44 protein-coding genes and 5 pseudogenes (1 of these 49 only partly in view) are annotated in these 57,402 nt (G+C 72.9%); 26 read left to right on the forward strand and 23 right to left on the reverse strand.

Features of this window, described 5'->3' with window-relative positions; translation table 11 throughout:
* Positions 1-222: isocitrate lyase/phosphoenolpyruvate mutase family protein (locus tag ABTZ54_RS31965; RefSeq protein ID WP_351670020.1), on the forward strand; the 222-nt coding region annotated here is incomplete at its 5' end.
* Positions 223-229: 7 nt separating this feature from the next.
* Here the strand turns inward: ABTZ54_RS31965 and ABTZ54_RS31970 are convergent.
* The 5 genes and pseudogenes from ABTZ54_RS31970 to eno form a co-directional block, all read right to left on the reverse strand.
* Positions 230-987: pseudogene (locus tag ABTZ54_RS31970) on the reverse strand (IS5 family transposase).
* Between the two features lie 102 nt (positions 988-1,089).
* Positions 1,090-1,542: pseudogene (locus tag ABTZ54_RS31975) on the reverse strand (class I SAM-dependent methyltransferase); the annotation flags it as partial.
* Between the two features lie 68 nt (positions 1,543-1,610).
* A complete protein-coding gene (locus tag ABTZ54_RS31980) occupies positions 1,611-2,459 on the reverse strand; it encodes a class I SAM-dependent methyltransferase (RefSeq protein ID WP_351670023.1) in 849 nt (282 codons plus the stop codon).
* A gap of 419 nt (positions 2,460-2,878) precedes the next feature.
* Positions 2,879-4,294, reverse strand: a complete 1,416-nt coding sequence (locus ABTZ54_RS31985; RefSeq protein ID WP_351670026.1) for an NUDIX hydrolase — start codon at positions 4,292-4,294, stop codon at positions 2,879-2,881.
* Between the two features lie 474 nt (positions 4,295-4,768).
* The gene (eno, locus tag ABTZ54_RS31990) at positions 4,769-6,085 is read right to left on the reverse strand and encodes a phosphopyruvate hydratase (protein ID WP_351670029.1); all 1,317 of its coding nucleotides are present in this window, start codon (positions 6,083-6,085) and stop codon (positions 4,769-4,771) included.
* A gap of 198 nt (positions 6,086-6,283) precedes the next feature.
* Between eno and ABTZ54_RS31995 the strand changes: the two genes are divergently transcribed.
* Complete coding sequence (locus tag ABTZ54_RS31995; RefSeq protein ID WP_351670032.1) at positions 6,284-6,706, forward strand: MarR family winged helix-turn-helix transcriptional regulator; 423 nt, start codon at positions 6,284-6,286, stop codon at positions 6,704-6,706.
* 212 nt (positions 6,707-6,918) lie between these two features.
* Here the strand turns inward: ABTZ54_RS31995 and ABTZ54_RS32000 are convergent, their stop codons facing one another.
* The gene (locus ABTZ54_RS32000) at positions 6,919-7,656 is read right to left on the reverse strand and encodes a VOC family protein (RefSeq protein ID WP_351670035.1); all 738 of its coding nucleotides are present in this window, start codon (positions 7,654-7,656) and stop codon (positions 6,919-6,921) included.
* Between the two features lie 126 nt (positions 7,657-7,782).
* Here ABTZ54_RS32000 and ABTZ54_RS32005 point away from each other — a divergent pair.
* The 3 genes and pseudogenes from ABTZ54_RS32005 (at position 7,783) to ABTZ54_RS32015 (ending at position 9,988) form a co-directional block, all read left to right on the forward strand.
* Positions 7,783-8,392, forward strand: a pseudogene (locus ABTZ54_RS32005) (hypothetical protein).
* A gap of 4 nt (positions 8,393-8,396) precedes the next feature.
* Positions 8,397-8,762, forward strand: coding sequence for a hypothetical protein (locus ABTZ54_RS32010; RefSeq protein ID WP_351670038.1), 366 nt, complete (start codon positions 8,397-8,399; stop codon positions 8,760-8,762).
* Positions 8,763-9,430: 668 nt separating this feature from the next.
* Positions 9,431-9,988 (forward strand): DUF3291 domain-containing protein, encoded by a 558-nt coding sequence (locus tag ABTZ54_RS32015; RefSeq protein WP_351670041.1) that lies wholly within the window; start codon positions 9,431-9,433, stop codon positions 9,986-9,988.
* A 296-nt stretch (positions 9,989-10,284) separates the two neighbouring features.
* On the opposite strand, the gene ABTZ54_RS32020 is transcribed toward ABTZ54_RS32015, so the two are convergent.
* Positions 10,285-13,128 (reverse strand): class III lanthionine synthetase LanKC N-terminal domain-containing protein, encoded by a 2,844-nt coding sequence (locus tag ABTZ54_RS32020; RefSeq protein ID WP_351670044.1) that lies wholly within the window; start codon positions 13,126-13,128, stop codon positions 10,285-10,287.
* A gap of 512 nt (positions 13,129-13,640) precedes the next feature.
* On the opposite strand from ABTZ54_RS32020, the gene ABTZ54_RS32025 reads away from it, so the two are divergent.
* The 6 genes from ABTZ54_RS32025 (at position 13,641) to ABTZ54_RS32050 (ending at position 23,401) form a co-directional block, all read left to right on the forward strand.
* Positions 13,641-14,285, forward strand: a complete 645-nt coding sequence (locus tag ABTZ54_RS32025) for a hypothetical protein (protein ID WP_351670047.1) — start codon at positions 13,641-13,643, stop codon at positions 14,283-14,285.
* Between the two features lie 133 nt (positions 14,286-14,418).
* Entirely contained in the window at positions 14,419-15,102 is a 684-nt protein-coding gene (locus tag ABTZ54_RS32030; protein ID WP_351670050.1) for a hypothetical protein, read from the forward strand.
* 142 nt (positions 15,103-15,244) lie between these two features.
* Positions 15,245-17,023, forward strand: a complete 1,779-nt coding sequence (locus tag ABTZ54_RS32035) for an aminotransferase class I/II-fold pyridoxal phosphate-dependent enzyme (protein ID WP_351670052.1) — start codon at positions 15,245-15,247, stop codon at positions 17,021-17,023.
* Entirely contained in the window at positions 17,020-17,823 is an 804-nt protein-coding gene (locus ABTZ54_RS32040; protein WP_351670053.1) for a phosphatidate cytidylyltransferase, read from the forward strand. The genes ABTZ54_RS32035 and ABTZ54_RS32040 overlap by 4 nt, the downstream gene beginning before the upstream one ends.
* Before the next feature lie 306 nt (positions 17,824-18,129).
* Entirely contained in the window at positions 18,130-20,361 is a 2,232-nt protein-coding gene (locus ABTZ54_RS32045) for a choice-of-anchor A family protein (protein WP_351670056.1), read from the forward strand.
* A 223-nt stretch (positions 20,362-20,584) separates the two neighbouring features.
* Positions 20,585-23,401, forward strand: coding sequence for a TIM-barrel domain-containing protein (locus ABTZ54_RS32050; protein WP_351670059.1), 2,817 nt, complete (start codon positions 20,585-20,587; stop codon positions 23,399-23,401).
* Positions 23,402-23,478: 77 nt separating this feature from the next.
* On the opposite strand, the gene ABTZ54_RS32055 is transcribed toward ABTZ54_RS32050, so the two are convergent.
* Both ABTZ54_RS32055 and ABTZ54_RS32060 read right to left on the reverse strand, forming a co-directional pair.
* Entirely contained in the window at positions 23,479-24,738 is a 1,260-nt protein-coding gene (locus ABTZ54_RS32055) for an ATP-binding protein (protein WP_351670062.1), read from the reverse strand.
* Positions 24,735-25,394, reverse strand: coding sequence for a response regulator transcription factor (locus ABTZ54_RS32060; RefSeq protein ID WP_351670065.1), 660 nt, complete (start codon positions 25,392-25,394; stop codon positions 24,735-24,737). Before ABTZ54_RS32060 ends, ABTZ54_RS32055 begins: the two co-directional genes overlap by 4 nt.
* A gap of 89 nt (positions 25,395-25,483) precedes the next feature.
* Between ABTZ54_RS32060 and ABTZ54_RS32065 the strand changes: the two genes are divergently transcribed.
* The 4 genes from ABTZ54_RS32065 to ABTZ54_RS32080 are packed head-to-tail and all read left to right on the forward strand — an operon-like array spanning position 25,484 to position 29,203.
* A complete protein-coding gene (locus tag ABTZ54_RS32065) occupies positions 25,484-25,978 on the forward strand; it encodes a hypothetical protein (protein ID WP_351670068.1) in 495 nt (164 codons plus the stop codon).
* The gene (locus tag ABTZ54_RS32070) at positions 25,975-27,147 is read left to right on the forward strand and encodes a peptidoglycan-binding protein (protein ID WP_351670071.1); all 1,173 of its coding nucleotides are present in this window, start codon (positions 25,975-25,977) and stop codon (positions 27,145-27,147) included. The genes ABTZ54_RS32065 and ABTZ54_RS32070 overlap by 4 nt, the downstream gene beginning before the upstream one ends.
* Entirely contained in the window at positions 27,144-27,971 is an 828-nt protein-coding gene (locus ABTZ54_RS32075) for an ABC transporter ATP-binding protein (RefSeq protein WP_351670074.1), read from the forward strand. The genes ABTZ54_RS32070 and ABTZ54_RS32075 overlap by 4 nt, the downstream gene beginning before the upstream one ends.
* A complete protein-coding gene (locus tag ABTZ54_RS32080) occupies positions 27,968-29,203 on the forward strand; it encodes an ABC transporter permease (protein ID WP_351670077.1) in 1,236 nt (411 codons plus the stop codon). Before ABTZ54_RS32075 ends, ABTZ54_RS32080 begins: the two co-directional genes overlap by 4 nt.
* 27 nt (positions 29,204-29,230) lie before the next feature.
* On the opposite strand, the gene ABTZ54_RS32085 is transcribed toward ABTZ54_RS32080, so the two are convergent.
* Positions 29,231-29,797: an EF-Tu/IF-2/RF-3 family GTPase gene (locus ABTZ54_RS32085; protein WP_351670080.1), complete on the reverse strand. Its 567-nt coding sequence runs from the start codon at positions 29,795-29,797 to the stop codon at positions 29,231-29,233.
* 236 nt (positions 29,798-30,033) lie between these two features.
* Here ABTZ54_RS32085 and ABTZ54_RS32090 point away from each other — a divergent pair, with 236 nt between their 5' ends.
* Positions 30,034-30,867, forward strand: a complete 834-nt coding sequence (locus ABTZ54_RS32090; RefSeq protein ID WP_351670083.1) for an SAM-dependent methyltransferase — start codon at positions 30,034-30,036, stop codon at positions 30,865-30,867.
* 45 nt (positions 30,868-30,912) lie between these two features.
* Here the strand turns inward: ABTZ54_RS32090 and xdhC are convergent, their stop codons facing one another.
* From xdhC to ABTZ54_RS32105, 3 genes are read right to left on the reverse strand one after another with little or no spacing between them, the layout of a single operon-like run.
* Positions 30,913-31,716: a xanthine dehydrogenase accessory protein XdhC gene (xdhC, locus tag ABTZ54_RS32095; protein WP_351670086.1), complete on the reverse strand. Its 804-nt coding sequence runs from the start codon at positions 31,714-31,716 to the stop codon at positions 30,913-30,915.
* A gap of 1 nt (position 31,717) precedes the next feature.
* On the reverse strand, positions 31,718-34,090 hold the full coding sequence (xdhB, locus tag ABTZ54_RS32100; protein ID WP_351670089.1) for a xanthine dehydrogenase molybdopterin binding subunit: 2,373 nt from the start codon (positions 34,088-34,090) through the stop codon (positions 31,718-31,720).
* Positions 34,087-35,568, reverse strand: a complete 1,482-nt coding sequence (locus tag ABTZ54_RS32105) for a xanthine dehydrogenase small subunit (protein WP_351670092.1) — start codon at positions 35,566-35,568, stop codon at positions 34,087-34,089. Before ABTZ54_RS32105 ends, xdhB begins: the two co-directional genes overlap by 4 nt.
* Positions 35,569-36,012: 444 nt before the next feature.
* Here ABTZ54_RS32105 and ABTZ54_RS32110 point away from each other — a divergent pair, with 444 nt between their 5' ends.
* The 3 genes and pseudogenes from ABTZ54_RS32110 to ABTZ54_RS32120 all read left to right on the forward strand — a co-directional run.
* The gene (locus tag ABTZ54_RS32110) at positions 36,013-36,381 is read left to right on the forward strand and encodes an effector-associated constant component EACC1 (RefSeq protein ID WP_351670094.1); all 369 of its coding nucleotides are present in this window, start codon (positions 36,013-36,015) and stop codon (positions 36,379-36,381) included.
* Positions 36,382-36,428: 47 nt separating this feature from the next.
* Positions 36,429-37,055, forward strand: a pseudogene (locus ABTZ54_RS32115) (caspase family protein); the annotation flags it as partial.
* Between the two features lie 141 nt (positions 37,056-37,196).
* Positions 37,197-38,015: pseudogene (locus tag ABTZ54_RS32120) on the forward strand (protein kinase domain-containing protein); the annotation flags it as partial.
* Positions 38,016-38,071: 56 nt separating this feature from the next.
* Here the strand turns inward: ABTZ54_RS32120 and ABTZ54_RS32125 are convergent.
* The 6 genes from ABTZ54_RS32125 to ABTZ54_RS32150 all read right to left on the reverse strand — a co-directional run bounded on the left by ABTZ54_RS32125 (position 38,072) and on the right by ABTZ54_RS32150 (position 47,744).
* Positions 38,072-40,912, reverse strand: a complete 2,841-nt coding sequence (locus ABTZ54_RS32125) for a type 2 lanthipeptide synthetase LanM family protein (protein WP_351670097.1) — start codon at positions 40,910-40,912, stop codon at positions 38,072-38,074.
* Between the two features lie 149 nt (positions 40,913-41,061).
* Positions 41,062-41,265 carry a DUF6229 family protein gene (locus ABTZ54_RS32130; RefSeq protein WP_351670100.1) on the reverse strand — a complete coding sequence of 68 codons (204 nt, stop codon included), beginning with the start codon at positions 41,263-41,265 and terminating at the stop codon, positions 41,062-41,064.
* Positions 41,266-41,421: 156 nt separating this feature from the next.
* On the reverse strand, positions 41,422-42,042 hold the full coding sequence (locus tag ABTZ54_RS32135; RefSeq protein ID WP_351670103.1) for a hypothetical protein: 621 nt from the start codon (positions 42,040-42,042) through the stop codon (positions 41,422-41,424).
* Between the two features lie 30 nt (positions 42,043-42,072).
* Positions 42,073-42,969, reverse strand: coding sequence for an ATP-grasp domain-containing protein (locus tag ABTZ54_RS32140; protein WP_351670106.1), 897 nt, complete (start codon positions 42,967-42,969; stop codon positions 42,073-42,075).
* A 151-nt stretch (positions 42,970-43,120) separates the two neighbouring features.
* Positions 43,121-46,420: a FlgD immunoglobulin-like domain containing protein gene (locus ABTZ54_RS32145; protein ID WP_351670109.1), complete on the reverse strand. Its 3,300-nt coding sequence runs from the start codon at positions 46,418-46,420 to the stop codon at positions 43,121-43,123.
* A gap of 184 nt (positions 46,421-46,604) precedes the next feature.
* Complete coding sequence (locus ABTZ54_RS32150) at positions 46,605-47,744, reverse strand: aromatic ring-hydroxylating oxygenase subunit alpha (protein WP_351670112.1); 1,140 nt, start codon at positions 47,742-47,744, stop codon at positions 46,605-46,607.
* A gap of 138 nt (positions 47,745-47,882) precedes the next feature.
* Between ABTZ54_RS32150 and ABTZ54_RS32155 the strand changes: the two genes are divergently transcribed.
* Genes ABTZ54_RS32155 through ABTZ54_RS32180 form a run of 6 tightly spaced genes read left to right on the forward strand, consistent with a single transcriptional unit; the run spans position 47,883 to position 53,894 of the window.
* Positions 47,883-48,596, forward strand: coding sequence for a class I SAM-dependent methyltransferase (locus ABTZ54_RS32155; protein ID WP_351670115.1), 714 nt, complete (start codon positions 47,883-47,885; stop codon positions 48,594-48,596).
* 55 nt (positions 48,597-48,651) lie between these two features.
* Complete coding sequence (locus tag ABTZ54_RS32160) at positions 48,652-49,803, forward strand: nucleotide disphospho-sugar-binding domain-containing protein (protein ID WP_351670118.1); 1,152 nt, start codon at positions 48,652-48,654, stop codon at positions 49,801-49,803.
* 35 nt (positions 49,804-49,838) lie between these two features.
* Positions 49,839-50,648: a phytanoyl-CoA dioxygenase family protein gene (locus ABTZ54_RS32165; protein ID WP_351670121.1), complete on the forward strand. Its 810-nt coding sequence runs from the start codon at positions 49,839-49,841 to the stop codon at positions 50,646-50,648.
* The gene (locus ABTZ54_RS32170; RefSeq protein WP_351670124.1) at positions 50,645-51,622 is read left to right on the forward strand and encodes a cytochrome P450 family protein; all 978 of its coding nucleotides are present in this window, start codon (positions 50,645-50,647) and stop codon (positions 51,620-51,622) included. The genes ABTZ54_RS32165 and ABTZ54_RS32170 overlap by 4 nt, the downstream gene beginning before the upstream one ends.
* Complete coding sequence (locus tag ABTZ54_RS32175; RefSeq protein WP_351670127.1) at positions 51,619-52,920, forward strand: activator-dependent family glycosyltransferase; 1,302 nt, start codon at positions 51,619-51,621, stop codon at positions 52,918-52,920. The genes ABTZ54_RS32170 and ABTZ54_RS32175 overlap by 4 nt, the downstream gene beginning before the upstream one ends.
* A complete protein-coding gene (locus ABTZ54_RS32180) occupies positions 52,917-53,894 on the forward strand; it encodes an SRPBCC family protein (RefSeq protein WP_351670130.1) in 978 nt (325 codons plus the stop codon). The genes ABTZ54_RS32175 and ABTZ54_RS32180 overlap by 4 nt, the downstream gene beginning before the upstream one ends.
* Positions 53,895-53,902: 8 nt before the next feature.
* Here the strand turns inward: ABTZ54_RS32180 and ABTZ54_RS32185 are convergent, their stop codons facing one another.
* Positions 53,903-54,205, reverse strand: a complete 303-nt coding sequence (locus tag ABTZ54_RS32185; protein WP_351670133.1) for a muconolactone Delta-isomerase family protein — start codon at positions 54,203-54,205, stop codon at positions 53,903-53,905.
* An 86-nt stretch (positions 54,206-54,291) separates the two neighbouring features.
* Here ABTZ54_RS32185 and rfbD point away from each other — a divergent pair, with 86 nt between their 5' ends.
* Entirely contained in the window at positions 54,292-55,149 is an 858-nt protein-coding gene (gene rfbD / locus ABTZ54_RS32190) for a dTDP-4-dehydrorhamnose reductase (protein ID WP_351670136.1), read from the forward strand.
* Between the two features lie 19 nt (positions 55,150-55,168).
* Here rfbD and ABTZ54_RS32195 read toward each other — a convergent pair whose 3' ends face one another.
* From ABTZ54_RS32195 to ABTZ54_RS32205, 3 genes are all read right to left on the reverse strand, one after another.
* Complete coding sequence (locus ABTZ54_RS32195) at positions 55,169-56,479, reverse strand: activator-dependent family glycosyltransferase (RefSeq protein ID WP_351670139.1); 1,311 nt, start codon at positions 56,477-56,479, stop codon at positions 55,169-55,171.
* A 266-nt stretch (positions 56,480-56,745) separates the two neighbouring features.
* Positions 56,746-57,183, reverse strand: coding sequence for a MarR family winged helix-turn-helix transcriptional regulator (locus ABTZ54_RS32200; RefSeq protein ID WP_351670142.1), 438 nt, complete (start codon positions 57,181-57,183; stop codon positions 56,746-56,748).
* 49 nt (positions 57,184-57,232) lie between these two features.
* Positions 57,233-57,402, reverse strand: partial view of an activator-dependent family glycosyltransferase gene (locus tag ABTZ54_RS32205; RefSeq protein WP_351670145.1) — the final stretch only. It continues 1,150 nt past the right edge of the window; the window shows 170 of its 1,320 coding nt (coding positions 1,151-1,320); its start codon lies off the right edge, out of view — the gene reads right to left on this strand; it ends in the stop codon at positions 57,233-57,235.

The raw sequence follows: 57,402 nt of genomic DNA on the forward strand, positions 1-57,402 counted from the left end.
CCGGTGAACGTCCTGGCCGGCCCCGGCACCCTGCCCGTGTCCGAGCTCGCCGAGGCGGGAGCCGCCCGCATCAGCGCGGGATCCTCCATCGCCGAAGCAGCATACGAACTGGTCCGCCGGGCTGCGCGCGAACTACTGGAGCAGGGCACGACGACCTCGCTGGAGGGCGGATTCGACTACACCACCCTCAACGCGCTGCTCCTGGCCCAGCCCGCGCACTGAGACGCGGTCAGGAGCGCAGCCACAGTCGGATCGCCGCCAGGGTGACGGTTCCATGGAAAATGTAGGCCCGCTGTCGTAGCGAGTCGTCACGGCCCGGAAGATCTTGATGCGGTTGATCGCGCGCTCGACTTCATTGCGGCGCTTGTACATCTGCTTGTCGAAGCCCGTGGGCCGGTCTCCTCTGCTGCCGCGACGCCGGCGGTTGGCCCACTGGTTCTTCGGCTCGGGATGGTGTGCTTGATCTGGCGTCTGCGCAGGTAGCGGTGGTTGTGCGCTTGACCCGGATGCGCTCCAGGACGGGGATCTGCTGCGCACTGTCGCCCCACTGGCCCTGCGTGATCAGCAGGGCCAGTGGGCGAAGGCCGCCTCTTCCGGCACGGTGGATCTTGCAGGTCAAGCCGCCTCTGGAGCGTCCGAGCCCTTCGTCGGGACGGTGCTGCCGGGGCGTTGGTCTTAGCTTGGGGATCCGTGGTGGCCTGCGCGGTGCTCCGGCAGCGTGCTGGTGTGCCCGATACGAGGTGTGGAGTACATGCGGACCATGCTCCAGTCGATTCGCCCTTGAGTTTCGGCGTCGGTCAGAACGGCCGGTAGACGGTTTTCCAGTTCCCGAACCGGCGAGAGCAGGTCCCGTCACGGGACACCTGTACGTATCCGGAACAGGATCCCGTTGATCGCCTCGCGGTGATCGATCCAACGTCCTCCGCGGCGAACGGACTTCGGTAGGGCGTCGGTGTGGCAGGGGCCGCGTAGGACGAGGAAGGCCAGACCGTCCGCGTCCAGTCGCTCCACCTTCTTCCAGCCCGCACAGAGCACGTCGATCTCGTCCTGGTCCAGGGCGATGCCACGTCGATCATGGGGCACGTTCTCCACCACCGGTGTGACCACGACGAGAGCGCCGCCGTCCCGAAGACGCTCACCCAGGCCGTGAACGATCCGACCGCGATCCTTCACGAACGCGTACACCAGTCGCATCACGACCAGGTCGAACGCCTGCCCGCCCAGCGGCTCCGGGTCATCACGCTCGATGTCCAGGCACAGCCAGCGCACACCCACGACGTCGGCATGCTCCGTGCGGGCACGGGTGATCGCGCTGTCGGCGAAGTCGACGGCGTCCACGGTGTAGCCGAGGGAGGCGAGACAGACGCTCATCTCCCCGGTGCCGCAGCCCACTTCCAGCGCCCGGCCGCCGCCCTCGGGACCGGGAGTGTGCTCGGCGAGCAGCTCGCGCTCGCGCGCACCGACCTGTCGGAAGTTCCTGCCGTCGCTGTAGTGCCGCTCCCACTGATCGCGGGCGGTGTACGTCACCGTGCTGCTCCTCATGGCCGGAGGGGTGGTGGTCAGAGGCGTTGTGCGGCCTGGGTCGGTGGCCGTGCTCCATCAGCTCGGGATCACCTGGGGCGGTGCGCGAGTAGCACCGTGAAGACGGCGTCCTCTCTGAGCACGCCGCCCCGGGCGTGGCCCCGGAGCAGTTCAAGTGCGTCGGTCTCGAAGTCGCGGTGGCGCCGCCCGGCGAACAGGGCGCGGCGGGCGAAGCTGGTCGTGTGCAGGTAGCCGAGGACGTCCTCGGGTCTCCAGTCGCGGGCTACGGGGAAGCTGTGCTCGGTTACGTCGCTGAACGCCGAGTCGGCGAGGTCGGCCACGAAGGAGCGGCCCGGCCTCGTGTAGGTGCCACGCGTGCCGGCGCGCCGCTCCTCGCCTAGGTAACGCTGGATCAGCACCCGCAGCGCGGCCGCCCAGTCCGCTTCTTGGGTCCACAGGCTGCCGTCTCCCATGATCGCCACGACGGCGTGCGGCGCGGCCACCCGGTCCGCCATGGCCAGGACCTCCGGGCGGGCCATCCAGTGGAAGGACCGGCAGGAGGTGATCAGGCTCGGCGCCCGGCCACGTCCAGAGGGGGAGAAGGTGTGAGCGGCGCCGGTGAAGACGTCTACCGTGCATGCTCCGCGCACCGGTTCGAGCGCTGCGACGGCCGCGTCGAGCATGTGCTGGTTCACGTCGACGAGGTCGATGTGCTTCAGCCGGTGCAGGACGGGCAGCAGTGCGCGCGGGACCTGGCCGGTGCCCGTCCCCAGGTCCAGGAGGACGGGGTCGGGTACGCCGTGCTGGGTGGCGGCCAGGAGGCGTACCACTGCGTCCGGCAGGCCGGGACGGTAGCGGGCGTAGTCGGCGACCTCGGATCCGAACAGGGCGTCGTCCGAACCCGCCGTGGAATCGGGCCGCCGGTCGGGGCGGGTCATCGCGAACCTCCAGGGAGGGATGTGGGGAGTTGCCAGGTCAGCATGCTGCTGGATCGCAAGTCCTGGCGCGCTGGACGCCATCGGCGGCGAAGTGGGGTGGGGTGGGGTGGCGTGGGGTGCGGTGGACGGACGGCGGGTTCGGCGGTCGCCCGGCAGTGGGAGGCCACCTCCTGGATCTCTGCTTCGATGTCCCGGGGGCAGCCGATCGCGCCGGGGCCGGCCCCGGTCGTACTGAGATCCGGTCGTACGGGCCGGAGTCCGGAGACCCCTGGCGCGGTCCCCAGGCCCCAGGCCCCAGTCCCCGCCCTCGGCCGGTAGCCGAGTGCGGGCACGTGCTCGCGAGCGTCGGCAGCGGCGCACGGTTCGATGCCGAGTGTCACGACGCCGCCGTTCGCTCGCGCGATCCGCGCCCCCACCGCTCACCAGCCCAACTGCGAGTACACGCGGCCTTCAGCGATGCCGGTGATGGCCGTTCTCGTGTAGGGGACCAGGCGGTCCGGGAGCTCCTGCTGGGGCCACCACCGCCAGGTCAGGCACTTGTCGGGCTCGCGGACCTCGGGGGAGCCCTTCCAGCGGTGCGCTCGGAACACGAGCTGCATCAGCGGCTTTCCGCCCGGGGTGTTCGCGACGTGTACGACGTGCGCCAACTCCACGTCCGCGGGGTCGATGACCAGACCCGCTTCCTCCCACGCCTCGCGGATCAGGCACGCGGTGGCGGACTCCTGCTCGCACCGCCCGGCCAGGTAGTGCCAGGTGTCGCCGGCGTAGCGCGATGCGGGGTGGCGCAGGCCCAGGAGCACGTTGCCCGCGTCGTCCTGTAGATGGAGGTGGACGCCGATGCCGTTCAGTACGGTACGGCCGCCCTCGTCCCATGGGGGAGCGGGCGTGGCCGGCTTGCCGTACGGGGCGATCTCGGCAGCGTGTCGGCGAATGAGGTCCCGTGTTTCCGGGCTCAGGCGCAGCCGGTCCAGCTCGTCGGTCGTGAACCAGCGCAGCAGCACCCCCTCGTGGAGCCGGAGCCGGTCGGGGTCTCCGCGCCAGCGGCCTACGAAGACCTGAATCGGGACGCTCAGGCCGTCGATGCTGGTGGCCGCCCCCACGGCGTACGGCTCCAGGCCCTCCAGGCGGAGGTCGGGGACCTCTTCGGACAGCTCACGCAGCAAGGTGCCCTCAAGGCTCGGGTCACCGTGCGTGCGGCCGCCGCCGAGAAGGTCGAACGCCCCGGACTGCCAGATGACGCCGGGCGCGTGGTCGCGCAGATGGAGCAGGTAGCGGCCCGCGCCGTCGTGAATCAGCACGGACGCGTTCACCGGCTCCGGCCGCCCGTCGAGCCGGGCTTCGAGGAGTTTCGCGCGCAACGACGGCGAGGTGACCTCCGCCAGGGTCCGCCACGCGGCGCCGGTGATCGGCGGCGGCTCCTCGTCGGCGAGGTAGAACACGTAGCGGAAGTCGTAGTGGCGGTGGGGCGGTTCGCCCTGGGACGGGGTCGCGTCGATGTCGTGGACATCGACGTCGATCGGGGAACCGAGCGTCTGCGGGGCCAGGCACAGGGCGCCCGGTGCGATCCCGGCCTCCTCCGTCACCTCGCGTAGTGCCGCGGCCAGCAGCGTACGGTCATCGGGCTCGATGTGGCCGCCGGGGACGTGGAGGACTCGGCGGTGGCGGTCGATGACGACGGCGCCGCAGGCGACGTGACCGGGCAGCGTCGTCCGGGCGGTCACGTCGAGGGGCCGGTCCAGAGCGGCGAGAAGTCCTGCCAGGGCAGCACGCTCGTCAGGGTGGCGACCGAGGTACGCCTCGACCGTCCTACGGATCGTGGAAGAGCTGGGTGACATGCGTGCCGTCTCGCCTTCGACGTGGGGGACTGGGGGAGGGGAGTGCTGTGAACTCGCAGGGGTAGGTGTGGGTATCAGTGCGTCGTCTGCATCGCCGCTCGGTTCGGCCGACGTCGTTGCGTGCCCCCTCGTGGACGTTCCGGTGGTGTCGGTGTGGTGTCGGTGTGTTCAACGACGCTGCCGCGTTTTCGAGCACATGTTCTTTCGGACGGGTTGCGCATCCGGGCGTTGAGCGGTTCTTCGGACGTGTGCAGTGCACCGGCCCTTGCCGCGCAAGGACCCGCGCCCGGGGCGGATTGGCCGAAACGCCGATGCTCGGCTGTAGTAGCAGGGGTGTCATCCGTCCGGAGGCGGCCTCTCCTGCGCGGTCGGCAGGTCGGCTGGCGAGAGGAAGCCCCGACGCTGCTGCCCGGCGCACGAGCGGGCCCCCGATCGTGATCGAGGGCCCGTTCTACGGTTCTGTCGTCGTGCTGTTCACGCCCTGCGGAGGACTGAGCGGCCCGCGTAGCGGGCGGTGGTGCCCAGTTCCTCTTCGATGCGGATGAGTTGGTTGTACTTCGCGGTGCGGTCGGAGCGGGAGAGTGAGCCGGTCTTGATCTGGCCGCAGCCCGTCGCCACGGCGAGGTCCGCGATGGTGGTGTCCTCCGTCTCGCCCGAGCGGTGCGACATGACGGCCGTCCAGCCGGCCTGGTGGGCCGTGGCCACCGCGGCCAGCGCCTCGGTCAGGGTGCCGATCTGGTTGACCTTGATCAGGATCGAGTTGCCCACGCCGGTGCGGATGCCCTCGCGCAGCAGCGTCTCGTTGGTGCAGAACACGTCGTCGCCGGTGAGCTGGCAGCGTTCGCCGACGCGGGCGGTGAGCTCGCGCCAGCCGTCCAGGTCGTTCTCCGCCATCGGGTCCTCGATGGAGATGATCGGGTAGGCGTCGATGAGCTTGGCGAGGTAGTCGGCGTTCTCGGAGGGGGTGCGGCGCACGCCCTCGCCGACGTAGTCGTACACCCCGTCGCGGAAGAACTCCGAGGACGCCGGGTCCATGATGAGGCCGATGTCCGTGCCGGGACGGTAGCCGGTGCGCTCGATCGCGGCCGTCACGAAGTCGAGCGCCTCCTCGGCGGTGCGCAGCGCGGGCGCGAAGCCGCCCTCGTCGCCGACGCCCGTGGAGTGCCCGGCGGCCAGCAGGTCGCGGCGCAGGGTGTGGAAGACCTCGCTGCCCATGCGTACGGCTTCGGCGAAGGTGTCCGCACCGACGGGCGCGATCATGAACTCCTGGAAGTCCAGCGGATTGTCGGCGTGGGCGCCGCCGTTGACGATGTTCATCATCGGCAGGGGCAGGAGACGGGCGTCGGGTCCGCCGAGGTAACGGTAGAGGGGCTGGCCGTGGGCGGTCGCGGCGGCCTTGGCGGTGGCGAGGGAGACGCCGAGGATCGCGTTGGCGCCGAGCCGGGACTTCGTGGCGGTGCCGTCGAGGGCGATCAGGGCCGCGTCCAGCCCTTCCTGGTCCGTCGCGTCCCGGCCGCGCACGGACGCCGCGATCTCCCCGTTGACGCAGGCCACCGCGCGGTCCACGCCCTTGCCGTGCCAGCGCGCCGCGTCTCCGTCGCGCAGTTCCACGGCCTCGCGGGCACCGGTGGAGGCGCCGGAGGGGACGGCGGCGCGGCCCAGGGAGCCGTCCGTCAGGAGGACGTCGACCTCGACCGTGGGGTTGCCGCGGCTGTCGATGATCCGGCGGGCGGTGACGGTTTCGATGAGGGAGGCGTCGGTGTGGAGGGGTGCGACTGCCTGTGCGGACATGGGAGGTCCTTCCCGTCGGCGTGTGCCGTGGCCCTGGCTGCGACAGCGTTGGCGCTGGGCCCGACATCCAAAACACTACAGCAAGACTGCGCACTTTTGCTGTGCACTTTTGCTGTGCAGTCTTGCTGTGTGGTGTGGTTGCGCAGGTCAGGTGTCAGGTGTCCGGTTACGTAACGGGGGAGCGGGGTAAAGTGCGCTATGCCCTCCACGGAAGCCGCCGCCATCGCCGTCGACCTGCGTACCGCCATGGGCAAGCTCAGTCGGCGGGTGAAGAACGAGGACCACATCCCGTTGGGGCAGGCCGCCGTGCTCGGCGCCCTGGACCGCAACGGCGCCATGACCACCAGTGACCTCGCTGCCGATCAGCGCGTACGTCCGCAGTCGATGGCGCGTGCGGTCGGACTGCTCATGGAGCAGGACTTGATCGCCCGTCGGCCGCACCCCACGGACGGCCGCAAGTCGCTCGTCGAGCTGACGGACGCGGGCCGGTCGGCGCTCGAAGCCGAGCGCGGCCGCCGGGCCGGTTGGCTCGCGCAGGCCATCGAGACCGAGCTCACGGAGGAGGAGCGGGTGCTGCTGGCGCGGAGCACGACCCTGCTGGAAAGGCTCGCCACCCGCTGACGCCTGGTGGACCGGGCGTGTCGCCTCGCCGGGGCCGGCGTGGTGCCGGTCGGGTGGCCGTGATGCCGGGTGCCCAGGGCTCGGCAGGGCTTCGGTCGGCGTGGGCTGCTCTCCGCGAGCTGGTTGCCGGACCGTTCGTCAGCTCATCGTGGGGGTCGGATGGGGCCTCCGGTCGACGCTGACCCGCGGCCGACCGGAGGTGATGCTCCGGGTCAGCGAGGAGCGAGGAGGCAGAATTCGTTGCCTTCCGTGTCGGCCAGGATGGTCCAGTGGATGGCGGCCTGGTCGAAGACGGGGTCGGTGGCGCCCAGGGCGCGCAGTCGGGCTCCCTCTGCTTCCACGTCGTCACCGGCGTAGGGGCGGACGTCGAGGTGGACGCGGTTCCAGCCGCTCTTGGTGTCGGGGGTGCGGATGAACTCCAGGTAGGGGCCGACGCCTTCGGAGGACCGCATGGTCGCGTGGTCGTCGGCGAGTTCGTGCAGGGTCCAGTCCATCGCCTGGCCCCAGAACCGTGCCATCTCTCGTGGATCGGCGCAGTCGACGACGACCGCTGCGATCGGCCCGGTGCCCTCGTAGACCGGGCGGGGCTCCAGTACGCAGAACTCGTTGCCCTCCGGGTCGGCCATGACCGTCCAGGGGACGTCGCCCTGACCCACGTCGGCGAGCGTCGCTCCGAGATCCTTCAAACGCGCGACCAGCTCCGTCTGATGGGCGGTCGAGGTGGTGGCCAGATCAAGGTGCACCCGGTTCTTCGCCGTCTTGGGTTCCGGGCGGGCGATGATGTCGATGCAGACGGCCGTGGGGTCGGGGTAGGAGAACCCCAGAGGTTCGAGGTTCGTGACACCGGGTGCCTCGCTGTCGATGCCCCAACCGAGCGCCGCCGCCCAGAAACGGCCGAGCGCGGAGTCGTCGTGGGCCTTCATATTGATCTGCACAAGTCTTGTCGCCATGCCGGAGATCCTAGAAGCCGTCGTCAAGCCGCGTTGCCGCGGGCGGACTCGCGCGGGCCTCTGACCAGGTCGGCCTCGCAGCTCACCGACGACGGCAGCGAGGCGCTCGGTCAGGAGGCGCTGCGGATGCGGCAGGCGGCGGCCGTCGTCCTCGCCCGGTCGGCCGGGTGCGCGGAACGCCGGCGCGGTGAGGAGTTGTTGGACTGTCTGGTCGACGCGTATCCCGGACGTTCCTGGCCTCCGCCGCGGGAGGTCGTCGTGCTGGTGCGCGCCGGGGCGGGGGCCGTGCCCGTGACGTCGTGGAGAACACGGCCCGGGCGTGGTGGCTGGACGGCGTCCATCTGACCGCTCTCGTCCTCGCTCTGCTGGCACTCGTGCCGTACCTGCTGGACGTTTGGCACTCGACTACCGTCGGCTGGCGCCTGTCGTGTTCGCCATGTTCGTGACCGGATCCCTGCACCTCACGTCCGTCAGTCCGGCGTTCCAGCGCGGCCTGTTCGGGCTCGAAGTCGTCGCTCTGATCGGCGCGTGGGCGGCGACGGCTGCCACGGGGGACTATCGGTGGCTGATTCCCGTCGGGGTCGTCGCGTTCGTCCGTACGCAGGTGATCGTCCTCCAGCCGGACTGTTTCATGCGGTCCCTGCCCGATCTTGTTGTGCTGGTGCTCCTGATCGCGCCTCTCCCGGTCCTGGTGATCGCCGCCCAGCGCCGGCAGAGCCGGGCGCTCCTCGCCTGAAACGATGACCCGGCAAGATCCCTCGGCCCCATCCACATACCTCGGTCCCGGTGACCGGCCGCCGGTCTTCGGGACCGAGCCCGAGCCCGAGCCCGAGCCCGAGACCGGGCCGGCGTCGCGGACGGCACGGCCGTACATCGCGGCCCTGCTGTGTCTCCTCGCCTTCCTGGTGGTCTACCTGACCGCCGTTTGCACCCCGTTCGGGCAACGGGCGGAGAACGCCCTCATCGACGAGAACGGGGCCGGGCCCGCCTGGATATACGACTGGTCCGGAGCGGCCTACCAGTCGTCGGCCCTACCGCCCCTTGAGTACACGGCGATGCCCACCCTGCTCGTGGGCATCGCCGTGATCGGGTCACGCTCGGAGTGAAGGAACTCGCCAGAGTGGTCCTGCCCCGCCGCGATCTCGTGGACGCGCACGCGTCGCTCGTCGAGACCAGCTTCCCCAGCGGGCACGTGGCGGTCCCCGTCGGGCTGGCGCTCGGCGCCACGCTCGTCGTCTATCCCCGTAGCGGCCCTACGTCGCCACGACCGGCATGCTCTGGCTCGCCGTCACCGCCGCCGTCGTCCAGGCCACGTACCACGACCGGCCCAGCGACGTCCTGGGCTCCACCCTCCCGGCCTGCGCCTGCTGCCACCGGTCGACGTGCCAGGCGTCACCTGGCGCCCCCTGGCCCTGGCGGCGGCCGGCGCGCTGCTCGCGGGCGCGCGCGACGACTCCCTCGCGCAGTCGCTCGTCTTCGCGTCAGCGGCCTTCCTGTGCGCGTTCCTGTTCTGGTTCACCACCAGGAGCGGGCCCGTGCGCGGGCATGACCGAGGGCATCTCAGCAGGGAAAACGCAACGTCGACAGGGTCCGCGCGGGCGGATACCGTCACCTGGTCCTCGGCGATCGTCCGCGGTCGCACCGGAGTTCGTTCCGGCCGAGCCATCCGTGACGGGGCGGGTCGGTCACGCCTACGAATCGTCGCCGTCATGTGTCAGCAGGCGTCAGGCGAACCGGTCCACGCCAGGTACCCCCACCGACCAGGGAGAGACACATGCCCCATCTCGCGCTGTACACGTTCGGCGTTCTCAAGGCGCCTCTCTCCGATGCCACACCACTGACGCGCGAACTCCGCGACAGGGGCGCGGCCGTCTACCAGAAGATCGGTCGGCATCCCGGGTATCTCGCTCGTGCCGAAGCGGTGGACGGTGCCCGGGGCAGCCATTTCGACCTGGACTGGGGCGCGTGGGGGGAGTTCGTCGTACCGGCCTGGTACGGCAAGGGCCGTACGGCGGAGACCGCCGCCCTGGACGCGACCCTCTCGCTCTGGACCGGGCTGGGCGCCGCCTTCGACGCCATCTACAGCAGTCTGCACCGCGAGGCGCTGAACAGGCGTTACGACTGGTTCGAGAGGACGGGACGCCCGAGTCACGTGTCCTGGTGGGTCTCCGGCGACGCGATACCCACCTGGCAGGACGGGGTTTCCCGGCTGGAGCACCTCCACGATCACGGCTCCGCGCCGCACGCCTTCACCTTGCACCACTCGTTCGCCCCGGACGGAACTCCCGGCGAGATCAAGGGCATCGGGGCGCGGAGTGGTCAGGCTCGCTGACCGGGAGGCCCGAAGGGCCGGGAACGGTGGCCAGCCACCGTTCCCGGCCCTTCGGGGAGCGGCCCGTTACATCGGCTCGGGGAAGATGTCGCTGATGCTCCAGGCGACGCTGAAGCAGGGGGCGAAGGCGTCGGTCTCCTGCTCGGTGTCCAGGGTCTGGAGCGCCAGGATCTGGGTCATGGATGATCTCCTCTTTCGTTGTTTCTTTCAGGGTTGTTCGGTCGGTCACTGCGTACCTCGGTGCGGAGGTGTCCGCCGCCGTGCCGAGGGGGTCATCGGAGGGCCTTCCAGCGGCGTCAGGCCGCTGCCGCGAGCCGGGGGCCCGTCAGGAGCCGGCCGGACAGCAGGCGGTGCAGGGCCAGCAGGACACCGGCCCCGCCACTGGACAGGTCGGCGGTGAACCGCTGCGAACCCGCGCCGAGGAAGCGGACACCGGGCCTGTACGGGTACGGGACCGCGTACTTCAGCAGGCCCGTCGCGGCGCGCACGGCGTCCTCGCGGGCGGCGTCCGGGCCCGCGAACTCCGCGTACTTGGTCAGGCACCAGGTCAGTCCGGCCAGCCCCCGGTACAGGCCCGCCTCCTTCGTGGCGCACGAGACCCGGATGCCAGCGACCAGGCGTGGCAGTGCCGTGGCGCAGCGCTCGTCCGGCGTGGTGGCCACATAACGGGTCAGCGCCGTCGTGAGACCGGCCGCGCCCGTGGCCAGATACGGCATCGCGCGGGTGAGGCGTGCGTTGTCGGAGAGGGACAGGGCGCCGTCGTCCAGCGGAAAGGTCCGGTCCAGTTCCTCGTGGAGCAGTCGGCGGCCCGCCTCCAGGAAGCGGGCGTCGCCCGTTTCGGTGGCCAAGCGGTGGAGGAAGAGGGCGAGCCCCGAGCGGCCGTGCAGCAGGCCGCGGGCGTCGTGTTCGCCGAGGGTGGATGGCAGGTCGGGGGTGCGTAGCAGGGCTTCTCCTGCTGCCGCTGCCCGTTCCAAGTGGACGCTCACGTCGGTCAGTTGGTGCAGGGCGAGCCAGCCAAGGCCGACCCCGGCCCGCCCGCCGGCCAGTGTGCCGCAGGAGGTGGTGAGTGGGTGGGCGTCGGCGTCCCGGAGCAGGTCGACGGCCTCGTCCAGGTGGCCGAGGGCGGCCAGTACCCGGGCGATGCCGGCCGAGCCGATGAGTAGCCCGGGCGGTAGCGCGTCGCGCAGCGTCAGTGTGTCGTGGCGGAGCCGTTCGAGGATCTCCTCCGGCACGGCCACCCCGGCGCGGTGTAGGGCGTGCACCACGCCGGCCGTGCCGTAGGCCAGGCACACGTTGTTGGTCCGGAACGCCTCGGGCGAGGGCGGGAAGGCCCACTCCGGGCGGCTGGCGTCGGCCATCGCCAGCAGCCCTGCGGCCACCTCCTCGGCCAGCCGGGTGAGGGAGCCGCGCGGATCGGTGTTCAGGTCGGCGGGGGAGGGGGTGCGGCTCGGACCGTGGCGGGGCTGGAGTCCGTTCTGGACCCAGATCTGGGTCCGGTCCTGCGTCCGGTCCTGGGTCCGGTCCGGGTTCCCGTCCTGGATCGGATCCTGGGTCCGGTCGTGGATCCCGTCCAGGTTTCCGTCCTGCATCTGGTCCCGCACCCTGTCCAGTCCCCGGTCCCGCGCCAGGTCCAGTCCCTGGTCCCGCACCAGCTCCTGCCCCCGGTCCCGCACCCTGTCCAGTCCCAGGTCCCGCACCAGCACCTGCCCCCGCCCCCGGTCCCAATCCCCCCTGGCGTAGAAGACGGTCGCCCGCCGCCACAGATCCCACGGCGGAGCCAAATCCGCCAGATCGCGGCGCAGCAGCGCAAGGTTGGCGGGTGCATATTCGGCGATCTCGTTGAACGGCGCCAGGAAGGCGAGCGCGACCGCCGACGTGCCGTACCGGTCGTGCAGCAGCGGATCGGTGTCGGCCCGGCGCAGGCGCGGCGGCGGTGTGAACCCCGGGGTGCCCATCCCGGACGGGGGCGAGGACAGCGCCGAGGCCGCCTCGAAGTCCACGAGACGGACCCCGCCCGACGGCGTGACCAGGAGATTGCCCAGGCTGAGGTCCCCGAACCGGTAGCCGACGGCGTGCAGTCGGTCCAGTGAGGCGTCCAGGGAGGCCAGTAGTCGTCGGCATGCCTCGTAGTACGTGGCGACGGACTCGGACGTGCGGTCGGCGCGGGCCAGTGGGGAGGACCGGCTGAGCCAGCCCACCAGCGGCAGCCCCGCGACGTACTCGGTGACGAGGAAGTCGTTCTCCCATTCCGTGAAGTGGTCCAGCGGCTCCGGGCCCACCCCGGGGGCCGCCGCGTGCAGCTCGCGCAGCACGTCGTACTCGTGGCGCAGGCGCTGCTGCGCGTCCGTCCCGTCGAACACCAGGCCGTTGTGGGCGCGGGCCTCCTTGAGGAAGACGGTGCGGCCGGTCCGCCGGTCGAGGGCCTGATACGCGCCGCCGGCGTTGCTCAGGCGCACCGCGCGGGTGACCTCGTAGTCGCGGATCAGGATCGGGCCCGCGTGCGGCGGCTCCTCCCGCTCGACGAACGGGTCCGAGATCCCCGCCGGCAGGTGGAACGCGGGCAGTCGCGAGTCCACGACCTCGCGGCCGGAGCCGTCACGGATCGTCCCCTCCCGGGTGCCGTCGGCCCGTAGCCGGCTGCGGGCGCCGTCGAAGGAGCCGTAGCGGTAGTGGACCGTCCGCGAGTCGCGAAAGCGCCGGTCGGTGAGGACGTACGGGCCCTCCTCCCCGTCGAGCGCTTCGCTCAGGCGTTCCAGCAGGCGGCGGGCGGTCGCCGTGTCCGGTGGGTAGACGGCGCAGAACTTGCCCGCCTGGGCCCGCGGCGCGTGCTTGTGATGGAGGTACAGGAAGAAGAGCCGGGCGCTCAGGTGCTTGAACGGCACGCCCTCGGAGAAGCAGATCCGGGCGACCGTGTCGAGCACGTGCTGCGCCCGGTCCAGCCGCGCCGACACGTGGATCTTCCAGCCCTGCTCGGCGAGCCCGGTCCGCGGACTGCCCCAGACCGTCCAGATGCCCCGGGCCGCGCCGCGCAGGCCCGCCGGCACCTCGCCGGGAGCGAAGCGCGGGCCGGGGTCGGCGACGCTCGGCAGCGGCAGGTAGTACTCCCGGTCCGCGAGCGCCTCACCGAAGCCTTCGAGCACGGGAACTCCTCACAGGGGGGTACGGGGTGGTGGTGGGCTGCCACAACGTTCTCGTGCGCCGGGGACCGGGACCGGCAGGTCCGGGGGCGGTTCGAGCGGCGGTACGCGCCCGGCGCCCGCCGGCCCATCGGGCGACGCCCGAAGGAGCTGGTACGGGCGCCGGTTCCGGACTCGCGTCAACAGCCCCGCCACCTCGCCTCCCACGGGTGAATGACCGCGTACATCCGGGCGATCACCACGCGCTGGGGTACCGACGAGGGGGAACACCTCTCTCCCCGGACAGAGGACAGCACCACAAGGAGCCAGGAATGCCCCGAACCACCCGTCTCCGAACGACCGCTCTCACGACCGGTGCGCTCATCGCCGCCGCCCTTCCCGTCTCCGTTCCCCACGCCTGGGCGGTCGGAACGGAGCCGACGGCTGCCGCGTTCACCGTGACGCAGGAGCCGGGTCACCCCGCCATCATGTATCCCGGTCAGGAGAGGACGGTGGCGGCCTACTGTCCGGACGGCATGAAACCCATGGGCGGAGGCGCGACGGTCGAGGACGACCCGGTGGGCGCCGTCCTCCTCAGGGAGACGGCGCCGGAGGCGGACCGCAACCGCTGGCGGGTGCGGGCCTACAACAGCAGCACCACCCAGGTGTCGACGCTGCACCCCCGGGTGATCTGTTCGACGGACACCACCCTCGCCTACGTGTCCGGGCTGGACGCGCCTCTCCGGCCCGGGGAGTCGAACCGGTCCAGCACCGCGCTGTGCGGATCGCAGTTCGTGGTCGGCGGCGGGTTCCAGGCCGGGGACAGCACGTTCGTCGGCCAGACCGACCTGGCCGGCATCAGGGCGTGGAGCGCGCGGGCGAACTACCGCAACTTCGACCCCAACGCGCCCTTGTCCTTCGTACGGGCACTCGCCGTCTGCTCCGACGTGCAGCCCGCCGTCAACTCCAGCGACACCGTGAACCTGGCAGCCGGCGCGGTGGGAACGGCCCACGTGGAGTGCCCTCAAGGAAAGGTCCCGACCGGCGGCGGCGGAACCGGCGGCCTCGACGTCCTCCTCAACACCTCGAACATGACGGAGACCGGCTGGACCGTCCAAGCCATCAACACCGCCCCCGGCCCGCGCACCCTCGTCGCCACGGTGCTGTGCACGGCCCCGTGAGGGGGCGCTTCAGGACTGGCCGCTGCGGCAGCCCCCGCCGTACCGTAACCCCTCGTCCCCACCGTTGCCCTCGCCCTCGCCCTCGCCCGTACGAAAGTGGTGGCAGCACCCCGCGCTCGTCATCACGGCTCTGGTGCTCATCCCGCCCGCCGGAATCGCACTCGCATGGCTCAGCGGCTGGAAGCGCACCACGAAGATCCTCGCGACCGTGCTCGCGACCCTCTGGTTCCTCGTCCCGGCCCTGGGCGACCCGCAGCGGGGGCCGAAGACCGACGCCAAGGCGCAACCCGCGGTCACGGGGGCCGCCACCACGTCCCCCACGGCTTCCGCACCCGCCTCGCCACCCCCTCCGAGTCCGACCTCCGCGTCGAAAGCCGTCATGCCCAAGGTCGTGGGCAGGCCGTACGCCTCGGCGGAGAGGGCTGTCGAAGGCCTCGGCGTCCATGAGTTGACGGCGGCCAGTGCCTACGACGACGTGAAGCTGCCTGCGGACCACGCGAACTGGACCGTGTGCTTCCAGGGCCCGGATCCCGGCGCGCCGCTCACAGCCGGGAACGCCGACCCGAACGTGCACCTGGTCGCGCCGGGAACGGGTTGCCCGGTCAGGCTCCACACCGACCTGCACCCGAAGCCCACGCGTCCGGTCCCGCCGCCTCCCGCAGACGAAACCCGTGACGCGGACCGCTCCGGCGGCGGCAATGCCGTCGGCACCGTCAGCCCCGGCGCCTTCTGCTCACCGGCAGGAGGGACGGGAGTCAGCAAGAAGGGCGTCGTCTACACCTGCAAGGGGCCCGGCCAAGACCGCTGGCGGCGCTGAACCCCGGGGAGGCACGCGGGCAGGCAGGGTTGGGAGGGGTGCTGGGTAATGGTGGTGGAAGTGAGTACAGGTACTCAGGTGTTGGGCCCCGGGGTTCTTCATCCTGGGACGCGAACGCCTGAATTGCCTGGGGGAGACGCTCATGGACCACGCCATACAGCTGCGCACAGCCACGCCCGGTGACCTCGACTGGATCTACGAGTTGCGGCATCGGGTGTACGCGGAGGAGCTGGGGCAGCATCGGGTGGAACCGTCCGGGCGGTTGAGGGACGGGCTCGATGGCGACAACGTGTATCTCGTGGCCGCGCGTGGTGAGACGCGGATCGGATTCGTCAGCATCACCCCGCCGTGGGTCGGTCGGTATTCGCTGGACAAGTACCTGACGCGCGAGGAGCTGCCGGTCCTGTCGGAGAAGGCGCCGTTCGAGATCCGCGTCCTGACCGTCGAGAAGCGCTGGCGGTCCACCGCGGCGGCGCCGCTCCTGATGTACGCGGCGCTGCGCTGGGTCGCGGCGCGGGGCGGCCGCGACGTGGTGGCGATGGGGCGCACCGAGTTGTTGGAGATGTATCTCGCCGCCGGGTTGCGGCCGGTGGGGCGGACGGTCCGCTCGGGTGCGGTCTCGTTCGAGGTGTTGAGTGGTTCCGTGGTGGAGTTGACGAGGGCGGTTCGAGAGCGGCACGGGCGGGCGCTTGAGCGGCTGCAGGTCGGACTCGACTGGCGGTTGGACGTGGAGTTCGCGCCGCGCGCGGACGGCTGCGAGCACGGCGGTGCCTTCTTCTCCGCGATCGGTACGGACTTCCGGACGCTGGCCCGCCGTCACGAGGTGGTCGCCGCCGATGTGCTCGACGCGTGGTTCCCGCCGTCTCCCCAGGTCCGCGCGGTGCTGTCGGAGGACCCCGGGTGGTCGGCGCGGACCTCGCCGCCGACCGGCGCGGAAGGGCTGCTCGCGGAGATCGCCGGGGTCCGTGGGCTGCCGGTGGAGTCGCTGGTCGTCGGGGCCGGTTCGTCCGATCTGATCTTCCGGGCGTTCGGCCGGTGGCTGACACCGGCCAGCCGGGTGCTGCTGCTCGATCCGAGCTACGGCGAGTACGCCCATGTCACCGAGCGGGTGATCGGCTGCCAGGTGGACCGGCTCCGGCTGCGCGCCGAGGACGGCTGGCTGCTCGACCCGGCCCGGCTCGCCGCCGCGACCGGCAGCGGACGGTACGACCTCGTGGTGGTGGTCAATCCGAACAACCCGACCGGCCGTCACGCTCCCGCCGACGCGCTGCGCGCGGTGATCGAGAACTCTCCCGCACGGACCCGGTGGTGGATCGACGAGGCCTACCTCGGCTACGCCGACCCCGAGGAGTCGCTCGCCGGACTCGCCGCCGTCGACGCCCGGGTCGTCGTCTGCACCTCGCTCTCGAAGATGTACGCGCTGTCGGGAATGCGGGCCGCGTACCTGGTCGCCGACCCGGACACGGCCGGCGAACTGCGTCGCTGGACGCCGCCGTGGCCCGTGAGCCTGCCGGCCCAGCTCGCCGCCGTGACGGCGCTCCGCGACCCCGGGTACTACGCCGAACGCTGGGCGCGCACCGCGGAGTTGCGACGGGAGCTCGCCGCCGGACTCTCGCGGGTCGACGGACTCCAGTCGGTCCACGAGGGCGTGGCGAACTTCCTCACCGTGACCCTGCCGCCGAGCGGACCGAGCGCGGCCCGGCTGGTACGTGAGTGCCGACGCCACGACGTCTACCTGCGCGACCTGTCGCCGATGTCCCCGGCGTACGAGGGCCGGACCGTTCGCGTCGCCGTCCGCGACACGGCGGAGAACGCGCGGATCGTGGCGGCGTGCCGTAGCGCCCTGGAGGCGCTGGAAGCCCTCGGCGCACCGGCGACGCCGGTTCCGGCCGGTGCGCGGGACGCCGGGACCGCCCGATGACGACCGTCCCCGCGCTCGTCCCGTACCTCGGCGGGGCACTGGCGCTCGGCGGGATCGCCGTCGCCGCGACCCGGCGGCGTGAGCTCATGGTCCGCTGGTGCGTGTGGGCGCTCGGCGTACCGCTCGTCACGGGCGCGTTCTGGCTCGGACCGCCGGGGATCGCGGTGCTCGCGGCCGTGGTCGGTGTGGTCGCGGTGGCGGAGTTCGGCGGGCTGCTGCGGCTTGGCCCGGTGGACCGGGTGGTGCTCGGCGCCTCGGTCGTCGGGCTCGTCCTGACCGCCTGGCTGGCCCCCGGCGAGCTGCTCCGGGCCGCGGCGGTCGGGGCGCTCGCCATCGCCGGGGTGCCGCTCCTCTCCGGCGACGCCGAGCACGGGCTACGCCGCCTGGGCGCGGGCCTGCTCGGGCTCGTATGGCTGGGCGTCCTGGCCGGGCTCGTCCCGTTGGGCGTGGTGGGGCTCGTCCTGTTCGTGGCCGTGTCGATCTCCGACATCGTCGCGTACGCAGCGGGTCGCCGCCTCGGCGGCCCCCGGCTCTCCGCGCTGTCGCCCGCCAAACGGTGGAGCGGCACACTGGCCGGGGCCGCGGCCGGTCTCGGTGCGCTCGCCGTGCTGTCGTCCCTGACCTGGCAGACGGCGGTGGCCGTCGCGGTCGGCGGGCCACTCGGCGACCTCCTGGAGTCGATGGTCAAACGGGGCGCCCGCGCCAAGGACGCCGGCCGCTGGCTCGCCGGCTCCGGCGGCCTGCTGGACCGCATCGACTCGCTCCTCATCGCCTTGGCGGTGCTGCTGGTGCTGAGCTAGCCGGGTCCCTCTCGGGCTCTCCTTCCAGAACCCGGACCGCTTGCCCGTCGCCCGTCGCCCGTCGTCCGTCACCCGTCACCCGTTACGTCGGCCAGCCCGGCCCGGGATCACCCCGAGCGCCACGCTCTCCCCCCGACCCCCTCCCCGTACTCCTTTCGGCGGTCACGCTTCATGCCTCTCGGTGAGCGTGCTCCCTGAGCGGCCCAACCCCGGTCCCCACGGATGGTGGTCCCGGATCCGCTGGCCAAGACTCCCGGCATGAGACACCACACCCCTCGGCGCTTCCCGCGCCCCCCGAGGAGAGCCGTGTCGGCCGGGCTCTCCTGCGCCGTCACCCTCGCGGCCGTCCCCGCCCTCCTCCTGGGCCCGGCCAGCCAGGCCGCGGTCGCCGCGCCGCTGCCCGGCGGGCTCGGGCCGTGCGTCCCGGGGAACTGCCCCGATCCGTACCCCCAGGTCAGCAACGGCCCGCTCGCGGGCCGCGACGCCGGGATCAACATCTTCGTGGGGAACGACTACCTCGTGCGCGGCCGCGCGGCCGAGGCGGAGGGCCGGGTCGTGGTCCTCGACAACTTCGACCAGAACAAGGAGGCCGGCGCCAGCGGCCTGTACAACCTGGGCATCGTGGGTGTCGGCTCCCGGGTCGTCCCGCCCACGGACGCGGACTTCCTGACCACCGGCGGCGACGTCACCATCGCCACGGGGCAGCGCCTGGAGACGACGGGCGGCATGCTCACCGAGACGGGGACCGTACGCCACGCGGGCACCGTGACCGGGAACGTCACCGGGACCCTCGTCCAGGACGCGAACGCCGCCGTGCCGTACGTGGGCCTCCGCGACCAGCTCACCACGGCGAGCCGCTGCTACGCCCGGGTCAATGGACAGCCCAGGCCCGCGACCGGCACGGCCGTCAACCAGAACTTCCAGACCCTCTTCACGGGCGATGGCACTTCCGCCCTCCAGGTCTTCAACGTGGACTTCGACCTGGCCTCCACCACCGGCGGCCAGCAGGGCGTCGTCTTCGCCGGCATCCCCGCCGGAGCCACGATCCTGGTCAACCTCCTCGGCACGAGCCGCACCATCAACACGTACAGCGGCGGCCTCGTCGACGCCGCCGACCCGCTCAACGCCTATCGCGAGCGGCTGCTGTGGAACTTCCCCGACGCCACCACCATCGGCCTGAACGGCACCGGACAGTTCCAGGGCAGCTTCCTCATGGGCGAGCAGTCCTCGATGACGACCGTGACCCTGCCCGGCGTCAACGGCCGCTTCTTCACGACCGGATCGGTCACCCACACCAGCTCCGCCACGGGCGGCGGCGGCCAGGAGTTCCACGCCTACCCCTTCGACGGCGACCTGCCCGACTGCGGCACCACCCCTCCGACCACGGGTGAGGTGAAGGTGGTGAAGACGGACGCCACGACGGGTGCGGTGCTGCCCGGTGCGACGTTCCGGCTGTGGGAGGAGACGAACGGTGTGTCCGGTCTCCAGACGGACGGCGGGAACGCCGACACGCCGGTGGGAGCGGCGTGCGTCACGGGTGCTGACGGTGTGTGTGCCCGGACGGTGGAGACCGGTACGTACTACTGGCAGGAGACACATGCCCCCGCCGGCTACGACCTGCCCTCGCCCGCCGTCTTCGGCCCGCTCGTCCTGACGGCCGAGAACGCGGACACCGGCGTCTCCGTCACCGCCAAGAACACGGCCACGCCGGTCGTGCCGAAGGGTGAGGTGAAGGTGGTGAAGACGGACGCCGCGACGGGTGCGGTGCTGCCCGGTGCGACGTTCCGGCTGTGGGAGGAGACGAACGGTGTGTCCGGCCTCCAGACGGGCGGGTCGAATCCGGACACGCAGGTGGGGGCGGCGTGCGTGACCGGCGCTGACGGTGTGTGTGCCCGGACGGTGGAGACCGGTACGTACTACTGGCAGGAGACGCACGCCCCCGCCGGCTACGACCTCCCGTCGCCCGCCGTCTTCGGCCCGCTCGTCCTGACGGCCGAGAACGCGTCCACGGGTGTCTCGGTCACCGCCGCCAACCAGAAGTCCGTGGTCCCGCCGGACCAGGGGAGCCTCATGCTCTTCAAGACCGACGCCGACACCAAGGCGCCGCTGCGCGGGGCCACGTTCGAGCTGTGGGAGGAGACCAACGGGCGCGACGGGCTCCAGGCCACCGGCCCCGATCCGGACACCCGTGTCGGCACGTCCTGCACCACGAGCCTGGGCGGCATGTGCTCCTTCGGCCACTTGGAACTGGGCACGTACTACCTCCGCGAGACCGGCGTCCCGGCCGGGTACGTCCTGCCCAGCGACCCCGTATCGGGGCCCTATGTCGTCAGCGCCGACCACACGGTCGTGATCGCGCGCGTGGCCAACAGCCGTGAGGAGACACCCTGCGAGCCCACCGGCTATGGGGACGAGGGCCATGGTGATCAGGGCTATGGCGACCAGGGCTATGGCGATCAAGGCTATGGCGACCAGGGCTATGGAGACCAGGGTCACGGTGGTTGCCCCGCACGTGCCGGGCGGGGCGGGCGGGCCTGACCGCGCCACGACCTGACCGGCCGCACACAGCAGAGTGCCCGTCACCCACCGGGGTGGCGGGCACTCTCCATGCTTGAACTTGCGCGTAACCATGCCAGTTTGAGCGCTTGACGTCATCCCTGCCTCGCTGCTGCCATGTCTCACGCCCCCATGAGCGGGGGAGCTCCAACGACCACTGCCCGGCGTTCTCGGCGCCGCAGACCTCGTGAGGAGAACCAGCCGCATGACAGCCCCAGCCCTAGCCCCATCCCCAGCCGTACGCCCGCGACCCGGCCTCAGGCGCACCGCCCTGACGCTCGCCGCCGTCCTGATCGCCGCGCTCCTCTCCGTCGTCCTGCCCGCGTCCTCCGCCAGGGCCGCCACCGCAGGCGACGTCACCGGTGTCACCCGGTCCGGCGACACGTTCACCGTCGCCACGTCGAGCGGCGCCGCCGCCCGGATCGTGATGGCGCGGGCGGACATCTTCCGGATCTGGCTCTCACCCAACGGGGCCTTCACCGACGACCCGGCCGGCGGCGACCTCGCCGTCAACACCGCCTTCGGCGCCGTGGGCGCCTCCCTGACCGACGCCGGGTCGTACTACCGGGTCGGCACCTCCGCCGTCAGCCTGCGGATCAACAAGTCCCCGCTGACCTTCGCTCTCTACCGCGCCGACGACACCACGCTGGTGTGGTCGGAGGCGCAGCCCACCAACTGGACCGGTTCCCAGACCACCCAGTACCTCACCCGGGCCGCCGACGAGCAGTTCTACGGCACCGGGCTGCGGCTCGGCGAGTGGGCCCTGCGGGACAAGACCGTGCCCGTCGCCGTCTCCAACCAGTGGACCGAGAACACCAACGCCAGCCCCGCGCCCTTCTACATGTCCACCAACGGCTACGGCGTCATGCGCAACACCTGGTCCCCGGGCTCGTACGCCTTCACCGCGCCGACCTCCTTGCGGCACAACGAGAACCGCTTCGACGCCTGGTACTTCGCGGGCGGCTCCCTCAAGGACGTCCTGAACGGATACACCGACGTCACCGGCAAGCCGTTCCTCGCCCCCATCTGGGGCCTGGAACTCGGCAACGCCGACTGCTTCAACGCCTCGAACCCGGACTACCAGGGCGCCCACGACCGGCTCCGCCACCAGACGACCCCGGATGTCGTCGGCTACGCGACGGACGCCCGCGCCGCGGACATGCCGTCCGGCTGGTTCCTCCCCAACGACGGCTACGGCTGCGGCTACACCAGCCTCCCCGAGACGGTCACGCAGCTGAAGGCCAAGGGATTCCAGACCGGCCTGTGGACCTCCACCGGCCTCTCCGGCATCGGCTGGGAGGTGGGCACGGCCGGTTCACGGGCGGTGAAGACGGACGTCGCCTGGATCGGGGGCGGGTACAAGACCGCCTTCAAGGGCGTGCAGCAGGCCGTGGACGGCATCGAGTCCAACTCCGACGCCCGCCGCTTCGTGTGGACCGTCGACGGCTGGGCGGGAACCCAGCGCAACGCCGTCGTGTGGACCGGCGACACCTCCGGCACCTGGGACGCCATGCGCTGGCACGTGCCCGCCATCGCCGGAGCGGGTCTGTCCGGCCTGAACTACGCGAGCGGCGACATCGACGGCATCTTCGGCGGCAGCCCCAAGACGTACGTCCGCGACCTCCAGTGGAAGGCCCTCACCCCGGCGTTCATGACGATGTCCGGGTGGGGCCCCGTGAGCCCCTCCGCCGGCTACCAGGACAAGCAGCCCTGGCGCTTCGCCGAGCCGTACCTGTCGATCAACCGCAAGTACCTCCAGCTGAAGATGCGGCTGATGCCGTACCTGTACACGATGAGCCGCACCGCCGCCGACACCGGCGTCCCGTCCACCCGGGCCATGGTGCTGGAGTACCCCAACGACCCGGTGGCGCGCGGGAACCAGACCAGCGGGCAGTTCATGGCGGGCGACTCGCTCCTCGTCGCCCCCGTCGTCACCGACACCTCCACCCGTGACGGCATCTATCTGCCGGCCGGCAGCTGGACCGACTACTGGACAGGGAAGGTCTACGAAGGACCCGGCTGGCTCGACGGCTACTCCGCCCCGCTCGACACCCTGCCGCTCTTCGTGAAGGCCGGCGCGATCGTGCCGATGTGGCCGCAGATGAACTACACCGGCGAGAAGCCCGTCTCCACTCTCACGTACGACATCCAGCCCCGCGGCACCTCGTCCTTCACCCTGTACGAGGACGACGGCGTCACCCGCGCGTACCGGACCGGCGCCTCCGCGCGGCAGCGCGTGGACGTCACCGCGCCGACGTCCGGCACCGGCGACGTGACCGTCTCGGTCGGCGCGAGCACCGGCGCGTACACGGGCAAGCCCGCCACCCGCGGCTACGAGTTCACCCTGCGCAGCGCCGGCGCGCCGACCACGGTCACACTCGGCGGCACCACCCTCCCCGCGCTGGCCAGCAGGTCCGCGTACAACGCCGCCGCCACCGGCTGGTTCTACGACGCGGCCGACCGTTCGGGCACGCTCTGGGTGAAGACCGGCAGCACCGGGGCCGCCTTCGCGTTCACCGCCACCGGCCTGACCGTCCCGCCCGGGACCGCCGTCGGCGGCACGGCCCCGAGCAGCCCGATCAGCCAGGCCGGCTGGAGCGTCCGCTACGCCGACAGCCAGGAGACCGCCTCGGAGAACGGCGCCGCCACCAACGCCATCGACGGCAAGCCGTCTACCCACTGGCACACCAAGTGGTCCGGGGGCGCCGCGGCCCTCCCGCACGAGATCCAGATCGACCTCGGCGCCCGCTACGACGTCGACTCCATCACCCAACTGCCCCGCCAGGACGGGGGAGTCAACGGCCGCATCGGCTCCTACGAGGTGTACGTCTCCGACAGCACGACCTCCTGGGGCGCCCCCGTGGCCACGGGGACCTTCCCGGACACCGCGGCGGCGACCCGGGTGGCCTTCACCGCCAAGTCCGGCCGCTACCCGCGGCTGCGGGCCCTGACCGAGGCGGGCAACCGCGGTCCGTGGACCAGCCTGGCCGAACTCACCGCCACCGGGCGGCCGTCGGGCTGAGCCCGAGGGACGACCGTCGGGGCGGGCGCCGAGCCTGGCGCCCGCCCCAACCCCGAAACGACTCGCCGTCGTCAGGATCACCCGAGGCCGGCATCGGTGACCCCTCCGTCGAAGCGGATCCGCACGGTCAGCCCCCCGCCCCGGGGGTTGGCCGTCGCGGTCGCCCGCGCGCCGTGGGCCCGTGCGATCGCGTCGACGATCGACAGCCCGAGGCCCACCCCCTCGTCGGGCGCGTGCGTGCGCGCGGCCGAGCGGCGGAACGGTTCGAAGAGCAGCGGCACGGTCTCGGGTGGCACGGCCGGGCCGGTGTTCGTCACCGTGATGCCGTCCGGGCCGGTCCGCACCTCCACCCGGCCGCCCTCGGGGACGTTGTGGCGCACGCCGTTCGCGACCAGGTTGTGCAGCAGGCGTTCGAGCAGCACCGGGTCCCCCTCGACGGTCAGCGGCCCGGGCCGTACGACGACGTCCACCCCGCGCTCGGCCGCCTCGCCCGCGAGGGCCGCCGCGGTCTCCCGGGCGACCTCGTCCAGGGCGACCCGGCGCCGCTCCTGGAGCCCCTGGTCGGAGGCGGCGAGCAGGAGCAGTCCCTCGATGATCCGCTCGCTGCTGTCGGCGACCTCGATCAGCTTCGAGCGGATCCGGGCCACCCGCTCGGGCGTGGGGTCCCCGGCGAGTCCGATCTCCGCCGCCGCGCGCTGCACGGCGACCGGGGTGCGCAGCTCGTGGGCGGCGTTCGCGGCGAATCGCTGCTGGGCGGAGACGAGCTGTTCCATCCGCCCGAGCATGCCGTCGAAGGTGTCCGCGAGCCGCTTGAGTTCGCCGGGCGGCGCGTCGAGGGCGATCCTCTCGTGGAGGTTGGCGCCGGACAGCCGACGGGCCGTGTCGGTGATGACGGCGATCGGCCGGAGCACCCGGCCGGCCGCCCACCAGGCGAGCGCGACCGAGAGGATCGCGTAACAGACGAGGACGGCCACGGAGACCGTGAGGAGACGGTCCAGCGCGGCGGACTCGGCGGCGTCGCTGACCCTCCGGGTGATCGCGAGGGTCTGGACCGGGAGCGCACCGGGTCCGGTGCTCGGCGCGGGGCTGGCGGGGGCCGCGGTGGGCAGCCGGGTCGCGGGCGCGCTCTGCAACGTCTCCGGCAGGTGCGAGAACCGCGAGGCCGGCACGGCGGTGGTGACGGCGGTGCTGATCGACGAGTACAGGCCCTCCTGCACGAGCACGTACACGACGCCGGTGAGCAGGGCGCCGGCGAGGACGAGCAGCCCGGTGTACAGGGCGGTGAGCCGGGCGCGTTCCCCGCCGAGCGGAACCCGCGCGGACAGGCGGCGGCTCATGACGCGATCCGGTATCCGGCGCCGGGCACCGTCTCCACCACGGGCGGCTCGCCCAGCTTGGCCCGCAGCTTGCTGAGGGTGACCCGTACCGCGTTGGTGCGGTAGCTGGTGTGCTCCTCCCAGACCTGCTCGATCAGGTCCTCGCCGCTGACCACCGCGCCCTCCGCCCGCAGCAGCGCCTCCAGGACGCCGAACTCCTTGCGCGACAGCTGGAGGTGCCGGCCGTCCCGGCTGGCCTGGCGGCGGGCGGTGTCGAGGACGATCCCGCGGCGTTCGAGGACGGGCGGCAGCGCCGGCCTGGCGCGCCGGCCCAGGGCGAGCACCCGGGCGAGGAGCTCGTCGTACGCGAAGGGCTTGGTCAGGTAGTCGTCCGCGCCCAGTCCGAGGCCCTCGACCCGGTCGCGTACCGTCCCGGCCGCGGTCAGCATGAGCACCCGGGTCATCAGGCGCTGCTCGACCACCCGGCGGCAGACGTCGTCGCCGTGTATCCCGGGCAGATCGCGGTCCAGGACGAGGACGTCGTACTCGCCGAGCTGGAGTTTCCGCAGCGCTTCGAGGCCGTCGGCCGCGACGTCCACGGCGAGCGCGTCGCGGCGCAGCCCTTCGGCGATCATCTCGGCGAGAAACGCCTCGTCCTCCACCAGTAGTACGCGCATGGCCCCTGTCTATCCGAAGGGGACCTTTCGCCGGTGTAAACGAAACCGTTGAGAGAAGCGAAACCTTCCTTCGCGGCACTGTCACCGCCATGACGATGCGACGTATGACCCGTGTGGCCGCCGCCGGCTCCCTGGCCGCTGCCTTTGCCCTGTTCACCGCCGCCTGCTCGGGTGCCGGCTCCTCCGGAGGGGACGGCGGCGGGAACGAGGAGGGCAAGCAGGCCGACCAGGCCTTCGAGCACCGCAAGTGCCTGCGCGAGCAGGGCCTCGACGTGCCCGAGCCCAAGCCCGGCGAGAAGGGTGTCGGGATCACCGTCGGAGGCGACGGCATGTCCAAGGAGAAGATGGAGGCGGCGTTCAAGGCCTGCCAGGGCAAGGCGGGCGGCGCGGGCTTCGGCAAGGAGCTGACGCAGGCCGACAAGGACAAGGCCCTCGCCTACGCGCGCTGCATGCGGGAGAACGGCTTCAACATGCCGGACCCGAAGTTCGACGGCAACGCCCAGCAGGCCCTGCCCATCCCGCAGGGTGCGGAAAGGCAGAAGCTCGACAAGGCCGCCAAGGCGTGCGAGGGCGTGGCCCGATGAGCGGGCGCGGCGACCACCACGAGGGCGAGCGTCCGCTCGGCCGGCGCCGACTGATCGTCGCCCTGACGACGATCGTCGCCGTCGCGGGCGCCGGCGCCGCCGTCACCGCCGTGACCGCGGCCCGGGACGGCGGCGACTCGCCGTCCGGACCCGTCGGCTCCCGAGGGCTGCCGCCCGCCACCGCCCCGGTCACCCGCGGCGACCTCAGCGACAGCTCCCAGAAGGACGGAACCCTCGGCCATCTCGGCGAGCGGAAGATCAACGCGGGCGGTGCCGGCGGCACCCTCACCTGGCTCGCCCTGACCGGCTCGGTCGTCGAGCGGGACGGACGCCTCTACGAGGTGGACGGCGAGCCGGTCCGTCTGATGTACGGGGACGAGCCCATGTACCGGACGCTCAAGACCGGCGACAAGGGCAGGGACGTACGCCAGCTGGAGGAGAACCTGGCCGCGCTCGGCTTCACCGGCTTCGACGTCGACGAGGAGTTCACGGCGAAGACCGCGGCCGCCGTGAAACGCTGGCAGAAGTCACACGACCTGAAGCAGACGGGCACGGTCGGCCCGGACCGGATCGCCTTCGCGGGCAGCGCGATACGCGTCAAGGACGCCGGTGCCGGGTCGGGAGGCGGCTCGGGCGGCGGGAGCGGAGGCGGCTCCGGCGAGGGGCGCCTCGCGCCCGGCGACCGGATCGCGCCCGGCAGCCCGGTGCTCACGGTCACCGGCTCCGAACGTGTGGCCCGCTTCGACCTGCCCGTGGCCGAGGCCGAGTCGGCGAAGACCGGCACCCGTGTGACGGTCCGGCTGCCGGACGGCACCGAACTCCCGGGCAAGGTGTCGGCCGTGGGGAAGACCGCGTCGGAGGGCGCGGACCCGCAGGACAGGACCCCGAAGATCGAGATCACCGTCTCCTTCGACAAGCCGGCCAAGGTGAAGGGCGTCGACCGGTCCCCGGTCACGATCGAGCTCACCGGCCGCACCCGCCAGGACGTCCTGTCCGTCCCCGTCAACGCGCTGCTCGCGCTGCCCGGCGGCGGCTTCGGCGTACAGGTGGTGGAAGAGGGCGGGACCCGCGACGTCCGGGTCGAGCTCGGCCTGTTCGGTCAGGGCCGGGTCGAGGTCACCGGCGGGGGACTGCGCGAGGGCATGAAGGTCGGGGTGCCGAAGGGATGAGCGGCGAAGGGATGAGCGGCGAGGTGAAGGGCGAAACGTGCGGGGAGGCGCACCCGGTCGGGCCGCGCGGCGGCGTGGTCGGCGCGCATCGCGCCACCCCTTCCGGGGCCAGCGCTCCGTACCGCCCAGAGCGGCGGCGCGTCGTGGACCTGAAGGGGGTCGTCAAGGAGTACGCGGGCGGCGTACGCGCCCTGGACGGCATCGACCTCGGCATCGGCGAAGGCGAGCTGCTCGGCATCGTGGGCCCCTCGGGCTCCGGCAAGTCGACGCTGCTGCACATCGTCGGAACCCTGGACCGGCCCACGTCCGGAACGGTGGAGATCGCCGGCCACGACGTGGCCGCGCTCACCGACCGGCAGGTGTCGGCGCTGCGGGCCCGTCACATCGGCTTCGTCTTCCAGGCCTTCCACCTGGTGCCGGGGGTGGCGGCCCTGGACAACGTCGCCGAAGGACTCCTGTACTCCGGCCTGCCGCGCGCCCGCCGCCGCCGGATGGCCGCGGACGCCCTGGCCCGGGTGGGACTGGCCGACCGCGTGCGGCACCGCCCGCACGAACTCTCCGGCGGGCAGAAGCAGCGCGTGGCCATCGCCCGCGCGGTGGTCGGCGAGCCCGCGCTGCTGCTCGCAGACGAGCCGACCGGCGCGCTGGACTCGGCGTCCGGCGAGGCGGTGATGGAACTGCTGCACACGCTGAACGAGGAGGGCGCCACGATCGCGGTCATCACGCACGACACCGAGATCGCGGCGCGGCTGCCGCGGCAGGTGAGAATCCGCGACGGCAGGGTCGTCGCGGACACGGCCCGGGGAAAGGTGGTGGCCCGATGAAGCGCGGGACACCCGCAGCCGGCCCCCGGTCCGCCCGCCGGACCGGCCTGAAGGCCGCCCGACTCGGCCCACGCGACGTCCTGCACGTCGGCTCGGCGGGCCTGCGCAGCCGCCCCGTCCGGGTCGTCCTGTCGGCACTCGGGATCGCCATCGGCATCGCGACGATGATCGCGGTGGTGGGCATCTCGGCGTCCAGTCAGGCCCAGTTGCTGCGGCAGCTCGACGCGCTGGGCACGAACATGCTGGTGGCGAAGCCGGGGGAGGGGATGTTCAGCGGACAGGAGGTCAAGCTGCCCAAGGACGCGGTGGGCACGGTCTCCCGCATCGAGGGCGTCGAGAAGGCCGGCGCGACCGGTGACCTCGCGCGATCGGTGCGCCGCTCCGAGAAGATCCCGGAGGCCGAGACCGGCGGCATCGCGGTGAAGGCCGCCACCGAGGGCCTGCTCGACGTGCTGCGCGGCCGAACGGCCTCCGGAACGTGGCTCAACGCCGCGAACGGCCGCTATCCGGCCGTGGTGCTGGGCCATGTCGCGGCGGACCGCCTGGGCATCGACCGCCCCGGGCGCCAGGTCTGGATCGACGACCGTTACTTCACCGTCGTCGGCATCCTCGACCCGTTGCCCCTCGCTCCGGAGATCGAGCGCTCGGCCCTGGTCGGATGGGACGCGGCCCAGCGGCTGCTCGGCTTCGACGGGCATCCGACGTCGGTGTACGAGCGCTCCACCGACGCGTCCGTCAGCGAGGTCCAGCGGCTCCTCGCCCCGACGATCGACCCGCGCAACCCGCAGAACGTGTCGGTCGGCGACCCGTCCTCGGCCCTCAAGGCGAAGGCCGCGACGGAGGGCGCCTTCTCCACACTCCTCCTCGGCCTGGGCGGCATCGCCCTGCTGGTGGGCGGCGTCGGCGTCGCGAACACCATGATCATCTCGGTCCTGGAACGACGCCACGAGATCGGCCTGCGCCGCTCCCTGGGCGCGACCCGGGGCCAGATCCGCATCCAGTTCGTGACCGAGTCCCTGATGCTCTCAGGCCTGGGCGGCCTGGCCGGCGTAGCCCTGGGCGCGGCAGCGGTGGCGGCCTACGCCACCGCGGGCGGCCTGCCCTGGGTCGTCCCCTCCTGGTCGGCCGCAGGCGGCTTCGCGGCGACACTGGCGATCGGCACGGTCGCGGGCCTGTACCCGGCGGTACGCGCGTCCCGCCTGTCACCGACCCTGGCGCTGGCGGCGGGGTAGGGGAACGGGAGGGGATGCGGGGCCGGGTCAACGCGGGAGTCGAGTCACCGTGCCGGAGCCGGCGGCGCGACCGTGGTGACGGAACGCGAAGGACTGGCCCGGCTCCAGCGCGACAGGCCCGTCGAGGGCCACGGACACCCGGCTTCCGTGCAGGGGCCGGAGCGTGCCGGTGCCCTCGGGCAGCGTGACGATGCCCCACACGGCGGCGGTGCGGATGAAGAAGAGGAGCCGGTCGCCCGACACGACATCCGCACCGCCCGCCTCCTCGGACAGCAGGGCGATGTCGGCGACGAACCCGCCGTACGCGAAGACCGATCCGGGCGCAGCGAGGACCCGGCCCCGCTCCACGACACCGACGGCGGCACCACTCAGCAGCACGCCCACGTTCGCATCGGCACTCGCCTCGTCGACGTACACCTGGTTCCGCTCGATGCCCTCGACGGGGTGGGTCGCGCCGCCACCCGAGCCGACGATCTCCACGGCATCGCCCTTGCGCAGCCGGCCCCGTTCGATCCGACCGCTCACCATGACCACCCTGCCCTGCCGCAGGCAGAAGACGTCCTCCACGGACATCAGGAACGGCCCGTCGACCACGCCCTCCACCACCCGACCTGACGATCCACCCACGAGTCCCCTCCGGCTCCCTTGCGACCGCACCCGGCGAGTCCGTCGCGCATCGTACGTCGACTCTCACCCACCGCGTATCGCGCGAAGCGGGTCCCACGATGGAGTGGGATGCGTGGCCGCGCGGCTGTTCTGGGCGGGATCGGGGGGCTCGCCGGATTAGAGTCCGGTTCCCCGCCGTTGTTGGAACCGCCTGTGAGGCTCCCGTGTCCCGTGAGACGTCCGACGCGTCCGTTCCCGCGTACATCGATCCGTCGAAGCCGAGTATCGCCAGGGTGTACGACGCGTTCCTCGATGGCGAGGACAACTACGAGGTGGACCGTGAGGTGGTCCGGCGGGTGCGGAAGGCCGCTCCGGAGGCCCGGGATCTGGCCGTGGAGAATCGGGCTTTCCTGATCAGGGCCTGTCGGTTCCTGGCCCGGCAGGCGGGTGTCACGCAGTATCTGGACTGCGGCTCGGGGCTGCCGACCGCGGAGAACGTCCATCAAGTGGTGCAGCGGGTTGCCCCGGACGCGCGCGTCGTCTACGTGGACAACGACCCGCTGGTGCTTGCCCACGGCCGGGCGCTGCTGGAGGAGAACGAGAGCGCCGTCTTCGTCGCCGCGGACATCTTCGAGCCGGAGAGGCTGCTGGACGACGACACCGTGAAGTCCCGGCTGGACTGGAGCGAGCCGATCGCGCTGTTGCAGCTGGGCACCTTGCACCACTACAACGGCGAGGACACCCGTACCCGCAAGGACATCATGCGCGCCTACATCGAAGCGCTGCCGTCCGGTTCGTACGTGGCGATCAGTCACTTCCTCGACCCGGAGGACGAGTACAGCGCGACCGCCCGGAAGATGGAGGAGATGTTCCTGCACAGCATGATGGGCAGCGGCACCTTCTCCACCCAGGACGAACTGCGGGAGCTGTTCAACGGCCTGGACATGGTCCCTCCGGGCCTGGTGCGGTGCGCCGACTGGTGGCCGGACGGACCGCACCTCAAGGCGCTGAACGCGGCGCAGCGCAGCATCGCCGGCGGCATCGCACGCAAGGCGTAGGCCAGGGAACCCCGGGCGTCACCCGGGTGCCGGGCCCGGCCGCGTTCACCCGGTCTCGAAGGCGCGCAGCAGATCGGCCGCGACGCTCACCGCGATCGTCGCGGGCTCCTTCCCGGTGATGTCGGGCAGCCCGATCGGCGTCTTGATCCGGTCGATGACGGCGGCTTCGTGACCGCCCTCCGCGGCGAGGCGCCGTCGGAACCGCGCCCACTTGGCCGCCGAACCGATCAGCCCGATGGAGCCGAGATGGCTCGTCCGCAGAGCGGCGTCGCACAGCGCGGCGTCCTCGGCGTGGTCGTGGGTCATGATCAGGACGTGCGTGCCGGGCGGCAGCTCCTCCAGGACCTCCTCGGGCAGCAGCGGCGTGTGATGCACCCGTACCCGCGCCACGGCGTCGGCGAGCACGTCGAGGCGCCGCGCGGTGAGGGTGTCGGCGCGGCTGTCGACCAGGTGCAGGTCCAGGTCGTGGCGGGCCAGGATCCGGGCCAGTTCGAGCCCCACGTGCCCGACCCCGAAGATCGCCACCGCCCGTACCACCGGAAGGGGTTCGAGCAGCACCGACACCACGCCGCCACAGCACTGCACCCCGTGCCGGTTGGTCACCTTGTCGTTCAGGGCGAACTCGATGAGCTCCGGTTCCGGCGCGGCCGCGGCGATCATCTCCCGGGCCCGGTCGATCGCGACGGCCTCCACGTTGCCGCCGCCGATCGAGCCCCAGGCCTCGGTCCGTCCGACCACCAGCTTCGCACCGGCGTCGCGCGGGGCGTGGCCGCGCACGGCCGCGACGGTCACGAGCACGCCGGCCTCCCGGCGTGCCCGCAACCGCGCGACCGCGGCGAACCACGTCATGTCAGGCACCGCCACGGGCTTCCGCACCGGCCGGCACACCGCGCCCGGCGCCGCTCCGGGCGGCCTGGACCGCCCAGTACACCGCCTCCGGCGTCGCGGGCGAAGCCAGCTCGACAGCGGTCCCGCCCGGCCCGAACGCCGCGGCGGCCTGCCGCAGCGCCTCCCGGACGGAGAAGGCCAGCATCAGCGGCGGCTCGCCCACCGCCTTGGAGCCGTAGACCGCGCCCTCCTCGCTCGCGTTCCGCAGCAGCGTGACATGGAACTCCTCGGGCATCTCGGAGAAGCTGGGCAGCTTGTACGTGCTCGCCGCCTGCGTGAGGAGACGGCCGCGGTTCGGCCCGTCGCCGCTGTCCCAGCGCAGATCCTCCAGGGTGAGCCAGCCCGCGCCCTGCACGAAGCCGCCCTCGACCTGGCCGATGTCGATCATCGGGGAGAGGCTGTCGCCGACGTCGTGCACGATGTCCACCCGCCGGATCCGGTACGCGCCGGTGAAGCCGTCGATCTCCACCTCGGCCGCGGCGGCGCCGTGCGCGAAGTACTTGAACGGGGAGCCGTGGAAAGACTTCGCGTCCCAGTGCAGCCCCTCGGTCCGGTAGAAGCCGGCCGCCGACAGCTGCACGCGCTGGAGGTACGCCGTGCGCACCAGGTCGTCCCAGCCCAGTTCCGTACCGCCGCCCAGGCCGCGCGCGACGCCCTCGACGATGCGCACGTCCGCCGCGTTCGTGCCGAGCTGGGTCGCCGCCACCCGCAGCAGCCGCTCCCGCAGCTGCTCGCAGGCGTTCTTCACCGCCGCGCCGTTGAGGTCCGTTCCCGCGCTGGCGGCGGTGGCGGAGGTGTTGGGCACCTTGTCGGTACGCGTCGGGGCGAGGCGCACCTTGCGCAGCGGGATGCCGAGCGTGGTCGCCGCCACCTGGAGCATCTTGGTGTGCAGGCCCTGGCCCATCTCGGTGCCGCCGTGGTTGATCAGGACGGAGCCGTCCTTGTAGATCAGCACCAGCGCGCCGCCCTGGTTGAAGGCGGTGAGGTTGAAGGAGATGCCGAACTTGAGGCCGGTGAGCGCGAGGGCCCGCTTGGTGTGCGGGTGCGCGGCGTTGAAGGCGGCGATCTCCCGCTGCCGGTCCGCGACGTCGCCGTTCTCCTTGACCTGCTCCCAGACGGCGGAGACGCGCTCCGGCTGGACGACCGGCTGCCCGTACGGCGTCGACTGGCCCGGCCGGTAGAAGTTGCGCTCCCGCAGCTCCGCCGGGTCCAGGCCGAGCAGCGGCGCGCACCGGCCCATGATGTCCTCGATCACCAGCATGCCCTGGGGGCCGCCGAAGCCGCGGAAGGCCGTGTTGGAGACCTTGTTGGTCCGGGCGATCCGGCCGGTGACGCGGGCGTGGGGAAGCCAGTACGTGTTGTCGATGTGGCACAGCGCGCGGGCCACCACCGGTTCGGACAGGTCCAGGCTCCAGCCGCCGTCCGCGGTCAGCGTCGCGTCGAGGGCCTGGATGCGGCCCTCGGCGTCGAAGCCGATCCGCCACGAGGCGTGGAAGCCGTGCCGCTTGCCCGACATCGTCAGATCCTGGGTGCGGTTGAGCCGGACCCGTACGGGCCGGCCGGTCAGCCGGGCGCCGAGCGCGGCGACGGCCGCGAAGCCGTGCGGCTGCATCTCCTTGCCGCCGAAGCCGCCGCCCATCCGCAGGCACTGCACGGTCACCTCGTGACTGTGCAGGCCGAGGACGTGCGCGACGATCTCCTGGGTCTCGGAAGGGTGCTGGGTGCTGCTCTGCACGAAGACCTGGCCGGCCTCGTCGACGTACGCGAGAGCCGCGTGCGTCTCCAGATAGAAGTGCTCCTGGTCGGAGAACTGGAGCTCGCCGGTGAACACATGCGCCGAGTCGGCGAAGCCGGCGTCCACGTCGCCGGTCTCCATCACGGGCCGGGCGCCGTGGAAGCTGTCCGCGGCGATGGCCTCCGCCAGGGTGATCAGGGAGGGCCGTTCGTCGAGTTCCACCTCGACGGCCGCGGCACCGAGCCGGGCCGCCTCCAGGGTCTCGCCGAGCACCCAGGCGACCGCGTGCCCGTGGAACATGACCTCGTCGGGGAAGAGCGGCTCGTCGTGCTTCATCCCGGCGTCGTTGACGCCCGGCACGTCGGCGCCGGTCAGCACGCGCACCACCCCGGGCACGGCGAGCGCGGGCGCGGTGCGCAGCGCGGTGATCCTGCCGTGGGCCTTCATGACCTGGACGGGGTACGCGTGGAGCACGTCCTTGGTGCGGTGGACCAGGTCGTCGGTGTAGAGCGCGCTGCCGGTGACGTGCTGGGTCGCGCTCTCGTGCGGCACCGAGAGACCGACGACGGACTTCTCGGGACGTGCGGACAACTGGCTCATGACGACACCGCCTCGGTGGTACGCGCGTACAGCTTCAGGAGGCTCTGGCCGAGCATCGCGGAGCGGTAGGCGGCACTGGCCCGGTGGTCGTCCATCGGCGTGCCCTCCTCCCGCAGCACCCGCGCGACGGCCTCGACGGTCCCGGCCGTCCACGGCCGCCCCTGAAGGGCCGCCTCGGTGGCGAGGGCGCGGACCGGGGTGGCGGCGACGCCGCCCAGCCCGATCCGCGCCGTGCGGACGATCCCGTCCTCGACGTCGAGCGCGAAGGCGACCGCGACGCTGGAGATGTCGTCGAAGCGCCGCTTGGCGATCTTGTGGAAGGCGGTGACCGGTGCCAGGGGCAGGGGGACGCGGACGGCACGGATCAGTTCGCCGGGACGGCGCACGCTCTGCCGATAGCCGGTGAAGTACGCGGCGAGCGGCACCTCCCGCTCCGCGTCCGCGTCGGCCAGCACCAGGGAGGCGTCGAGCGCGAGCAGCGCGGGCGCGCTGTCACCGATCGGCGATCCGGTGCCCAGGTTGCCGCCGAGGGTGGCACCGTTGCGGATGAGGCGGGAGGCGAACTGCGGGAACAGCTCGGCGAGGAGCGGGACTCGGCCGTCCAGCCGCCGCTCGACCTCGGTGAGCGTCAGCGCCGCCCCGATCTCCAGGACGTCGGACTCGACGCGCAGCTCCCGCAGTTCGGGGAGGCGATCGACGGCGACCACGCAACCCGCCCGCCGGGACCGGATGTTCACCTCCACACCCCAGTCGGTCGACCCGGCGACCACCACCGCGTCGGGCCGCTCGCGCAGCAGCCGCAGCGTCTCGGCCAGGGTCTCCTTGCGCAGGAACACGCTGTCGCCCTGGGTGTACGAGGTGGCCACCGGCGCGGGCGGGGCCTGCTCGCGGCGCCGCGCGAGCGGGTCCGTTTCGGTGGGCGCGCCGACGGCGAACGCGGCGTCGCGGATCGGGCGGTAGCCGGTGCAGCGGCACAGATTGCCGCTGAGCGCGTGCAGATCGAAGCCGTTCGGGCCGTGCTCGGCGTCGCACGCGCCGTCCGCGCCGTCCGCGCCCTCCGCGCCGGCGGGGGAGCGCCGGTCGGGCCGGTAGTACTCGGCGGCCATGCTGCAGACGAACCCCGGGGTGCAGTAGCCGCACTGGGATCCGCCCCGGACCGCCATCTCCTCCTGCACGGGGTGCAGGGTGGGCGGTGTGCCGGGGGCTCCGGGCGTGGCGAGTCCTTCGGAGGTGACGATCTCCTGGCCGTCGAGCGCCGCGGCCGGGACCAGGCAGGCGTTGACCGCCACCCAGTCGGTGGGCTTGTCCACCCCGGGCCGGGCCACCAGCACCGAACAGGCCCCGCACTCGCCCTCGGCGCAGCCCTCCTTGGTGCCGGTGAGACCCCGCTCGCGCAGGAAGTCCAGCACCGTGGTGTGCGGCGGGGCCGGCGCCAGAGGCGTCTCGTCCCCGTTGACAGTGATACGCGCCGCTACCATGCCGGGCCCTCGCTCAGGTGCGTGGTGGGTCGATGCGTCATGTTCGCCAATGTCGGCAGCTTTCTGTACTCGGACGCGCCACAGGCACAGGAGGGCGCGGAACGGCACGCGGCGGAGGCGTACCGGAAAGAGTGAAGAGGAGAGAACCCGAGGAGTGCCCCGGGGAAAGCACGGAGAACGGCGCGCCGTCAGCAGCCGTGGGCGATCCGCCCGTGGACCCAGGCCGAGGTACGGACGAGGCGACTCAGGTCGGAGCAGGTGTCCATCCGACGGTCGCCTCCTCTCGGTCGTCACGGGTCGATGCTGACCGCAAGCTAATGCGCGCCGGTCACGGCGTCAAGGGCGGCCCTCCACCCGGGCCTTGGTGCCGGGTCGGGCGAATCCAGCCTGGTGGGGCGACCCGAGTCGTATGCTGACGCGCAGGTGGAAGCAGGGGGGCTCAGCATGCGGTACGACATCGTCGTTCGGGTCGACGAGGCGGGGGCGGAGGGCGACTTCGACGAGGGCCGTGAGCTGCGGTCTCTCGCACGGTGGCTCAGGGACGACGACGCGATCCGTACCACCGCGATCGTCGAGTTGCGCTCGGCGCCCACGCCGAGCGGCGCCATGGGGAACGTCTTCGACGCCGTCCAGCTGACCGCCGACAGCGGCTTCCAGCTGGCCAACCTGGCTCTCGCGTACGTGACGTGGCGCGCGGGCAGGCGCAGGCCCCCGGCCGTCACCATCGAGCACGAGGGCGTCCGGGTGGAGCTCGACACCGCCGATCCCGACGAGGTCGCCCGGCTCCTCGCCGCTCTGCGCCAGGACAGGTGACGGGCGGGTTGTCCGGCCCCCTGCCGGACCCGCAGCGGTCCAGGGCCGTGCTCATCGGCACGGCTCACTACCGGCACATGCCAGAGCTGCCCGCGGTGGCGAACAACCTCGATGCCCTCCAGCGGATCCTCACCGCCCGCACGCTGCTCGACCTCGCACCCGAACACTGCGCGACGATCCTCGATCCCGTGACCCCCGGGGAGGTCCTCGGCCCTGTCCGGCGAGCGGCGCTCGAAGCCCAGGACACCTTGATCGTCTACTTCTCCGGCCACGGGCACCAGGAAGAGGAGGACTTCGAGCTGTATCTCGGGCTCCAGGAGTCGCACCCCGAATCGCCCGAGAACTCCCTCGCCTATTCGATGCTGCGCACAGCCGTGCGGCGTACCAGGGCCAGACGCCGGGTCGTCATCCTCGACAGCTGCTTCAGCGGGCTCGCGATGGGGGCCATGTCCGGTACGGGGCCGGACGATCCCGCGTCCGCGCTCGCCGGACAGGCCGCCGTCGAGGGCGCGTATCTGATGTGCTCCGCCTCGCGTACGGCGCTCGCGCTCGCGGCGCCCGGCGAACCGTACACCGCCTTCACCGGCGAGCTCATCGACATCCTGGGCCGGGGCGTCGAGGGCGGCCCCGAGTACATCACCCTGGACGGGGCTTTCCAGGAGGTGCGCGACCGGCTCCTGTCGAAGTCCCGCCCCAGGCCGAGGAAGCAGGCCCTCGACGACATCGGCGGCCTCGCGCTCGTCCGGAACCAGCGGGCCGCGCGGCGGCCCCACCCCGCGCCGGGCGGGACGGCGGGGGCCGGGGGAGGTCCGCGGCTGCTCGGCGACCGGTACGAGGTGGGGGCGATGGTCCGCCGCGGTGGCGTGGCCGAGGTGTACATCGCCCGCGACGTCCGGCTCGGGCGCACCGTCGCCGTGAAGATGCTGAGGGCGGACCTCGTCGGCGAGACGTACCTCCTGGCGCGGTTCCGCCGGGAGGCCCAGTCGGCGGCGCTGCTCAACCACCCGTCGGTCGTGGCGATCCACGACAGCGGTGACGCGTACGTCGACGGGGTCTCCCTCCCGTACATCGTGATGGAGTACGTGGACGGCTCGACCCTGCGCGAGTTGCTCCAATCCGGGCGCAAGTTGCTGCCGGAGCGTGTGCTGGAGGTGGTGGCCGGCATCCTCCTCGCGCTGGAGTACGCGCATCGCGCCGGGATCGTGCACCGGGACATCAAACCGGCGAGCGTGATGCTGACCCGTACCGGTCAGGTCAAGGTCAAGGGCTTCGGCCTCGTACACCCCCCGGGCGACGGCGGCACGGGCACGACGGACAAGGGTACGGTGATGGGCACGGTCCAGTACCTCTCCCCGGAGGCGGCCAAGGGCGAGCCGGCCGACGCCCGTTCCGATCTGTACTCCACCGGCTGCCTGCTGTACGAGCTGCTGACGCTCCGTCCGCCGTTCACCGGCGACAGGCCGGTCGCCATCGCGTACCAGCACGTACGCGGCGTGCCCCGGCCGCCGTCCGCCTTCGACTCCGAGGTCACGCCCGAGATGGACGCCCTGGTCCTGAAGGCGCTGGTGAAGGACCCCCAGCACCGCTTTCAGTCCGCCGACGAGATGCGCCGGGCCGTCGAGCGGATACTCGACGCGCCGTGGGGAGGGGACCGGGACGGCGGGCGATGAGCGCCTCCGAGACGGCCGGATCAGGGCGTGCTGTCCGGTCCCTCGGGGAGCGCGAGGAGGAGGGGCGAGCCCAGCCGGGCGTCCGGATGCATGCCGAGCAGGTGGTGGACCACCCCGGACAGGCCGGGGAGCAGCCCGGGTGCGAACGCCTCCTTGGCGAGGCCGCCGACCGGGCCCCGCTGCTCGATGCCGGTGAGCAGCTCGCCGTCCGCCTCCGCGGCCGACGGGCCCTCGTAGCCCTCCAGGGCTCGTAGGCGGCGCAGGAGTTCCGCGAGACCGAGGTCGCCGTGGCACAGGGTGTGGCTCCAGCCGAAGCCCTCGCGCAGACCGGCCGGGCCCGAACGGAGCGCCGTCCGCAGATGGCGGGGATCGCCCGTGCGCGCGTGGAGGTCGACGGCGGCCAGGCCGATGCCCGTACTGCCGTGACACCACGCGGTGGGATGGTCCACGTCCCCTCCGATCCGCGCGTCGGCCCAGGCGGCCACCTCCGGCTCGTACAGCGACTCCTCGAAGTCGTGGGCCAGCGAGCCGAGTTCGTGCCACCGGACCCGGTCGGCCGGACTCCCGGCCGGGGAGAGGGCGAGCCGCGTGAGGGCCCATCCGGCCCCGGTGGCGCCGTGGGCGAAGCCGCCGATGCCCTCCGGGAACATGACGGTGGACCAGCGTGCTCCCAGGTCGTTCACCACCGCCGTCCGCTCAAGCCGCCGGCCCGCCTCCGCCGCGACGTCCAACCAACGCTCCTCGCCCGTGAGTCCGGCGAGATCGAGGAGCGGGACCGGCACCCCGGCCACGCCGCCGAGCACGTCCAGCGCCCGGTCCTCGGCGAGGGCCTCCGGAGTCAGCAGCGCGGCCCTGGCGCGGGCCCGGTCCAGCAGCCCGGGCGTCCCGAGGAGGCGGTGCAGCGCGGCCCACGTCCACACCTGCGAGGCGATGCCGGTGAACCCGCCGAGCTGACGCGTCGGCGTCGCGTCCTCGGTGGCGGCCAGCACCTCCAGGGCGCCGGCCAGGACGGACTCCACACCGTGTACGGGGTCGGCGCGACCGGCCCGCTGCTCCCGCAGATACGCGGCGAGGGCGAGGGCGACACCGCCCTGCCCGGTGTAGAGGTCCGCGCCGAGCGGGCGGATCGCCCAGCCGTAGTCCGTCAGCACGGGGCTGATCCAGGTCGCGGTGGCGTCGCTGCCGCGCACGGCGGCCGCGCAGACCGTCCCCACGGCCTCGGCCGCCAGCGCGCGCCGACGCCGGTCCAGATCATCGGCGTGCGGGGAGCGGGCGGGCGTCCTCACCCGTCCGGGAAGGCGCCGCTCGTTCAGATACGCGCCGACCAGCGCGCTGCGGATGGTGTCCCGCTCGCGCGCGAGGTCCGCGTCCCGCCAGCCCGCCAGGAAGGCGGCCGGCAGCTCCGCGTCCACCCGCGTGTCGAACACGGGGACGTCTCCGACCAGGAGGTCCGCGATCTCCCGGTCGATCACCGCCGGTTCGCGCGGCGCGCCCGGGGCGGCGAGGGCGTTGCGGTGGAGGATGTCCCGGGCCCGCGCCCGGGCGGCGTCGGGGTCGTGCAGCGAGGCGGGGTGCCAGAGCATCCGGCCGATGTCCGTGTACGTCTGGGTGGGGCGCCGGATCCGGCGGACCCGGCAGCCGGTGAACGCGCCGACCAGGGCGCCGAGTTCACCGGCCGCGTCGAGCTCGGCCAGGGCTCCGGTGACCGCGTCGAAGCCGGCCAGGACCCGGTCCCAGTGGCGTATCAGCACGGGCTCGGGGCTGGGGTGGTTGCGGGCCGGCGGCAGCTCCACCTCGTCGACCTCCAGGCGCGCGGTGTCCCGCCCGCCGTCCGCGATGACCGGGACGCGGATGCGCGGCTGCTGCCCGGGCAGGCCGCCGGCGGCCGAGAGGTCCACCCCGGCCAGCGCGTAGCCGTCGGTGCGCAGCGGGAGGATGCCGGTCCGCAGCACGGTGGTGCGGATCGTCCGGGCGGCCCGGTCGACGGCGTCGCCGCGCCCGCTCGGCGCGACGTCCACGTCCGGGGTGAACAGGGCCTCGGCGTCGACCACGGCGGGCACCGGGCCGTGGGCCACCAGGTTCTCGGCGTGCAGGTCGGTGCCGCCGAGCAGCCGCATCACCGCCAGCCAGCCGCCCAGGCCCCGGTAGAAGCGCGCCAGCTCCGCCTCGTCCCGGCAGTAGCGGTGCCCGAGGTACTCGGCCCAGCCGTAGCCGTCCCGGACCACCACCCTCGGCACGCCCAGGTCCTCGGCGCCGGGGACGGCCGCGACGAAGGCGCGGAGGGCGGCGTCCACCGCCACGGGCCGCGGCTTGTACATGACGGCGGCGTCGGCGAAGGTCAGCCGGGCCACCGCCCTCCCTCCCTGGTGGGTGTCCCCGCGGGCGAGCTCCAGGCCGCGCAGCGGTCCCGGTTCGGCGCCGAGCAGCTCGGTGACGGCCGGCCGGTCGGCGGCGAACCGGGCGCCCAGCTCCACGGCTCCCTCGATCAGGAGCCGTCCGGAGGCGAGGGCCCGCGGGTGCAGCGCCGGGTACCTCCGGCGCAGGGTCTCGGCGAAGCCGGGGGCGCAGGCGCGCCCGAGGAAGGCGTCCCAGCGGGCGGACGGGTCCGCGCCCGGCAGCTCGCCGGCCAGCGAGGCGGCCCGCAGCTCAAGCAGGAGCACGCGGTTGAGCCGCAGCTGGAGGGTGCGGCGGAGGGCGTCGCGCGTCGCCTCGCGCAGCACCTCCCGCTCCTCCGGGGCCAGTCCGTCGATCTTCCGCACCCGGCGGTCAAGCTCCGTGAACAAGGGCTCCGCGAAGGTGTCCACCGGACCCGCGAACCACCCCTCCGGGGGCGGCTCTTGTGCCGCTCGGGCCGCTGCCACGGGCTCCACCATGCGGGGTCCTCTCCTGTCCTGACGGCTGGGGCGGGCTGCCGTGCGCCGGGCGGGTCGGCCCGGACCGGGGAACCCGTGGAGGGTTCCCCGGGTGGTGCGTTCGACGGGATTGACGGGATTGACGGGATGCGGCGGTGTCAGCAGCAGTAGCTGTGCAGGGAACCGGTACAGCTGCTGCACCCCGTCAGCAGGGCCTCGGTGCCGTCGGTGAGCGCGGCCTCGCCGGCGGCGCCGCCGACGTAGAGCGGGCCGGCCGGGTTGTCGGCGCCGAAGGCCGTTTCGGCGCCCTGGAGCCAGGCGGTGACGATGTCGTCCGTACGCGTCGTCGACATGACGGGCATGGATTCCTCCTGTGATGCGCGGGAATGGAATGACGCGGCCTCCAGAATCCACCGGAGGAACTCCGTCCGGGACCCGCCAGAACCGGCCAATCGCGGACGACGTGCTCGCGGCGGCGGGTGTCGTCGACGGCGGTCGACTCCACCGCCGTGGCCCGCTCAGTCGTCGAACCACACGACGAGGCGCACGTTGTCGTCGCCGTGCTGTTCGGCGAGTTCCTCCATGGCTTCCCAGACGGGTGGCCAGTCGCCGGTGTCGATGACGGCATCTCTGCGGCACATGGTGACCGATCTGTAGAGCGTGTCCCCGACGAGCCACTCACTTCCTTCAGGCCACTCCCGAACCTCACCGGGCTTGAGACCGACGGCCTCGGCGAACGCCTCACCATTCCAGGAGGCCTTGGCCGTCATCCTGAGCCCGTTCGGCGTCTGGCGGTATTGGTGAAGCCGGCTGTCGGGCTTCTCCGCGGGCTCGTCCCAGTCGACGGCCTTCACCTCGGCCCAGGTGATCCACGTGGTGCCGTGAAAGCCGTCTTCGCCGTACCACTCGGTCAGCTGGGCGAACCGCGCGGCCATGGCGTCCGAGGCATCGGAAGGAAACCCCCTGCCTGCGGCCAAGGGCCGGAAGTTCGCGTAGTTGCGGACCCCGAAGAGACAACCGAACGCGTCGTAGTTGCCGACGTCGTTGAGGGAGTCGAGGTTGTGCGCGCTGTACCAGGTCGGCTCCTGTCCGTCCCGCAGCACCCGGTATTCGATGAAGCCGCTGATATCCGTACCCATGCCAGGCATTCTTCCGGCGTCGTCAACTACTTATATCTGTGTCGGATCGACGGCCCGGGATCTCGCCGTGATGGAGTCGGCGAGGTGGTTCAGGCCCTCGGGACGGCTTTCGAGGAACAGGTTCGGCTCGATCAGTTCCAGCTCCATGACCACCGGCCTTCTGGTCTCGTCCAGGACCAGGTCCACCCGGGCGAACAGGAGGGCGTCCGCTGTCGGGACCGCCGCCAGGGCCGTCAGGGCCGTGGTGATCTCCTCGTCGGTCGGGTCGTACGGGGTGACGTCGGGGTGCGGCACCCGGTCGTTGTCGATCTCGCCGGACTCGGTCAGTACGGGGCCCTTTCGGATCGCGTGGCTGAATGTGCCCCCGATGAAGACCAGAGCCCGCTCTCCCTCCTCCACGAGACGCAGGTAGGGCTGGACCATCACGATCCGGCCCTGCTCCAGCAGCGCCCGGACGTGCTGCTCGGCGGCGGCGTGCTGATCGGGCTCGTACCGGGCGGTGTCGACCGCGCCTGCGGAGATCGCGGGCTTGACCACGACCGGGCCGTCGCCGAGGAAGCCCTCCTCGGCGACGGGCGAGCCCGGCTCGATGAAGCGGGTGGGAACGACGTCCACGCCCTTCTCCGCGAGGTCGCGTAGATAGCGCTTGTCGCTATTCCAGCGCACCACCGGAGCCGGATTCCACAGACGCGTCCCGCGGGCCGCCCTGTCGGCCCAGGCCAGGAACGTCTCGATACGTTCCGTGTAGTCCCAGGTAGACCGGATGACGGCCAGATCGAAACGTTCCCACGCCACATCCGGCGCGTCCCAGGCCACCGGGACCCCCACCACACCACGAGCGCGCAACGCCTCCACGATCAGCGGAAGATCGGCGTCCCACTCCATCCCGGCCCCACTGGTCACGATCGCGACCCTGCCACTCCCCACGCGACTCTCCTGTCGTCACTCGTCCCTGTCCCCGCAGCCTAGGCGGGCCGGGCGCGGGCTGCGAGGCACGGCGACCCAGCCGTACGGTGAAGGGGCGGCGCACCGTGTTCGAACGGTGCGCCGCCCCTTCACGGCCGGGGGTCGAACGGGCCTACTCCGTGAAATACCCCGCCACATCGGCCAGCAGGTCCACCGTGCCGGAGTGGTTGTACAGCGTCACCTTGCCGTCGTGGACCGGGACGACGACCTGGTTGGCGATCGTGCGGCCGGCGGCGACGTTCAGGTTCGAGGTGGTCGGGCGCGGGGTGCCGTACGGGTAGGCCGAGACGTAGGTCGGCGCGGTCGGGTTCGTGGCGGTCACGTTCATGACGAGCGCCGATACGCCGGTGGCCGGGACTCCGCCCTGGCCCGCGACCTGCACGGACACCGTCCTGCCCGCGCCGACCGGGGCCTTCGGGGCCCCCACACCGGCGACGGTGCTCAGGATCCGGGCCGGGGGCACGGCCTTGAAGCGGTCGCCCGTGGCGGTGAAGTAGCCGGCCACGTCGGCCAGGAGGTCGACCGAACCGGCGTGGTTGTAGAGGGTGATCCGGCCGTTCTCGACCGGGACGGTCACCAGGTTGGCCACGGTCTGGCCCGCGGTCACGTTCAGGTTCGAGGTGGTCGGGCGCGGGGTGCCGTACGGGTAGGCCGAGACGTAGGTCGTCGCGGTCGGGTTCGTCGCGGTCACGTTCACCGTCACCGCCGTCACGCCCGTGGCCGGAACCCCGCCACGACCCGCGACCTGCACGGACACCGTCCGGCCGGCGCCGACGGCGGCCTTCGGCGCGCCGGTGCCCGCCACGGTGCTGAGGAGCCGGGCGGGGGTCACCGCCCGGAAGCGGTCGCCCTCGCCGTCGAGGGTGTAGAAGCCGGCCACGTCGGCGAGCAGGTCGACCGAACCGGCGCGGTTGTAGAGCGTCACCTTGCCGTCCTTGCCGACCGGGACGGTCACGAGGTTCGGCGCGGTCCGGCCGGCCATCACGTTCAGGCTGGACGTGGCGGGACGGTCCGTACCGGTGGGGTAGACCGACACGTACGTCGTCGCCGTCGGGTTGGTCGCGGTCACGTTCAGGGTCACCGCCGTCACACCGGCCCCCTCCACCCCACCGCGCCCGGTGACCTGGAGCGTCACCGTGCCGCCGGGACCGACCTTCGCCTTCGGAGCGGCGAAGCCGGTCACGGTGCTGAGGAGCCTGGCCGGGGCCACCGGCTCGTACGTGCCGAGACCGCCCCGCGTCAGGAACGCCCCACCGACGCGGCGCAGGTCGGGCCCGACACCGTCGGCGGGCGCGGCGGCCAGCTCCCACGTGTACCGCCCGTCGGCCAGCGCCGCACCGTCGTCGCCGCGGCCGTCCCACACGGCCTTCACCAGCCCCCGCGCCTCGCCCCCGCGCAGGGTCCGCACCACGGTCCCCGCCCGGTCCTTGAGCGTCAGCGACCAGGAGGCAGCGGGCTTGTTCAGCCACCACCTGCCGGTCCAGGAGGGGGCGGCGGCGAGGTCCAGGATCCCCGCCTCGTCGTGGTCGAGGACCCCGAGGCCGGACGCGGGGACGCCGGACTGGGCGACGTGGATGCGCTGCTCCTTGTCGGAGTAGGCGATGGGGCCGCCGAAGCGGTCCACGGTCCAGTAGTCGGCGGCGGGGACGTCGCCGATCACCCGCGTCGGCCCCGCCCCGCGCAGGGGCGTGACGGACAGCACCCCGCCCTTCGAGTGCGCGAGGTAGCCGTCGCCCAGCATCGCCCGGTCGTGCGGAGGCAATGGAATGTCGGTGCCGGAGTTCCACTCCTGGACGCCCGCCTTCGCGTCCCCGCAGCGCCAGTAGAGGTACGCCCCCCACACCTGGAGCTCCGTCAGGTCGCAGTCGGACACCTTCCGCGACCACGACGCGCCGGTGCGCACGTCGAACCTTTCGACGACACCGGTCGGCACGCTTTCCTGCCACAGCTTGTCGCCGGCGAGGGAGGAGACCCGACCGCTGACGTTCGGCGACCGCAGGACGACCTCCTGGGTGTCCAGATCGGCGACCTGCGTCTGCTGGTCGGCGGTCTTGTAGGAGATGTAGCGCCCTGACGCCTGCGGCATCCCTTGGCGGGGGATGCCCGTCAGGGACGTACCCGGCAGACTCCGCCCGGCCTCGACCACGTGCGGGTGGAAGTCCGCGTCGCTGAACACGGCGCGGCCGTCGCCGGTCCGGAGCCCCGTGCACGAGACGATCGGGCCGCAGACGCCGTCACCGGCGAGCTCCCGCTTCGGCCCGACGGCCGGCTCGCCACCCGTCGTCAGCTCCCGTTCCCGTACCGCTGCCTTGGCGTACGGCAGGGTCTCGTACGACATGAGGACGCCCTGGGCCATCGACATCTCCCCGACCCTGGTGACGACCGGCGGGATGACGGCGACCTTCTCCACGACGGGCGCCCCGCCGCCCTCCCCGGCCCGGATCGAGTGGACCGCGCGCTCGTCGCCGCTCCCGGATCGCGTCGCGATCACCCGCCCGTCGGTACCGGCCCGGGTGACACCCGTGATCCGGTCGAGGACCTCCTGATCCGTACCGCCCGCGAGCGGACGCGCGAGGAGCCGGTCGCCGCCCTCGCCGGGGACGCGGACCAGGATCCGGTCGCCGAGGAGGGCCGCCGGGGTGCCGCCGGCCCAGTCGAGTTCGTGGAGCGGTGCGGAGAAGTCGCCCGTCAGGTCCCAGATCTGGACCCGGCCCGGGACGGGGAAGCGGAACAGGTACCGGTCCGCGGTGACGTTGGGGCCACCGGTCGGGTCGGGTCCCAGGTCCACCGTCCGGGCGGTGAAGGCGCGGTCGATCCACACGGTCGTCGTGACGTCGTTCAGCCGGTACGTGAGCCAGAAGCCGTGCGGGGACCCCGAGCGGGTGAAGCCCGTCAGGATCTCGGCGCCTTCCGGGAGCGTCAGCACGCGGTCGGTCACCTGGCCCTGCGCGAGGCTCAGCCGATGCCAGATCCAGGGCTTCGCCACCTCGTACGTCACGAGGCTCTGCCCGAGCATGGTCCAGGACCGCTGCCCGGCGGTCGCCGGGATCGCCTGCGACGTCCGCGTCGCCGGGTCCCAGAGCCGGGCGCTCGAAGACGAGAGCGTGGCGACCAGGTCCGTGCCGGTGTCCACCGGCCCCCCGTAGGGGACCGGGGTGCGTGTGCCGCCGGAGAACGAGAACCAGTGGTATCCGCCGTACTCGCCGCCCTGGACGAACCCGGTCGTCCCCACCACGGGCAGCCTTCCCGCGTACGGGTCCGGCGTGAACTCCGCCGGGACGACGACCTCCGGCGGCGGCTCGGCCGCCACCGCAGGACCCGTCCCCAGAGGCATGAGGCTCATCAGCGCCGCCGCGGTCGCGACGACGGCCGCCGCGGCACGGCCGCGGCGGGTCTTCGTAGTGCTGTGCAAGAGTGGTCCCTCCCCAGGAACCGGGCCAAGTTTCCCCACCCGACCCGAGTGCGCAGACACTAACAGGGGCCGACCGCCCGTCGTCGGATCGTGACCGCCCTCGACCGATCATGGCGAGAAATGCGGTACGAAGTGCCCGGCCGGCGACCTACGTTCGGTGACACATCGGCCCGGCGCCGTCCGGTCAGAGCTCCCCGGGATAGTCCGCGTCCTCCCGGCACAGGGCGCGGGCCAGGCTTCGGTAGAAGAGGAGGACGCCGGGCTCCTTGGGGGATAGGTGGCCCCGCTCGCCGAAGCGGGACGTGGCGCCGCGCTGGACGGCCTCAAGGCCTCGGCGGTCCTCGCCGTTGATCACGGCGGCGTAGGCCTCGGCCTCCTTCCGGACGGCGTCGCGGTCCTGGTGCTCGACCAGGGACGGGGGCATCAGCACCCCGCCCCTGACGAGGGTGCGGTCGAGGGACGACGGGATCAGGCTGAGCCAGATCACCATGTCGCCGGAGGCGGCCAGGCTGCCCGAAGGGAAGACGAAGAAGCCGTACAGATGCGCTCGTTCCTCCTCGGTGAGGTCCAGGGCCAGCGGCTCCAGCGGGGCCGCGTACCGCACCCGCATGCTGTCTGCCCACGGCGAGTCCGCGCGCACCCGGGTCTCCGCCCCGCCCGGCGTCGTCGGCTGAAGCGTCTCCGGATGGAAGCCCATGACGTGGTAGTTCTCGTGCGCGTTCTCGACGGCGACCTTCCAGTTGCAGTGCCACTCCTCGGTCCACCCGGCGACCTGCGTCAGCTCCGGCAGCCGGTAGTTGACCAGGTCGTCGCCGATCCGGCGCAGATGCGGCCCCAGCGGCTCGGCGGAGGCGTCGAGGTTGACGAAGACGAAGCCGCGCCACTCCTCGACCGCGAACCCGGGCAGCCGGCAGGCCGACGGATCGAAGGCCGGATTGCGCTTCATATGGGTGGCGCCGACCAGCCGTCCGTCGAGGCCGTACCGCCACAGGTGGTACGGGCAGGTGAACACGTCCGTGCGGCCCGCGCCCTCCTCCACCACCGGCATCAACCGGTGCCGGCACACCGTCGACAGGCCCCGCAGCACACCGTCCTCGCCACGGACCACGACCACCGGCTCGCCCGCCACCGACAGCGCCACGTACGAACCGGACTCCGCCAGCTCGTCCGCGTGCGCGACCAGCACCCACGAGCGCCCGAACACCAGCTCCCGCTCCCGCTCCCACAGCTCGGGCGAGGTGAACGCCGCGGGCGGCAGGCTCAACGCCGCCGCGTCCGGCGCCAGATACCGCTCCAGCTCCGCCACGATCTCCTCGACGTCCACCACGGCCCTCCCTCGGTTCGGTCCGGCCGAGCCTCCTCGCGCGCACTCGTGAACCCCTCGCCGCCCGGTCGACACCCCGCCGCACCCCCTCCACCCGTCCCCCGCGTTTCCTCCAGCCGGCCCCCCGACGATCCGAGCATGTACGGCGCTGACCTCACCGAGATCCACGAACTCATCCACGAGAGCCGCGGCAAGGACTACGGGGCCGAGGCGCGGGAGCTCACCCGGCACGTCCGGCGGCTGCGGCCCGGAGCGGACTCCCTGCTCGACGTGGCCTGCGGCACCGGCGCGCACCTGCGCCACTTCGCCGGCCTCTACGCCCGGGTCGCGGGCCTGGAACTGTCCGAGCCGATGGTCCGCGCCGCCCGCCGCGGCCTGCCCGACGTCCCCGTCCACATCGGCGACATGCGGGACTTCGCCCTCGACGCCCGCTTCGACGTCGTCACCTGCATGTTCGGCTCCCTCGGGTACGCCACCGACGCGGCCGAACTCCACGCCACCCTGGCCGCCTTCGCCCGGCACCTGACACCCGGGGGAGTGGTGGCCGTCGACCCCTGGTGGTTCCCCGAGACCTACCTCGACGGATACGTCTCCGGGGACGTCACGACCCTCGGGGACCGGACCGTGGCCCGGGTGTCGCACTCCGCGCGGGACGGGGACGCCTGCCGGATGGACGTCCACTACGTGGTCGCCGACTCCGGTGCCGGGGCCCGGCACTTCAGCGAGACCCACCGCATCTCCCTCTTCCCCCGCGCCACGTACGAGGCCGCGTTCCGGGCGGCCGGACTCACCGTCGGCTACGTCCCCGGCCCGCACTCCGGCCGGGGGCTCTTCCTCGGGGCCGCCGCATGAGGCCCCCGACACGTCCCGGCGCCGCACCGACCCGCGACTCCCGGCTGGAGGCCGTATGCGCGTCCTGTTCGTGACCTCTCCCGGCCTCGGCCACCTCTTCCCGACCATCCCCCTGGCCCAGGCCTTCCGCGCCGCCGGACACCGGGTCCGGTACGCCACCGGAGGCCTCAGCCTGGCCGCCGCCGAGGCGGGCTTCGACACCGTCGACGTCACGCCCGGCCTCGACTACCTGCCCGTCTACCTGCCCCAGGAGCCAGGGGCGGACGGCGCACCGGTGGACCACCCCATGTTCGCCGAGGACCCCGACGACGCCGAACTGGCCACCCTCTTCGCCCGCGTCTCCGGCGTCATGGTGGACGGCGCCCTGGCCGCCGCCCGGCACTGGTCGCCCGATCTCGTCGTCGCCCCGCCCCTCCAGGGCGCCGGCCGGCTGGTCGCCGCCGCGCTCGGCGTGCCCCTGATCGAGCCCCGCCTCGGCTCGTACGACAGCGGCGCCCGCCTGCGCACCCTGCTCCGCGCCGGAATGGAGCCGCACTGGGACCGCCACGGCGTCACCGGCGAACCCGCCGCGACCGTGCCCCTCACCACCCTCCCCGAGAGCCTCACCGCCCTGCTCCCCGAGGACCGGCGCACGCCGCTCGCCGAGCCCGTACGCCATGTGCCCTACAACGGCGGGTCCGTGCTGCCCCCGTGGCTGGCCGAACCCGCGCGGCTGCCGCGCGTCGCCGTCACCCTGGGCACCATCGAGGCCCAGTGGGGCGGACTCGCGATCCTGGAACCCCTGATGGAGGCGGCCCGTGGCGTGGACGCCGAGTTCGTGGTCACCCTCGGCGGCGGCGACCCCGCGCTCCTCGGCGACGCCCCGCCCAACGTCCGCCTCGTCGAGTGGGCCCCGCTCGACCTGCTCCTGCACACCTGCGACGCGATCGTCCACCACGGCGGCAGCGGCACGATGCTCACGGCCGCCGCCGCCGGAATCCCGCAGTGCGTCATCCCGCGCGGCTCCTACCAGCAGACCGGGGCGGACCTGCTGCCCGCCCGCGGCATCGGCATCGTGGCCGAGCCGGGGAGCCTCGGCACCGCCGAATGCCGCGGCCTGCTCGGCGACGACCGGCTCCGCGAGAACGCGCGCCAGGTCAGGGACGAACTGCGCGCGATGCCCACACCCGCCGAGACGGCCGCCCGGCTCGTCGCGTCCCTCGGGTGAACCGCACTCCCACACCAGCGAGGAAAGACGAACAGATGCTGACGACCGCCCGTCTGACGGAGTACGGCCACCCCGACGAGGAGGCCCTGCGCCACTACCGCGACCAGGGTTTCGTCCACTTCCGCGCCGTGCTCTCCGCCGAGGAGGTGGCCGGCTACCGGGCCGCCGCCGAGGAACTCCTCGACAAGGAGGGCCCCGAGACCTGGGGCGCCTCCGAGGCGGAGACCCAGGTCCACTACGTGGAGGCCGCCTGGCGCAAGCACCCCGCGCTGCGCCGCCTGGCCCTGCACCCCGTGGTGACCCGGGCCGCCGAGCGCCTGGCCGGGGGGCCGCTGCGCCTCTACGGCACCGACGTCCTCAAGAAGGAGCCCCACGTCCACCTGCCCACCGTCGTCCACGACGACGAACCGGGCCTGCCGCTCGCCGGTCTTACCCGCACCCTCACCGTGTGGATCCCCCTCGTGGACGTGCCCGCCGACCGGGGCTCGCTGATCTACGTCCCCGGCTCGCACCGCCGCCCGCCGGAGCACCGCCAGATCCATCTGGCCGGATTCCAGGACTACCGGCCGATGGAGGAGGTCTGGCCGGACTTCCCCTACAGCCCCAGGGTCGCCGTCCCGATGCGCGCCGGCGACGTCGTCTTCCACGACTTCCGCACCGTCCACATGGCCGGGGTCAACACGGACGGCGAACGCCGGCTCGCCTTCGCCGCCGTCTACATGGACTCCGACGCCACCTACCGCCCCGGCGTACAGGACCATCCCGTCGCCCATCTGCGGCCGGGCGCCCCGGTCGACGGCGACCGGTTCCCCCTCATCGCCACCGGCACCGGAGCCGACGCGTGACCACGGACCGGGCGGACGTGGCGGAGCTCGGGGAGCGGCTCCAGCGCGCGTACGGGACGCTCTGGCTGCACCGCCTCAAGGGCGACCCCTACGCCGCCCTGCTGTGCGACGTCGACGAGGACCCGGGCCCGCTGCGCGAGCGCGTCCGGGCCGCCGGACCTCTGTGGCGCTCCGGCCCCGGGCCCTGGGTCACCGCGGACCCGGCCGTCGGCACCGCCCTGCTCGCCCACCCCGCGACCGCGCACGCGCCCGTCCTGCCCGACGAGGACCCCCGGCTGCCGGCGGCCCCCCTGCCCGTGCCCGACCTCGGCCCCCTGTGTGCCCGCCTGCTCGACGCGGCGGGACCGGAGTTCGACCTGGTCGCCGCCGTGGCCGAACCCCTCGCGGCGGGCGCCCTCGCCCAGGCGTGCGCGATCCCCGAGGCCGAGCACGGACGCTTCGCCGAGGCCCTCGCGGACTGCGGGACCCTCCTGGACGCCATGGTGTGCCCGCAGCGGCTCGCGACCGCCCGGCGCACGGGCCCCGCCCTCGACGTGCTGCGCACCCTCCTCGCGGCCGCCCCCGGCGCGCCGGACCCGGCGGCGGTCGTGGCAGGCGCCCGGATCGGCGCCGACCTCGTCACCCGTACCGTCCTCGCGGACACCGCACCGCCGCTGCGGATCGCCCCGCTGCTGGCCCATGCCGACATCGAGTTCGCGGGGGTGCGGATCGCGGCCGGTGAGCGGCTCGCGGTGCTGCTCGACGACGGCGACGACGCCGCCGGAACGGCCGAGCCGCCCGCGCTGCGCGCGACGGCCCCGCTCCGGCGCGCGATGGCGGAGACCGTCGTCGCGGCCCTGGCGGACCGGTACGCCGGACTGCGCCCTACGGCCCCGGCGGTACGCCGCCCCCGGGCGCCCCTGACCCGGGGCCCCGCCCGGGTCCCCCTGCGGGCGACCGCCGCCCCGGGCACGAGGAGGGCGGGCGCACGATGAGGGTCCTGTTCAGCTCCCTGGAAGGCAGCCACTTCCATCTGCTCGCCCCGCTGGCCTGGGCCCTGCGCACCGCCGGACACGAGGTCCGCGCCGCCTGCGTCCCCGGGGTGGTCGAGACCGTCACCCGGACCGGCATCACGGCCGTCCCCCTCGACAGCCCGCCCTGGTACGAGGGACTTGAGGAGTTCCACAAGGAGGCCATCGCCCACTTCGGCACGGCCGACCAGGACCGGGGCCGGGACGCCGACCTCGACGCGGAGGGTGGCTGGGCGGACCAGCTCGGCTACGAGAGCGTCATCGTGCCCGCCCTCAACTCCCGCCTCAACTCTGACCGGTTGATCGACGAACTGGTCGCCTTCGCCCGCCACTGGCAGCCGGACCTCGTCATCTGGGAGACGCTCTGCCTGGCCGGACCCGTCGCGGCGCTCACCGTCGGCGCGGCCCACGCCCGTCTGGTCTCCGGACCGGAGCTGGCCATGCAGCTCGGCACCCGGCGGGCCTTCCTGCGGCTCGCCGCCGAGCAGCCGCCCGAGCACCGCGAGGACCCCACCGCGGAATGGCTCGACCGCACCCTGGAACGGCTCGGCGCCGAGGCCCGCTTCGACGAGTCGATGCTCACCGGCCAGTGGACCGTCGACACCCGCCCGGCGAGCCTCCGCGAGGACCTGGGCCTGCCCGTCGTCCCCGCCCGCTACATCCCGTACAACGGCCGCTCGGCCGTGCCGAGTTGGCTCCGTGAGCCGCCGGCCCGGCCCCGGGTCTGTCTCACCCTCGGCGTCAGCATCGACAGCGGCTACGGCCTCTGGGACCTCGACACGGTCCTCGTCGGCATGCTGGACGCCCTCGCCGGACTGGACGTCGAGGTCGTCGCCGCCCTCTCCGCACCGCAGCGCGCCCACCTGCCGCCGCTCCCGGACACCGTACGGGTCGTGGACCACGTACCGCTGCACGACCTGCTCCCGACCTGCGCGGCCGTCGTCCACCACGGCGGCTACCAGACCAAGGCCACGGCGGAGTTCCACGGCGTCCCCCAGATCCTCCTCACCGGCTGGGAGTGGGTCACCGAGTCCATGGGCGCCGCCTACGAGAAGCAGGGCAACCTCCTGTCCCTGCCGCTGCGGGAGTTCACCCCCGACCGCTTCCGCGAGAAGGTCGCGGCGGTGCTCGGGGACCCGTCGTTCGCCGCGCACGCCCGGCGGCTGCGGCGCGAGACCGAGGAGATGCCGACGCCCAACGAGGCCGTCGCCGCCATCGAGCGGCTCACGGCCCGGCACCGGAAGGGACGGCGAGGAGCATGAGGCTCACGGAGATCCTGGCGGAGCTCGAACGGTACCTGGACGCCGACGCCCCCGAACTGAGCCTGCCCCCGGCGGCCTTCACCTCGCCCGAGCTGTGGCGGGCCGAACAGGAGCTGGTCCTCGGCCGCTCCTGGCTGCTCGCCGCCCACACCGACCAGCTCGCCGGTCCTGGCGCGGCCGTGACCGTCGCCCCCGGCGGCCGCCCCGTCACCGTGACCCGGGACCCGGACGGGGCGCTGCGCGCCCGGTCGGCCCTCGGCCCGCACCGGCCGGCGCCGGCCGTGGAGGAGTGGCGGGGCCTCGTCTTCGTCAACCCCGACGGGACCGCCGAGCCCCTCGCCCCGCACCTGCGGCGCACCGGAGCGGAACTCGCCGCGTACCGGCTGCCCGAGATGACGCAGGTCGCCGCCTGGACCGAGGAGTGGCGGTGCAACTGGAAGGTCGCGGTGCAGAACGCCCACGAGAACTACCACGCCATGGGGCTCCACCCCACCACGGTGGCCCTGATCACCCCGCCCGGCGGCGCCATGGAGGTACGCGCCGAGACCCGCTGGGTCACCAGGCTGCTCAGCCCGTTCCGCGAACCCCTGGCGAGCACGGCGCTGCCGCTCGACGCCGCCCAGCGGGCGACCATGTACAACTGCGCGGTCTTCCCCTGCGGCAGCCTCGCGGCCTTCGGCGACTCCGTCGTCTGGATCACGATGATCCCGCTGGCCGTCGACCGCGTCGAGGTACGCGGCGGGGTGCTCATGCACCCCGCCGCCCTGACGGGCCTGGACCGGGAAGCGCTCCGCGAGCAGTACGCCGAGATCGCGGCGGGCGCGGCGGTGGTCAACCGGGAGGACCGCGTCGGCATGGAGGCGGTCCAGCGGGTGGCCGGCTCCCGTTTCGCCGCACGCGGCCACCTCTCCCCGAAGGAACCGGGGGTGACCGCCTTCTACCGGGCCCTCGCCCGGTCCCTCACGGCCCCCTGACCCGTCGCTCAGCCGGCGCCCCGCTCGAACGCCGTCGGATCGAACCCGCCGACCTCCGCCAGCGGGGTCACCTCGAAGCGGAGATGCGGGCTGAGCGGGTTCCCGTACAGCAGCGTGTTCAGCTCCTCGTGCGAGGCGACCTCGTAGATCAGCAGGCCGCCCGAGGCGCCGACCCTGATCCAGTTGTGCCGGATGATCCCCTTGTCCACCAACCCCCGGACGTACGCGAACCCCTCGGGGAGCCGCCGCCTGAACGCGTCGGCGTCGATACCGGTGGGGGACTGGGTCGCCAGCACGGCGAACAGCGCCATCGTGCCTCCAAAGTCATGAGTCCGATGCCCGAGTGTCGGCCGCGCCGGTCACCGACGGCTCGACGCCCGCTCGAAGGGAGTTCCCGATGAGATGGCTGGTCACCGGAGCCGGGGGGCTCCTCGGGCACGAGGTGACGGCCGCCCTGGCCGCCGAGGGCGCCGGCGCGGTCGGCCTCGACCGGCGCGCCCTGGACATCACCGACCCCGCCGCCCTGGCCGAGGCCTTCGCCCGGCACCGCCCCGGCCTCGTCGTCAACTGCGCCGCCCATACGGGGGTGGAGGCGGCCGAGGAGGAAGAGGAGCGGGCCGTCCTCGTCAACGGGGACGGCCCCCGGCACCTGGCGGCCCTCTGCGCCCGGCACGGCACCCGGCTGCTGCACCTCTCCACCGACTACGTCTTCCCGGGCGACGCCGACACCCCGTACCCCGAGGACCATCCGACGCGCCCCCTCAACGCGTACGGGCGGAGCAAACGCGCAGGCGAACGGGCCGTCCTCGGACTGCTGCCCGACCGGGGCGCCGTGGTCCGCACGGCCTGGCTGTACGGGCGGCACGGGCCGGACTTCGTCCGCGCCATGAGCGGGCGGGCGCGAGGCGAAGGGCCCGTGGACGTGGTCGCCGACCAGTTCGGACAGCCGACCTGGGCCGCGGACGTGGCACGCCTCCTGCTCGCCCTCGGGCGCACGCCGGGCGCGCACGGCGTCTTCCACGCCACCAACGCGGGCCGGGCCAGCTGGTACGAGCTGGCCCGCGAGGTGTTCCGGCTCGTCGGCGCCGACCCGGACCGGGTGCGGCCCGTGTCCGGCGCGGCGTTCGGCGGACGCGTGCCCCGGCCCCGGTACACCGTGCTGGGCCACGCCCGCTGGCGGGAGGCCGGCATCCCGGCGCCCCGGCCGTGGCGGGAGGCGCTGGCGGAGGCGCTGCGCGCTTTTGAGGAGCCCTGAGGCCCGCCTGCGCGCCGCCTCAGCCGTCCCAGGCCCTGCGTCGGTGCCGGGCGGTCAACCCCTCAAGGACCGGGACCAGTTCGGCCGGGGACGGCATCGCGAGGGTCTCCTCCCTGAGCCGTGCCGCCGCGCGTGCGTACGAGGGGTCGTGCAGCACCCGGTGCACCAGCCCGCGCAGCCCCGCCGGGGTCAGCGGGCCCGGCCCCGTGGGGCGCAGGCCCGCGCCGGAGCGGACGACCAGGTCCGCCCTCGGGTGGAGGTCCCACAGCTCGTTGGGGACGACGATCTGCGGGACGCCGTGCACCAGCGCGTTCTGGGAGGTGCCGAACCCGCCCTGGTGCACGATCGCGGAGCAGGACGGCAGCAGCGCGTCGAGCGGGACGAAGTCCACCGCCCGCACGTTGTCGGGCAGCCGCCCGGCCGTCGCCAGCTGGCCCGCGTCGAGCGTCGCCACGACCTCGGCGTCGAGCTCGGCCAGCGCCTCCAGGAGGACCGGGACGGAGGTCCGCTCGCCGCCCATCACCTCGCGGAACGAGAGGCCGAGGGTCAGACAGACCCGGGGCCGGGAGGGCGGCTCGCGGAGCCACTCCGGCAGCACGGCCCGCCCGTTGTACGGGACGTGCCGCACGGGGACCCAGGGCAGGTCCGTGGGGGCGCGCAGCGGGGCGGGGGCGGGGTCGACGGTCCACTGACCGGTCACCAGGTCCTCGCTGAAGCCGCCGCCGTGGCGGGCCGCGGTCCACTCCAGCCACTCGGCGAGCGGGTCCTCGCGCAGCGCCGGGGGCCGGGCGGTGAGCGAGGCGAGGTGCCGCCGCCGCATCGTGCCGACGAGGTCGAGGCCGTACAGCAGGCGCGCGTGCGCCGCCCCGCAGGCCCGGGCGGCGATGGATCCGCCCATCATGAGGGTGTCCCAGACCACCAGGTCGGGGCGCCAGCGCCGGGTCAGGGCGACGAGGTCGTCGACGGTCTCGTCGGCCGAGAAGTTCTGGAAGATGGCCGAGGTCATGACGGTGAAGAGGCCGTCGAGGAAGTCGGGCGTCAGCCGCTCGGGCCGGTCCTCCGCCATCCGCATCAGTTCCTGGGCGTCGGGCGGGTCCGAGAGGCGCTCGGCGGCCTTCTCCTGCCGCCGCCGCAGCTCCTCCACGGACTCGTCCTGCGCCAGCCGGGGCCCCACCGGGACGGCGGGCAGCCCCGCCGCGGTGATGGCGTCCACGAGGTCCGGCTGGCTGGCGACGCGCACCTCGTGGCCGGCGGCGCGCAGGGCCCAGGCAAGCGGGACCTGGACGAAGAAGTGGGGTGTGGCGGCCAGGGTCACAAACAGCACTCGCATGGCGGCGAGGCTAGGAAGCGGCCCTCGATCCCGCCTCGACGAGCGCGCGAACGGTTCGGCGACCGGCCGCGAACGGGGCTTGTCGAGCCTCCACCGGCCGTCGAGCCGATCGCGAGGCGACGGCGAGGCTACGTTCAAGGCAGCGGCGTGGCGGCGTCAAGGCAGCGGCGAGGCTACGTCAAGGCGACGGCGGGGCGGCGTCAAGACGACGGCGGGGTGGCGGCAAGGCAGCGGCGTGGCGGCGTCAAGGCAGCGGCGAGCCGCCGTCAGCGGCCGGGCAGCCAGGCCTCGTCGTCGGTGGCATGGGCGAGGACGCGCTGGAGCAGCTCGCGCAGGGTCTCGACCTCGTCCGCGTCGAGATCGCCGAGCAGCTCGGTCTCCACCCGCTCCAGCGGACCGTCGATCCGGGTGAGCAGATAGCGCGCGGTGTCGGTGATCTCCAGCCGGCGGGAGCGGTCGTCGGCGCCCGGACGGCGGCGCACATGACCGGCCTCGGCGAGGTCGTTCACCAGCTGGTGCACGGACTGCCGGGCGACGCCGAGCTGCCGCGCCAGCTCCGCCATGGTCAGCTCCGGTTCGAGCGAGAGCTGCGTCAGCAGACCGTACTGACGCACCGTCAGATCGTAGTCCTGCAACCGCTCGTCCACCCGGCGCGTCGCCACCGTGCTCGCCACCGCCAGGAGATAGGGGATGTGTGTCCGCAAGGTTCACCTCGACCGGGAGACGCGTGATCTTCTCTCCTCCGACGGTATGTCATACCCCGCCGTTCCGCCGACCGGAGCGGTGCGCCGCCACCAGCCGCTCCAGGGTCGGCACGATCTCCGCGGGCGACGGCGTCCCCAGCAGCTCGGCGCGCACTGTGGCGGCGGCGCGCGCGAACGACCCGTCGTCCAGCACCCGCTCCACCATCGCCCGCAGCCGGG

This window comes from Streptomyces sp. NPDC094032 (assembly GCF_040303965.1).
Classification (GTDB): domain Bacteria; phylum Actinomycetota; class Actinomycetes; order Streptomycetales; family Streptomycetaceae; genus Streptomyces.

Excerpts from the sequence above, each read along its gene's own strand:
- ABTZ54_RS31995 (WP_351670032.1), top strand. The coding sequence starts at position 6,284 with ATGCCCTCCACGGAAGCCGCCGCCATCGCCGTCGACCTGCGTACCGCC.
- ABTZ54_RS32180 (WP_351670130.1), top strand. The coding sequence starts at position 52,917 with ATGAGGCTCACGGAGATCCTGGCGGAGCTCGAACGGTACCTGGACGCC.
- xdhC (WP_351670086.1), bottom strand. The coding sequence starts at position 31,716 with ATGACGTGGTTCGCCGCGGTCGCGCGGTTGCGGGCACGCCGGGAGGCC.
- ABTZ54_RS32075 (WP_351670074.1), top strand. The coding sequence starts at position 27,144 with ATGAGCGGCGAAGGGATGAGCGGCGAGGTGAAGGGCGAAACGTGCGGG.
- ABTZ54_RS32015 (WP_351670041.1), top strand. The coding sequence starts at position 9,431 with ATGCCCCATCTCGCGCTGTACACGTTCGGCGTTCTCAAGGCGCCTCTC.
- ABTZ54_RS32165 (WP_351670121.1), top strand. The coding sequence starts at position 49,839 with ATGCTGACGACCGCCCGTCTGACGGAGTACGGCCACCCCGACGAGGAG.
- ABTZ54_RS32175 (WP_351670127.1), top strand. The coding sequence starts at position 51,619 with ATGAGGGTCCTGTTCAGCTCCCTGGAAGGCAGCCACTTCCATCTGCTC.
- ABTZ54_RS32070 (WP_351670071.1), top strand. The coding sequence starts at position 25,975 with ATGAGCGGGCGCGGCGACCACCACGAGGGCGAGCGTCCGCTCGGCCGG.
- ABTZ54_RS32040 (WP_351670053.1), top strand. The coding sequence starts at position 17,020 with ATGACGACCGTCCCCGCGCTCGTCCCGTACCTCGGCGGGGCACTGGCG.
- ABTZ54_RS32055 (WP_351670062.1), bottom strand. The coding sequence starts at position 24,738 with ATGAGCCGCCGCCTGTCCGCGCGGGTTCCGCTCGGCGGGGAACGCGCC.
- ABTZ54_RS32185 (WP_351670133.1), bottom strand. The coding sequence starts at position 54,205 with ATGGCGCTGTTCGCCGTGCTGGCGACCCAGTCCCCCACCGGTATCGAC.
- ABTZ54_RS32035 (WP_351670052.1), top strand. The coding sequence starts at position 15,245 with ATGGACCACGCCATACAGCTGCGCACAGCCACGCCCGGTGACCTCGAC.
- ABTZ54_RS32000 (WP_351670035.1), bottom strand. The coding sequence starts at position 7,656 with ATGGCGACAAGACTTGTGCAGATCAATATGAAGGCCCACGACGACTCC.
- ABTZ54_RS32135 (WP_351670103.1), bottom strand. The coding sequence starts at position 42,042 with ATGGGTACGGATATCAGCGGCTTCATCGAATACCGGGTGCTGCGGGAC.
- ABTZ54_RS32065 (WP_351670068.1), top strand. The coding sequence starts at position 25,484 with ATGACGATGCGACGTATGACCCGTGTGGCCGCCGCCGGCTCCCTGGCC.
- xdhB (WP_351670089.1), bottom strand. The coding sequence starts at position 34,090 with ATGAGCCAGTTGTCCGCACGTCCCGAGAAGTCCGTCGTCGGTCTCTCG.
- ABTZ54_RS32195 (WP_351670139.1), bottom strand. The coding sequence starts at position 56,479 with ATGCGAGTGCTGTTTGTGACCCTGGCCGCCACACCCCACTTCTTCGTC.
- ABTZ54_RS32105 (WP_351670092.1), bottom strand. The coding sequence starts at position 35,568 with ATGGTAGCGGCGCGTATCACTGTCAACGGGGACGAGACGCCTCTGGCG.
- ABTZ54_RS32155 (WP_351670115.1), top strand. The coding sequence starts at position 47,883 with ATGTACGGCGCTGACCTCACCGAGATCCACGAACTCATCCACGAGAGC.
- eno (WP_351670029.1), bottom strand. The coding sequence starts at position 6,085 with ATGTCCGCACAGGCAGTCGCACCCCTCCACACCGACGCCTCCCTCATC.
- ABTZ54_RS31980 (WP_351670023.1), bottom strand. The coding sequence starts at position 2,459 with ATGACCCGCCCCGACCGGCGGCCCGATTCCACGGCGGGTTCGGACGAC.
- ABTZ54_RS32010 (WP_351670038.1), top strand. The coding sequence starts at position 8,397 with ATGACCCGGCAAGATCCCTCGGCCCCATCCACATACCTCGGTCCCGGT.
- ABTZ54_RS32060 (WP_351670065.1), bottom strand. The coding sequence starts at position 25,394 with ATGCGCGTACTACTGGTGGAGGACGAGGCGTTTCTCGCCGAGATGATC.
- ABTZ54_RS32130 (WP_351670100.1), bottom strand. The coding sequence starts at position 41,265 with ATGCCCGTCATGTCGACGACGCGTACGGACGACATCGTCACCGCCTGG.
- ABTZ54_RS32050 (WP_351670059.1), top strand. The coding sequence starts at position 20,585 with ATGACAGCCCCAGCCCTAGCCCCATCCCCAGCCGTACGCCCGCGACCC.
- rfbD (WP_351670136.1), top strand. The coding sequence starts at position 54,292 with ATGAGATGGCTGGTCACCGGAGCCGGGGGGCTCCTCGGGCACGAGGTG.
- ABTZ54_RS31985 (WP_351670026.1), bottom strand. The coding sequence starts at position 4,294 with ATGTCACCCAGCTCTTCCACGATCCGTAGGACGGTCGAGGCGTACCTC.
- ABTZ54_RS32025 (WP_351670047.1), top strand. The coding sequence starts at position 13,641 with ATGAAACCCATGGGCGGAGGCGCGACGGTCGAGGACGACCCGGTGGGC.
- ABTZ54_RS32110 (WP_351670094.1), top strand. The coding sequence starts at position 36,013 with ATGCGGTACGACATCGTCGTTCGGGTCGACGAGGCGGGGGCGGAGGGC.
- ABTZ54_RS32160 (WP_351670118.1), top strand. The coding sequence starts at position 48,652 with ATGCGCGTCCTGTTCGTGACCTCTCCCGGCCTCGGCCACCTCTTCCCG.
- ABTZ54_RS32080 (WP_351670077.1), top strand. The coding sequence starts at position 27,968 with ATGAAGCGCGGGACACCCGCAGCCGGCCCCCGGTCCGCCCGCCGGACC.